Annotated in this window: 46 protein-coding genes and 10 pseudogenes (1 of these 56 running past the window's edge); 37 read left to right on the forward strand and 19 right to left on the reverse strand. The window is 44.7% G+C overall.

Going from position 1 to position 57,671, the window contains the following annotated elements; translation table 11 throughout:
• Positions 1 to 506: 506 nt before the first annotated feature.
• The 4 genes from AC6R03_RS15575 to AC6R03_RS15590 all read left to right on the forward strand — a co-directional run bounded on the left by AC6R03_RS15575 (position 507) and on the right by AC6R03_RS15590 (position 4,474).
• Positions 507 to 911: a DUF3150 domain-containing protein gene (locus AC6R03_RS15575; protein WP_500630565.1), complete on the forward strand. Its 405-nt coding sequence runs from the start codon at positions 507 to 509 to the stop codon at positions 909 to 911.
• Between the two features lie 1,111 nt (positions 912 to 2,022).
• Positions 2,023 to 2,217, forward strand: a complete 195-nt coding sequence (locus AC6R03_RS15580) for a hypothetical protein (RefSeq protein WP_500630564.1) — start codon at positions 2,023 to 2,025, stop codon at positions 2,215 to 2,217.
• A complete protein-coding gene (locus AC6R03_RS15585; RefSeq protein ID WP_500630563.1) occupies positions 2,198 to 4,033 on the forward strand; it encodes a 3'-5' exonuclease in 1,836 nt (611 codons plus the stop codon). Before AC6R03_RS15580 ends, AC6R03_RS15585 begins: the two co-directional genes overlap by 20 nt.
• Positions 4,034 to 4,129: 96 nt before the next feature.
• The gene (locus AC6R03_RS15590; RefSeq protein ID WP_500630562.1) at positions 4,130 to 4,474 is read left to right on the forward strand and encodes a hypothetical protein; all 345 of its coding nucleotides are present in this window, start codon (positions 4,130 to 4,132) and stop codon (positions 4,472 to 4,474) included.
• Positions 4,475 to 4,609: 135 nt separating this feature from the next.
• Here the strand turns inward: AC6R03_RS15590 and AC6R03_RS15595 are convergent.
• From AC6R03_RS15595 to AC6R03_RS15605, 3 genes and pseudogenes are all read right to left on the reverse strand, one after another.
• A pseudogene (locus tag AC6R03_RS15595) lies at positions 4,610 to 4,919 on the reverse strand (IS66 family transposase); the annotation flags it as partial.
• Positions 4,920 to 4,930: 11 nt separating this feature from the next.
• Positions 4,931 to 5,146, reverse strand: a pseudogene (locus AC6R03_RS15600) (IS66 family insertion sequence element accessory protein TnpA); the annotation flags it as partial.
• A gap of 224 nt (positions 5,147 to 5,370) precedes the next feature.
• Positions 5,371 to 6,234: an alpha/beta hydrolase fold domain-containing protein gene (locus tag AC6R03_RS15605; RefSeq protein WP_500630561.1), complete on the reverse strand. Its 864-nt coding sequence runs from the start codon at positions 6,232 to 6,234 to the stop codon at positions 5,371 to 5,373.
• A gap of 296 nt (positions 6,235 to 6,530) precedes the next feature.
• Between AC6R03_RS15605 and tnpC the strand changes: the two are divergent.
• Positions 6,531 to 7,873, forward strand: a pseudogene (gene tnpC, locus AC6R03_RS15610) (IS66 family transposase); the annotation flags it as partial.
• Between the two features lie 233 nt (positions 7,874 to 8,106).
• Here tnpC and AC6R03_RS15615 read toward each other — a convergent pair.
• From AC6R03_RS15615 to AC6R03_RS15665, 11 genes and pseudogenes are all read right to left on the reverse strand, one after another.
• Complete coding sequence (locus tag AC6R03_RS15615) at positions 8,107 to 10,041, reverse strand: hypothetical protein (RefSeq protein ID WP_500630560.1); 1,935 nt, start codon at positions 10,039 to 10,041, stop codon at positions 8,107 to 8,109.
• A 288-nt stretch (positions 10,042 to 10,329) separates the two neighbouring features.
• Positions 10,330 to 10,692 (reverse strand): annotated as a pseudogene (locus AC6R03_RS15620) (transposase); the annotation flags it as partial.
• 305 nt (positions 10,693 to 10,997) lie between these two features.
• Positions 10,998 to 11,750: pseudogene (locus AC6R03_RS15625) on the reverse strand (DUF2726 domain-containing protein).
• Between the two features lie 70 nt (positions 11,751 to 11,820).
• A complete protein-coding gene (locus AC6R03_RS15630; RefSeq protein WP_500630559.1) occupies positions 11,821 to 12,420 on the reverse strand; it encodes a hypothetical protein in 600 nt (199 codons plus the stop codon).
• A 68-nt stretch (positions 12,421 to 12,488) separates the two neighbouring features.
• A complete protein-coding gene (locus AC6R03_RS15635) occupies positions 12,489 to 12,869 on the reverse strand; it encodes a hypothetical protein (RefSeq protein ID WP_500630558.1) in 381 nt (126 codons plus the stop codon).
• A 7-nt stretch (positions 12,870 to 12,876) separates the two neighbouring features.
• Positions 12,877 to 13,224: a hypothetical protein gene (locus AC6R03_RS15640; RefSeq protein WP_500630557.1), complete on the reverse strand. Its 348-nt coding sequence runs from the start codon at positions 13,222 to 13,224 to the stop codon at positions 12,877 to 12,879.
• The gene (locus tag AC6R03_RS15645; RefSeq protein ID WP_500630556.1) at positions 13,217 to 14,422 is read right to left on the reverse strand and encodes a hypothetical protein; all 1,206 of its coding nucleotides are present in this window, start codon (positions 14,420 to 14,422) and stop codon (positions 13,217 to 13,219) included. The genes AC6R03_RS15640 and AC6R03_RS15645 overlap by 8 nt, the downstream gene beginning before the upstream one ends.
• A 12-nt stretch (positions 14,423 to 14,434) precedes the next feature.
• The gene (locus tag AC6R03_RS15650; protein ID WP_500630555.1) at positions 14,435 to 14,818 is read right to left on the reverse strand and encodes a hypothetical protein; all 384 of its coding nucleotides are present in this window, start codon (positions 14,816 to 14,818) and stop codon (positions 14,435 to 14,437) included.
• Positions 14,796 to 15,659 (reverse strand): hypothetical protein, encoded by an 864-nt coding sequence (locus tag AC6R03_RS15655; RefSeq protein WP_500630554.1) that lies wholly within the window; start codon positions 15,657 to 15,659, stop codon positions 14,796 to 14,798. Before AC6R03_RS15655 ends, AC6R03_RS15650 begins: the two co-directional genes overlap by 23 nt.
• 206 nt (positions 15,660 to 15,865) lie before the next feature.
• Positions 15,866 to 16,072 carry a hypothetical protein gene (locus AC6R03_RS15660; RefSeq protein WP_500630553.1) on the reverse strand — a complete coding sequence of 69 codons (207 nt, stop codon included), beginning with the start codon at positions 16,070 to 16,072 and terminating at the stop codon, positions 15,866 to 15,868.
• A 1,567-nt stretch (positions 16,073 to 17,639) separates the two neighbouring features.
• The gene (locus AC6R03_RS15665; RefSeq protein ID WP_500630552.1) at positions 17,640 to 18,716 is read right to left on the reverse strand and encodes a replication initiation protein; all 1,077 of its coding nucleotides are present in this window, start codon (positions 18,714 to 18,716) and stop codon (positions 17,640 to 17,642) included.
• 271 nt (positions 18,717 to 18,987) lie between these two features.
• On the opposite strand from AC6R03_RS15665, the gene AC6R03_RS15670 reads away from it, so the two are divergent.
• The 12 genes and pseudogenes from AC6R03_RS15670 to AC6R03_RS15725 all read left to right on the forward strand — a co-directional run bounded on the left by AC6R03_RS15670 (position 18,988) and on the right by AC6R03_RS15725 (position 32,985).
• Entirely contained in the window at positions 18,988 to 19,980 is a 993-nt protein-coding gene (locus AC6R03_RS15670) for an ABC transporter substrate-binding protein (RefSeq protein WP_500630566.1), read from the forward strand.
• Positions 19,981 to 20,622: 642 nt separating this feature from the next.
• The gene (locus AC6R03_RS15675) at positions 20,623 to 21,870 is read left to right on the forward strand and encodes a ParA family protein (protein ID WP_500630551.1); all 1,248 of its coding nucleotides are present in this window, start codon (positions 20,623 to 20,625) and stop codon (positions 21,868 to 21,870) included.
• A 1-nt stretch (position 21,871) separates the two neighbouring features.
• The gene (locus AC6R03_RS15680; RefSeq protein WP_500630550.1) at positions 21,872 to 22,828 is read left to right on the forward strand and encodes a ParB family protein; all 957 of its coding nucleotides are present in this window, start codon (positions 21,872 to 21,874) and stop codon (positions 22,826 to 22,828) included.
• A gap of 72 nt (positions 22,829 to 22,900) precedes the next feature.
• A pseudogene (locus AC6R03_RS15685) lies at positions 22,901 to 23,086 on the forward strand (IS4 family transposase); the annotation flags it as partial.
• Between the two features lie 40 nt (positions 23,087 to 23,126).
• Positions 23,127 to 23,204, forward strand: a pseudogene (locus tag AC6R03_RS15690) (IS200/IS605 family transposase); the annotation flags it as partial.
• A 194-nt stretch (positions 23,205 to 23,398) separates the two neighbouring features.
• A complete protein-coding gene (locus AC6R03_RS15695) occupies positions 23,399 to 23,689 on the forward strand; it encodes a helix-turn-helix domain-containing protein (protein WP_500625961.1) in 291 nt (96 codons plus the stop codon).
• A complete protein-coding gene (locus tag AC6R03_RS15700) occupies positions 23,679 to 25,046 on the forward strand; it encodes a type II toxin-antitoxin system HipA family toxin (protein ID WP_500630549.1) in 1,368 nt (455 codons plus the stop codon). The genes AC6R03_RS15695 and AC6R03_RS15700 overlap by 11 nt, the downstream gene beginning before the upstream one ends.
• Positions 25,046 to 26,050, forward strand: a complete 1,005-nt coding sequence (locus tag AC6R03_RS15705) for a YecA family protein (RefSeq protein ID WP_500630548.1) — start codon at positions 25,046 to 25,048, stop codon at positions 26,048 to 26,050. Before AC6R03_RS15700 ends, AC6R03_RS15705 begins: the two co-directional genes overlap by 1 nt.
• 399 nt (positions 26,051 to 26,449) lie before the next feature.
• Positions 26,450 to 27,049: a hypothetical protein gene (locus AC6R03_RS15710; protein ID WP_500630547.1), complete on the forward strand. Its 600-nt coding sequence runs from the start codon at positions 26,450 to 26,452 to the stop codon at positions 27,047 to 27,049.
• 21 nt (positions 27,050 to 27,070) lie between these two features.
• Entirely contained in the window at positions 27,071 to 30,463 is a 3,393-nt protein-coding gene (locus tag AC6R03_RS15715) for an AAA family ATPase (protein WP_500630546.1), read from the forward strand.
• A 102-nt stretch (positions 30,464 to 30,565) separates the two neighbouring features.
• Positions 30,566 to 31,654: a hypothetical protein gene (locus AC6R03_RS15720; RefSeq protein ID WP_500630545.1), complete on the forward strand. Its 1,089-nt coding sequence runs from the start codon at positions 30,566 to 30,568 to the stop codon at positions 31,652 to 31,654.
• Positions 31,654 to 32,985 carry a hypothetical protein gene (locus AC6R03_RS15725; protein ID WP_500630544.1) on the forward strand — a complete coding sequence of 444 codons (1,332 nt, stop codon included), beginning with the start codon at positions 31,654 to 31,656 and terminating at the stop codon, positions 32,983 to 32,985. The genes AC6R03_RS15720 and AC6R03_RS15725 overlap by 1 nt, the downstream gene beginning before the upstream one ends.
• An 80-nt stretch (positions 32,986 to 33,065) precedes the next feature.
• Here the strand turns inward: AC6R03_RS15725 and AC6R03_RS15730 are convergent, their stop codons facing one another.
• Positions 33,066 to 34,040: a sugar-binding transcriptional regulator gene (locus tag AC6R03_RS15730; protein WP_500625940.1), complete on the reverse strand. Its 975-nt coding sequence runs from the start codon at positions 34,038 to 34,040 to the stop codon at positions 33,066 to 33,068.
• Positions 34,041 to 34,079: 39 nt separating this feature from the next.
• Positions 34,080 to 35,084 (reverse strand): class II fructose-bisphosphatase, encoded by a 1,005-nt coding sequence (glpX, locus tag AC6R03_RS15735; protein WP_500630543.1) that lies wholly within the window; start codon positions 35,082 to 35,084, stop codon positions 34,080 to 34,082.
• 425 nt (positions 35,085 to 35,509) lie between these two features.
• Here glpX and rpiB point away from each other — a divergent pair, with 425 nt between their 5' ends.
• The 11 genes from rpiB to ribB all read left to right on the forward strand — a co-directional run bounded on the left by rpiB (position 35,510) and on the right by ribB (position 45,271).
• A complete protein-coding gene (gene rpiB, locus AC6R03_RS15740) occupies positions 35,510 to 35,956 on the forward strand; it encodes a ribose 5-phosphate isomerase B (protein WP_500625942.1) in 447 nt (148 codons plus the stop codon).
• A 27-nt stretch (positions 35,957 to 35,983) separates the two neighbouring features.
• Entirely contained in the window at positions 35,984 to 36,979 is a 996-nt protein-coding gene (locus AC6R03_RS15745; RefSeq protein ID WP_500630542.1) for a TRAP transporter substrate-binding protein, read from the forward strand.
• A 78-nt stretch (positions 36,980 to 37,057) separates the two neighbouring features.
• Positions 37,058 to 37,630 (forward strand): TRAP transporter small permease, encoded by a 573-nt coding sequence (locus tag AC6R03_RS15750; protein WP_500630541.1) that lies wholly within the window; start codon positions 37,058 to 37,060, stop codon positions 37,628 to 37,630.
• Complete coding sequence (locus tag AC6R03_RS15755; protein ID WP_500625945.1) at positions 37,627 to 38,910, forward strand: TRAP transporter large permease; 1,284 nt, start codon at positions 37,627 to 37,629, stop codon at positions 38,908 to 38,910. Before AC6R03_RS15750 ends, AC6R03_RS15755 begins: the two co-directional genes overlap by 4 nt.
• A gap of 17 nt (positions 38,911 to 38,927) precedes the next feature.
• Complete coding sequence (locus tag AC6R03_RS15760) at positions 38,928 to 39,941, forward strand: 4-hydroxythreonine-4-phosphate dehydrogenase PdxA (protein WP_500630540.1); 1,014 nt, start codon at positions 38,928 to 38,930, stop codon at positions 39,939 to 39,941.
• Positions 39,942 to 39,954: 13 nt separating this feature from the next.
• Positions 39,955 to 40,956 carry a dihydroxyacetone kinase subunit DhaK gene (locus AC6R03_RS15765; RefSeq protein ID WP_500630539.1) on the forward strand — a complete coding sequence of 334 codons (1,002 nt, stop codon included), beginning with the start codon at positions 39,955 to 39,957 and terminating at the stop codon, positions 40,954 to 40,956.
• A gap of 2 nt (positions 40,957 to 40,958) precedes the next feature.
• Positions 40,959 to 41,591, forward strand: a complete 633-nt coding sequence (gene dhaL, locus AC6R03_RS15770) for a dihydroxyacetone kinase subunit DhaL (protein WP_500625948.1) — start codon at positions 40,959 to 40,961, stop codon at positions 41,589 to 41,591.
• Positions 41,588 to 42,358, forward strand: coding sequence for a triose-phosphate isomerase (locus AC6R03_RS15775; protein WP_500630538.1), 771 nt, complete (start codon positions 41,588 to 41,590; stop codon positions 42,356 to 42,358). The genes dhaL and AC6R03_RS15775 overlap by 4 nt, the downstream gene beginning before the upstream one ends.
• Positions 42,359 to 42,384: 26 nt before the next feature.
• Complete coding sequence (locus AC6R03_RS15780; RefSeq protein WP_500630537.1) at positions 42,385 to 43,281, forward strand: AEC family transporter; 897 nt, start codon at positions 42,385 to 42,387, stop codon at positions 43,279 to 43,281.
• 28 nt (positions 43,282 to 43,309) lie between these two features.
• Positions 43,310 to 44,149, forward strand: coding sequence for a sugar phosphate isomerase/epimerase family protein (locus AC6R03_RS15785; RefSeq protein ID WP_500625951.1), 840 nt, complete (start codon positions 43,310 to 43,312; stop codon positions 44,147 to 44,149).
• 12 nt (positions 44,150 to 44,161) lie between these two features.
• Positions 44,162 to 45,271: a 3,4-dihydroxy-2-butanone-4-phosphate synthase gene (gene ribB, locus AC6R03_RS15790; protein ID WP_500630536.1), complete on the forward strand. Its 1,110-nt coding sequence runs from the start codon at positions 44,162 to 44,164 to the stop codon at positions 45,269 to 45,271.
• Between the two features lie 218 nt (positions 45,272 to 45,489).
• On the opposite strand, the pseudogene AC6R03_RS15795 reads toward ribB, so the two are convergent.
• Positions 45,490 to 45,672: pseudogene (locus AC6R03_RS15795) on the reverse strand (IS66 family transposase); the annotation flags it as partial.
• Positions 45,673 to 45,806: 134 nt separating this feature from the next.
• Between AC6R03_RS15795 and AC6R03_RS15800 the strand changes: the two are divergent.
• The 7 genes from AC6R03_RS15800 to AC6R03_RS15830 all read left to right on the forward strand — a co-directional run bounded on the left by AC6R03_RS15800 (position 45,807) and on the right by AC6R03_RS15830 (position 51,405).
• The gene (locus tag AC6R03_RS15800) at positions 45,807 to 46,472 is read left to right on the forward strand and encodes an amino acid ABC transporter permease (protein ID WP_500630535.1); all 666 of its coding nucleotides are present in this window, start codon (positions 45,807 to 45,809) and stop codon (positions 46,470 to 46,472) included.
• Positions 46,473 to 46,474: 2 nt separating this feature from the next.
• Entirely contained in the window at positions 46,475 to 47,146 is a 672-nt protein-coding gene (locus AC6R03_RS15805) for an amino acid ABC transporter permease (RefSeq protein ID WP_500630534.1), read from the forward strand.
• Positions 47,147 to 47,156: 10 nt separating this feature from the next.
• On the forward strand, positions 47,157 to 47,891 hold the full coding sequence (locus AC6R03_RS15810; RefSeq protein WP_500625955.1) for an amino acid ABC transporter ATP-binding protein: 735 nt from the start codon (positions 47,157 to 47,159) through the stop codon (positions 47,889 to 47,891).
• Positions 47,891 to 48,847: a glycosylasparaginase gene (locus AC6R03_RS15815; protein ID WP_500630533.1), complete on the forward strand. Its 957-nt coding sequence runs from the start codon at positions 47,891 to 47,893 to the stop codon at positions 48,845 to 48,847. Before AC6R03_RS15810 ends, AC6R03_RS15815 begins: the two co-directional genes overlap by 1 nt.
• A complete protein-coding gene (locus AC6R03_RS15820) occupies positions 48,837 to 49,631 on the forward strand; it encodes a transporter substrate-binding domain-containing protein (protein ID WP_500625957.1) in 795 nt (264 codons plus the stop codon). The genes AC6R03_RS15815 and AC6R03_RS15820 overlap by 11 nt, the downstream gene beginning before the upstream one ends.
• Positions 49,632 to 49,706: 75 nt before the next feature.
• Positions 49,707 to 50,441 carry a copper homeostasis protein CutC gene (locus AC6R03_RS15825; protein ID WP_500630532.1) on the forward strand — a complete coding sequence of 245 codons (735 nt, stop codon included), beginning with the start codon at positions 49,707 to 49,709 and terminating at the stop codon, positions 50,439 to 50,441.
• Positions 50,431 to 51,405 (forward strand): LacI family DNA-binding transcriptional regulator, encoded by a 975-nt coding sequence (locus AC6R03_RS15830; protein WP_500625959.1) that lies wholly within the window; start codon positions 50,431 to 50,433, stop codon positions 51,403 to 51,405. The genes AC6R03_RS15825 and AC6R03_RS15830 overlap by 11 nt, the downstream gene beginning before the upstream one ends.
• A 250-nt stretch (positions 51,406 to 51,655) precedes the next feature.
• On the opposite strand, the pseudogene AC6R03_RS15835 reads toward AC6R03_RS15830, so the two are convergent.
• Positions 51,656 to 51,829 (reverse strand): annotated as a pseudogene (locus AC6R03_RS15835) (IS3 family transposase); the annotation flags it as partial.
• A 29-nt stretch (positions 51,830 to 51,858) separates the two neighbouring features.
• On the opposite strand from AC6R03_RS15835, the pseudogene AC6R03_RS15840 reads away from it, so the two are divergent.
• A pseudogene (locus AC6R03_RS15840) lies at positions 51,859 to 52,658 on the forward strand (IS256 family transposase); the annotation flags it as partial.
• Between the two features lie 85 nt (positions 52,659 to 52,743).
• Here the strand turns inward: AC6R03_RS15840 and AC6R03_RS15845 are convergent.
• On the reverse strand, positions 52,744 to 55,767 hold the full coding sequence (locus AC6R03_RS15845; protein WP_500629641.1) for a Tn3 family transposase: 3,024 nt from the start codon (positions 55,765 to 55,767) through the stop codon (positions 52,744 to 52,746).
• A 652-nt stretch (positions 55,768 to 56,419) separates the two neighbouring features.
• Here AC6R03_RS15845 and AC6R03_RS15850 point away from each other — a divergent pair.
• Positions 56,420 to 57,671 carry the 5' portion of an aminotransferase class I/II-fold pyridoxal phosphate-dependent enzyme gene (locus tag AC6R03_RS15850; protein ID WP_500629642.1) on the forward strand. 17 nt of this gene lie beyond the right edge of the window, so only the first 1,252 of its 1,269 coding nucleotides appear in the window; the start codon lies at positions 56,420 to 56,422; the stop codon falls past the right edge of the window.

Consider the following 57,671-nt stretch of genomic DNA (forward strand, 5'->3'; position numbering starts at 1 on the left):
GGCCGCTTTGTCCATGTTACGAACGGATAGTTTGACTCAGGTGGATCAATTTTACATCGGCGCTGACACTACATCGTAGTTCAACGTTAAGCACGTGTTCAAGGGCACTACGCTATCGCTTTTCAATTTCGGCACTTGGGAACGGCAGTTTATACATCAGCTTTCGTTTATTGGATTGAGAAAGGATTTGACATCAATGTGTTAAAATTAGCCATGTCTGGTATAGTTTTAGTTGGTATCTCAAATCACTTATCCAGTCAGATTGAAAAGGAGAAGACAGATGAACGGACTTGATATTATTCTGTTTATAATCATTTGTTTTGGCATTTTTGCCGTCAATGCTGACCGCATCATCGCATGGTGTGACAGGCAATTGGCAAAAAAGCACTAAAAGATAACGATAAGCACAACTAGCGCTTATCTACATTTCTACTACGCCAAAGGGCATACCTCCCCCTACGGCGCACGGTATGTCCTTTTTTATATATAAAATTGGAGATACCATTATGACTACTACTGCAACTCTAGTCCTAGAAGACGTCATTGCCGTTGACTTGCACTTCTCGATCTGGACAGGTCGAAAAATGCTTGAATCCACAGATTTATCATTGAATGGTGAAGCGCCTCCGCGTGAAGTTATTAATCTTGGGTCAAAGCACACTACCGCTCCAAAAGAGCTGAAAGTGCTCCATACACTCAAGCTGCAAGCGGAGCGTCTATGTCTGCGTGCGGGGATTCCTTTCTTGGGAGGCTACGCTATCCCAACAGCTAAAGCCGATGACACCGCCAAAGGACTTGCGAAAATCACTCACGCAAACGTCAGATGTCGATTACCGCAATTAGTGCTCAGTTCTCGATGTTTCAAATCAAATCGGCAAACAGCACTATTCCAAGCATCAACTCTGGCCTAGAACGTCAAGTGGAAAGCCTTGGAAATTCAACCTAACCAACGTCCGTAGCCTAAAGGGTTTACGGGAAAAAATCGAAGGTTTGGCCTTTCTGAATGGTAAATTTTCTAAGCTCGTAACAGAGATCAATAAAATTGAAAACACAATGCCTTTTAAGGGCAAACTCTCACGAAATGAGTGAAAAGGACCAACAAGCCTTTGCTAATTCAACTCAAAGCGGAGAAACGGATTTGTATGTAAATTAAATTGAATAAGGAAAGGACGAAGTTGAAGACATGGATATTTTCAAAGATAACTTGGCATATACTGGTCACCAGCAACTTCTAGCTGTAGCAAGCGCTTTAGCCTCAGATGGAAAATCGATATGGGAAAGCATACCCTACGTATCAGATTATTTGATAAGCAATCTAATTCGAGGGGATAATACATAGCTTCCGATAATCAGAGAAGATAAAAGGAGCACATTAAGCAAAGAATTTGATGCTAAGATTAGTTACTATCAAGCCCTATAAAAATAGAAATATGGCAATTACTTCCTCTAATCAGGAAAAAGCTGACGCTTTGACTTCTGAGAGAGATAAGCAGCTCCATGAGTTTGATAATAACATTACTATAAAAGACAAAACTATCTCACAGATCAAACTAGCTCCACACGATACTCTGATTATTCCGAAGACTATAAGACAGGCATATCCATGTTAACTAAATCTAACCAAAAACAGACCGACTTCCTTCAAAGTCAATTAAGAAACATTGAGGAAGATAAGGCGTATCAAATTCAAATGTATGGCGACAGATACAAAACTGTCACACCAAAACATATATTCTTGGATATACCAAGATAATTTAACTGGTTAGCGAAGAATGTAGATTCTTCGCTGACATCTAATGCGAAATTATTATCTAAATCAAGAAAAAAGACATTAATGGTAATTTCAATGGCACGAAAAATCACACTGATTTGAATTGATTTTTCGTACTATGCGAAAAAGGGGTGGTTTTTCGTTACTATAATACACTTACGTAACGAAAAATCATGATTTTTTGTTACGATAGTTGATTTGGGTACGATTAACAGAAATAGCACCAAATCAGGTTCGCAGGAGGTTTAGACATGCAAGCAGTTCTTGATTCACTGTACAATGAAATTGATAAGAACTATTACGAAGCCAAAAGAGTTTACGAAACTTGGATGCCGATTGTTGCTAAACGCGAGAGTCAGAGAAAAGCCAATAAGCTCGACATGGAGGAATCCACTAACTACGAAATGCGCTTAGAGTTTGCGGGCAATGCATTTTCATTTAGATGAAATGATATACCTCAATCACTATGAGACATTTGCTAAACTGGATTTAACCCACAGACTATCCGAAAAGCTCAATATCAAATCAAGACACTCGATACTTACAGGCATTATAGAGAACTACTTCACAACGGCCTCAGAGGAAATAACTGAGAAACATTCTACCAACCAGTTCACAAGTTACATTGCGGCATTGGAGGAAAAAGGAGTCATTAGTTCAAGTGAGCTGAAGGAAGTCTCAGCGTTCGTACTGGACATCTGTAATAAGCTCGCCAAAGAAATGCTCAGTGACAAATCGTCTTGCCCAACTACGCACGATGGTTATTTAAAGGCTTGGCAACTATCGAACCCGGTTGTTAATTACGACTACATCATGTTTGATGAATGCCAAGACGCGTCACCTGTTCTTTTAGCTGTTATCTTAAAACAATCATGCCAACGTATATTTGTTGGCGATAGGTTCCAATCAATCTACCAATTCAGAGGCAGTATCAACGCAATGGACGTTATACCCTTTGAAACATTCCCTTTGTCACAATCCTTTCGTTACGGCCAAGGTATTGCCGACGTAGCAAATCAAATATTGAGACATTGCGATGACAAGGTGAATATCCGAGGGAATGGAACGGACAGTGTCGTAATTAGCGCAACGGAGTACGGGAATATTGGTGAAGTCGAGCCATTCCTATTTGTTGCGCACACTAATCAAAGTTTATTGGAAACATTAATTCAATGTTTTGAATCTGGCGTACCCGCACGGTTTTTTTCCAACAAGATTGAACACAGCATCAACACACTGAAAAGTTTATTTTCTCTGCATGAGACGGGCAAAGCGAGGCTGGCCGCTCACACCGCTTTTACGTCACTTTCAGATCTCGTTAGCAAGAGTAAGCAAGCCGAAACCAAGTATCTTGCGAACCTGATTCTCGACGATGAAGCCAAGGCCCAAACACTGCTTAGCGCATTGGAATGGTCAAGGTCAGTCACAGAGTCGGATGCTGACGTTCACTTAGTCACGGCGCATAGCTGCAAGGGACTAGAATTCGACACGGTGATGATAAGCGACGATTTCTATGAAGCGTTGAACGCGTTCGGACAGGGCAAGCCGATGTCGGACAACGAACTGTACCTACTTTATGTCGCCGTTACGCGAGCCAAGAAAACCTTGGTGATTGCAGATAAACTTTTTGAAGCATTGCAAAGCCCATTGGCGTTCACAACGAACAAAACCCAGCCCGCTCCGTGTTTAATGGACAATCTAAAGGTGACTGAACGAGTTCAAGAAGAACAAATCACCGATGAACCCATCATCTCAGAAGCACAAACCGAATCGGCAAACGCATGTTTGGTAAGCTCCACATCCGAAGAACCTACCACCAAAAAGCCCGTAGAATCGACGACAAGGGCATCAAAAAAGAAAAGTAAGGGTAGGATCAAGGCTGAACCCATTCAAGGCCCTTACAGCTCCATTAGGATTGAAATTGGCCGCTACAAAGAAACAGACAAACCTATGTATTGGTTGCCAACGGATACTAACTACTTTTTCAATCCAAATTTGGCGGTTTTAGGCACTATGGGTACGGGTAAGACTCAAACCAATAAGAGCCTATTGTTACAACTGCACAGGCAGCGCCAGCTCAACACCAACGGTGAGAAATTTGGTGTCCTGATTTTCGACTACAAGGATGATAAAAACCTCGTTGCTCAGTATCACGCGCAATCAGGGCAACTTGAAAAACATCACGCGTTGTTCATTGACGGCAAGAAACAAGTCACTCACCAAGAGTCGACGGCCTTCTGGAAATTGATGCAGAGTACGTGAGTTAAAGGTTGTACGATGTACATGGACACACTGACAGCACCCGGCACTCACACGAGATGCCTGGTGTTTCATTTGAACAGCTAGCGAGCCCCAACAATGAACAAAGAACCACTTGACCTTGATGGCATCAAACACAATCTAGCAACGTGGATAGCGCTCACTAAACAGGGCAAATACCGCATACGAGAGCTGCAATTGCTGATAGACAGCTACTACCTCGGGCTTCAAGAGGCACGTAGTATTCACGAATTAACTCCCCTACTCCAAATTTTCGCTGACGCCCGGCACTGCGCCTCGCTGCTATCAGACAATCCATTGAAGCCAATTGAATTGTTCAAACCAGACAGCAGCAATCAAGAGCCTGAAATGCTGAATCTGGCACAAGATGTTCAAAATGAACTCGATACTGTCCGGGTATTCAGGCCGTCGAGTGTAGAATAGGCACGTTGACTGACTCTCGACACAGTTCAAGCTTTATCGTTGGTAAGCTTACCCTGCTTCAGTCGCTAACCAGTCACGCTTGTCGGGTTCATCAATCTCATAGTAAACGCCCCATGAACCCACGGGGCGATATGTCTAACATTTGAAGTTCCAAAGTAGGAGCTCATCGATATCTGGCTCTGCTTTTGCCAGCTCTGTCATACACTTGACCATGTAGTCGTAAAGGACAAGGTCGTTGGCTTTCGTGGTCTCGACGATGCTGTAAAGCATCACGCTCGCTTCAGCCCCATTAGGGTTAGTTGAGAAGAGCCAATTTTTTTCTGCCAATGACCAGCGGTTTTATTGCGCGTTCAGCACGATTACTATCTATCGATAAATGACCATCATCGATATAGCGGATAAGTTTCGGCCATTGGCCGAGCGTGTATTTTATCGCCTTACCCATGAGCATGCGTTTCATGATAACGCACCGATAAGCTCTGCGAGATAGGCTGCTGGCGTGCCTTGCGGAATGCTCAGCTCAACATCATTGATGAGAAGAGTCATGTTAGCTGTTGCAACCTGAGCTTGATACGTCGTCGTCTTTTCGATGACTTCAGCTCGGATAAAGCCAAGAGATACGTCCGTTTTATTCAGTTGCTTGCGCTTGGCATAGAACGTTGAAGCTATTAAGTCGCTTTATGTGCAGTTCAGGGCAGAATTGGTAGAGAGAGTCATGTAAAGTATCAAGTTCGCACATCTCGTTGTCTGACTATTGATTTTTGGCGAAACCATTTGATCATATAACAAGATGTGCATATACCTTAACCTAATGATTTTTATAAAAATCATTAGGGGATTCCTTAGAACAATGCCGCCCCGTGGGGTAATAGGGCGGATTCGCTCTTTTTATATGGTTATTGCAATTCACTATTTAGAAAATCTACAACATAATCAACATTGTCGTTAAATTTTTCACCGCCATGTTTACCACCATTAATATAAACAAGATCGACGAAGTGACTCCCTTTTTGGCGCTTAAATGCTTCATATAAGCGGGTGCTTTGCGCCATGGGTACGGTATGATCGGCGGTTCCATGAACCAAAAGAATAGGGGGAAGTTTTTGACCGACAGGTAAATTGTTGACGTAATGAAGTGGGCTTGCCTCATCTGCCTCGGCTTTGTTTTCTAAAACATTCTTGCCAATTAACTGGCTTTCAGGGGCTTTTTCACCATCACTAATTGAAACTTTGGATCCAGTTTGTTTAGCGCGATCACTGGCAATATGATAGAGATCGGTGGGTGCATACCAGGATACAATCGCATCAACTTGCTTACCATAATCCGCAGAGAGTAATCCAGCCCATATCGCCATGTGAGCACCGGATGATTGCCCCCAGATGGCAACAGAATCATAACTATAACCGAGTTTCGATGCGTTGCTTTGTAGGAACTGCATTGCTGTTTTCACATCATCTCGTTGAGTCGGCCAAACCGCGGTGGTGGAATAAGTCCAGTTGATAGAGGCAATAGCAAATCCAGCATCAGTCAGCTTTTCAACGCGTTGATACAATTCAATTTGTGATTTGTCGTTACGCTTCCATTGTCCCCCATGTACAAAAATCACCAAAGGTGGATTTACCACATCATCGGGTAAATATAAATCCAATTGATTGCGAGCCCCTTCCCCGTAGGTGAGATCTTTTTGAAGGGTATAGGCGTGTACAGTATTAGAGAAAAGGAGTGTGCTCAGTCCGAACGAAACAAGAAATTTATGCATGTACATTAACCATGTTTATTATAGGTACTTTAACAAACACAGCATATAAGAATGCTCGATAATACAAAATAGTATTTACATAGCTTTACCCTGACTCAACCCGAGTTTGATAGGCTGCTTTCTGGTTTCATGATTATCGGCCACAAACCTGTTCGAATAAAAGATTTTACAATGACTTAAGCGATAATAAAGCCTTATCCGCCAAGCGTTAACGGCATGATTTTATTATAATAAACACCATGAAAAAGACGCCAAATATCAACCCAGAAAGCCAAAATGTTGCCTAGCTACAAGCGATGGTGAAAGCGCTGATAGCGTCAGAAAACCAACTGAAACAAGAGCGCCAGTCGCTACTGGAACAGCTCAAGCTTGCCTTCGACCGTCAGTTCGCTAGACGCTCGGAGGCGTTAAAGCCTTACGATGAATCCCAAGGTGATCTCTTCAACGAAGCGGAATGTGAAGCTGCTAAGGAAGAAGAAGTTGAGGTCACGACGACCACCACAACTAAGAAGCGCGGTAAACGGAAGCCCCTTCCAAAGACTTTGCCTCGTGAAGTTATCGAACTCGATTTAGACGACCATGAAAAGCAGTGCGCTTGCTGTAAGCATAGTCTGCATAAAATCGGTGAAGACCGCAGTGAGAAACTTGAGTTCTCACCAGCGGTGCTCAAAGTGCTGGAATATGTTCGTCCTAAATATGCTTGTCGTCAGTGCGAGCAAACTGAAGACAACAATCACATTGTTCAAAAGCCAGCTCCACAAAGCATTATCCCGAAGAGCTTCGCGACAGAAAGCTTACTGGCCAACATCATCCTTGGTAAATACCAATACGCGATGCCACTGTATCGCCAAGAGTCGTTGTTTACTCAGTCGGGTATCGAGCTATCACGGACTACTATGGCAAGGTGGGTTATCCAAGTCAGTGAGAAGTTCAAACCACTCTATGCCGCCCTAAAAGAGCACTTACTTCAACAAGTGGTGGTTCAGGCAGATGAAACGCCGCTCAATGTCCTCAAAGAAGATAAACAATGTTACATGTGGCTCTACTGCTCGGGCGCAGACTCGCCAGAAGCGGCACTCCCCTATGTGAAAAATATCGCCTTGTACGATTATCCAAAACAGTCGCGCGAGGGCGTGCCCTGTTGCCTTCTTGGGGGATTACAATGGTTATCTGCAAACCGATGGCTATGGTGCCTATGATGGTCTTCACCAAGTGGCCAATGTAGGCTGCTTGGCGCATGCACGGCGTAAGTTCATGGAAGCTAAGAAGCTTCAAGGTAAAGGTAAGTCAGGCAAAGCGGATAAAGCGCTGGCTAAAATCCAGAAGCTCTATGGGATAGAATCCCGCTTAAAAGGAGAGTCTGCTGAAAAAAGAAAAGCTGAACGTAAACAACATGCTAAGCCGATACTGTATGAGTTGTACGAGTGGATGACGACTCAACAAGTGATGGAGTCTAGCCCGCTGGGTAAGGCTATAAAATACACGCTCGGCCAGTGGCCGAAACTTATCCGCTATATCGATGATGGTCATTTATCGATAGATAGTAATCGTGCTGAACGCGCAATAAAACCGCTGGTCATTGGCAGAAAAAAATTGGCTCTTCTCAACTAACCCTAATGGGGCTGAAGCGAGCGCGATGCATGAGCAGGCGGGAGAGAATTTAGCCGTGGCTCGACATATCGCTCTGAATTTACTGACGGCAGAGAAAAGTTTTAAAGCAGGGATTGAGAGAAAGCAGAAGAAAGCGAATCGAAGCAACGCGTACTTTTCTTTAGTCCTTGCGGGACAAGGGGCTTCGTAATCTTGCCCTAATGCAAAAGTCGAGTGGTAAGCACACATAGTTTGTCTATGGTAGCCAACCACTCGATGCGCTTACTCAATTTCCACTAACACCGCCAGACCCAACCCATCAGGGTCTGAGTTTGTATCCGCTGTCGCGGTCGTAAATACCCCTAAACTGGCGGACTCATTAAAGTAGCCGGTCATAGTGAGCGAACCCTCGTCGTCGGACACTGTGAGGGTAGCTGCGCCATTCGCCGCGACCGATGAGGTGGCGCTCAGTGTTACGGTTTCCTTGGATGTCTCAAGTGATGCGCCTAACGAGGGCAGGTCAATGTTCGTGATGGGGCCGGTAAGCTCAGCGGCGGTCTCAGAGCTAAAGGTGAGCGTAGTGGAGAACCCTGAATGGAGAAGCTCAAACTTTTGGTCGAGCATTGCCGCGTTGCTGAGGATAAGCTTGTAGGTTCGATTGGTTAACACTGGCGCTGATGACGGTAATTTCACCGCCAGCGTCGTGTCCACTTCCATGTCCGTACCATCTGTTCCACTGGCATTGTAAAACACCAAGAAATTGTAGTCTGCGTTCACAAACCCATCGGCATTCTCGCCGCCGACTGAGGTTACATCCCCTGTGGCGTCGGTGACAATCGCGACGCCAGTTTCACTGCTAATGGTCTCTTCCGAATAGCCACTGCTCCTAGATAGGTGTTGTTGAGTCGCCTGTGAAATGTCTACCGTCCCGCTGCCTGAAAACGTCAACACATTGCTTTCCGCTTCGATTTCTACCTCGCCTTGGCTGGTAAATCGAGAGCCCAAATACACGCGGCCAAAATCGCCGGTCAAATCGGAGGTGGACATGTTGCTCGGCTGTTTTGCCAGCAGTATCAGTCCGCGACCGACTTCCGCACCACTGTAGCCATCGGGGTCGAGGGCATCTTTGGTGCCATCCTCATTGGTATCAATAGTCGCGTAGCGAGCGGCGTTGTAGGCACTGAGGCTAAACGCCACATCCATGTCACTGACCTTTTGAAACTTGGTGGAGTGTGGGGGAGAGCGCCAACCCCAATCACCATCGATCTCTTCTTCAAATTCGCTGTCTATGCTCAACACGCCCGCCGAGTCATAGGTCGCGCTGATGGTTTCATCGTCCTCCATTTCGGTATAATAGACGGCAGAGTAGTTGTTACTGTCGTCATTACCGCTCATGTTCCCCCATGCCCCTTCATTGTCAGTTAAGACGAATTCGACATTGCCATTGCTGTCACCGGTAAGCGCAACGGACGAGTAATACAGATCGAGTGCGTACGTACCCCAGTCGCCGTCATGCAGACCGGTGACCATCTCTGATAGTCGGTAGTTGCCAGAAATAGCTACCGCCGATGACGTGGTGGTGTTGATGGAGGCGATCTGCTGGTCGACAAACTCGCCCACTTCATTATCGAGCGCGGCCAACATCGTCGACATGTCGCTGCTGCTGGTCAAATCGAACTCTTCCACTTGGCCTTTTAACTTGATGACAGAGGCCGTCGTGAGCGTGTCAAGGTCGGTGCCCGATTGGATAAACTTACGCAAAACAAACTCGGTTTCCGGTGAGATATCGACCGACTCTTGAACGACTTGCGCGCGCATATCGATGCCGTTATTGCCCGAGATTTTGACCACTAAGTTGCCGGCTAAAGAGACGCCTTCGGGCACTGTAAGGGTGTAATCACCGGTGATCGAGGTGTAGGTGGTCGCAAGGACGTCCCCGACTTGATTGCCGTTGTCGTCAATTCGAATGAGTTCAACCAATGCGCCGGTCACCGGTTGTAATCCGGTGATGCCCGCGTAGAGAGGCGGAAAAACCTCATCGAAGACACGCTCAATCATCGAGCGGTGCTCCAGCATGGCGACCGAACCGCCGGGTGCGGTGACGGACCCGCTGACATCCAAGGTGCTCGCGCTTGACGAGCTATCGCTGCCGCCGCCACATGCTGTCAGCAGTACGCTGAGCAACGCCGCGAAATAGTGTGTACGTGTGAAACCCATAGCCAACCTCCATGATTAGAAAGCCTTATAATGACACATATATGCAACAATTAGATTACAATAGTCGCAGTTTTTCGTTTTTGCCAATGTAAAGACGAGGAGCGGCGCCAAGATGTGTTGGCGCACGGCCTTTAGCGCTCCCTTCCGATCGCGGTTTTCGCTATTCCGATCACCGATTTCGGAGTTAGGCTAAAAGTGATCGGATAATCGCGGAATGTCCGTTCGGATTAAGCCGAAATAGGTGTTCGGGTCATACCGAAATGTCTGTTCGGAATACTCCGAAATACGCACGATTTCACGTGTGGTCATGCCTTTCGCGTACAGGCTCAATATCTTGTCGTCCATAGATTGGAATCGAGTTTGGTGCTTGCGGACGAGTTGAGGTTCAAAGCTAGCTTCGCGGTCGCGAGGGACGTCGATATCGACCTCTCCATCATCGGTGATAATGGACTTACCCGAGTAGCCATTGCGGGAGTTGGAGCTGGTTCTAGGTTGGTGTTTTTGATACCCAAGGTGCTCATCGAGTTCAGCGTTTAACGCCGTTTCAACGGTCACCTTGGTTAACATTTTTCGGAAGTCATCAAGATCAGATTCAGTCTTAATTGACTTTGCTGCTTCACGAGCAAAAGCTTCGAGTGCTTTCTTATCCATATTGTCCATCCCTAGCCTTTAAGGCTTAAGTTTAGACAGTTACACAGAATTCAGAACACTCTCTAGTAATCAGAAGTGGTGCGATGCCTATCCAGAACAAGCCCAATCTCTGATAGAGGCTTCGACTGTTCCAGCGGTGCTCAACTCCAACCCATCTTATCGCGGTAATTCGATGCCCAAACAACACGCACAGAGCACTATGGCTGAGCTCATGCAAAGGGATACCTAGTAAGCCGAATCCAATGTACGCCCATCGAGACGCCCGACTGTTTGCAATGGCCCCGCCAAGCACCCGGCCAAGTCCATTATGGTTGACTAAACTCCTTCGGGTTATACCAGTGACTTTCTTTTGGCTGACTGCTATTTATAGGCTCCGTTCTAAATGCACAGCCAGGGCAATCGAAGAAGTGATGCCCCTTATTGGGCCATTTCATCTCTACCCGGCTCAATTGTGACTTACAGTGCGGGCATTGCTTGTCTGGAACGACGGGAACCGTCTGTGGTTTTGCTGATTGTTGTGAGACTTGAGGCAAACGGCGGTTGTCCGCAAGGAACTGCTCTATTTGTCGCAGTTTCTCTTGATAATTCTTTGCCGCTGGAACCCTAAAAAGCGGTATCCCTGCTGCTTTAAGCGCATCGTTCTTTATTCGATCCCGCCGTTTTGCGGAGCGCTTCGCATGGCTGCGATCATCCAGTTAAATGCAAGCCAATATTTCTGAGTTACGGCGGCTAATCAGCACAAAGTCGATGTGTTTTCTTGAAACTTTATTGAAGTCACTGATGTTTTTTGGATCTTTTGGTACGCAAATGTCCGCTAACCTCACCTTTGCCATGAGATACACATCACTGGATAGTGTGCGCTGTAGTTGATTGAAGAAATTGTGCTCTGCTTTGGTGTTGAGGTATTGCTGTGAACGAAATCTCCCGGTTACAGATTGCTTACGCACCTTATTTTTGAGGATGAACAGCCCAAAAATCGCTATTGCGACAGCAACCACCACATTGATATTTACTGCATCAAATGCCGCCAAGAGGATAGCTACCTTGTTCAGTTCCATGCGAACACTCCTTTGAATAGAAAAGCCCCAAGATAGCTTGAGGCTTTTAGACCGAATAACAGTTCTCAGCCTATTGCTGAGTTTTCATTGTCTCTAGGCGTTGATAAAGCTCTGAGAACTCCGCATTGATAAACTCATTGGTACTAGCCTTTTGGGCGGCTGACATCCCTTTACCAAATTGCTCATAGGACAAGCGCATCAGCGTGTAGTAGTTGAATTTTCCGTCGATAACCACAGCTTCACTTTCAACCACTTCGTAGCCATTAATTGGCACTTGAGCCACAATCGAGTCAATTAACTGCGTGAAGTCGTTTAGCTCACCTGTATTGCCATCTTTGACATAGCTACGCTCATTGCCGGACAACTCTTGTCCAAATCTCTTAGCCAACTCAAATTGTGCGTTGAGGTTCGCTTTCTTCATGGCAACATCAAGTCGCTTACTGTCACCCATACCAACGGCATAGACCCCGGTATCATCGGACTTAGGCGGGTTGAGTACCCAGCTAGGCACCGACGCAAGCAATGATTCTGCCGCTTCCTGTGCTGCGTTATTCTTGAGTTCTTCCGCTTTTAACTGGTCTTTCGCAATGTCGTATTTATCTGGCGCACTAGAGCAGCCGACCAAAACAGAAGCCGATAGTAGTGCCAACGATAAGCTGATTTTGTTCATAACAGACATCCTTTTATTGCTGTGTCTTTAATGTTTTAACACGACTGAAAATATTTCCTAAATCGCCGCTACGCGATAGCTGCGACCAGTTCTGCGCCATGTTTTTTGAGATTGTTCGAGTAAGACAGGTAACGTTGATACTCGACTGTCACGCTGTCTGGGATCGGTTGCCCGGATAGCATCGCTTGCAGTACATCCAGCTCAGACCATCCAAGAAACAAGGGAAGTATTCGGTGCTTATCGCCATTTTCTACGCCCGTGAGCAGCATGGAACGTGCTGAATTCACTAACAGTCTAGGCAACGTCAAATCTGGGTGCTGCTGCAAGAACGACTCACATAGCTGGATCTCTTTGAGCAAATATTCCGCATTGAGTAGTGACTGATATTGTCTTTTGATCTGCGTCCATTCGTCCTGAAAGCGCTTTTCGTCCGGCTTACGTTTCACCATAACTCGATCACCCACGCTTGAGATACACACAATAATGCTTGTGCTCATTGACCATTTCATACCCCTCACCTGTTACCGTCACAGCGTTAATGTAATGTTCAGATGAAACGGTAACAGACTCGGTAATAGAGTCGGTCACATCCAAGCTATTGCCATCTTCTTTTGTCGTACTGGAAAAGTTAGTGGATGCCGAAACGGTGGCACCGAGTTCATGCGACAAATTGCCCTTTGCGATAGCTCTCGCTACGATTTTATCTTGTGCGAGACTTCCAGTTGTTTTTACGCAACCTGACGTTTCTAAAGCCATAGAATAAAATGGCACGATGCTGAGAGTTAACAGAAAATATCTACTCATACTTCCACCTTCGCAGCTTGTCTATATCCAATATCACCACATCAGCTTCTAAGGCCGTAATTTTCCTCAATTCATTTTCTGTGACATCTTTAATAATGACAGGGTTCCTAATGCTATTTCTAATCATGCGATTATTTTTACTATCATTAGAAAACTGCAATGCGTAGTTTGTGGACCTCAGATTTTCACCATTCAGTCCAATTGGGAGATAACCATAACTCTTACCACCACTAACTCTAATTACTACAGCGTTTGAGAATATATGTTCAATTAACTTGTGAGTGTACGTGTCCCTCTGGCTATCACCAGTATTTTCATATTCTTCAATCCCAATGGAATAAGGGACAGGTTTTCTCATGTGGTTGGTTACAATGCGATCTGTTAAAGTTAAATACTTTGATAATACTTCCTTAGCCGGAGACATTTTTAAGTTCCACTGGACAGGCACAGAGATATTATAATTGCCCTTATCATTCTTGTGAAAACTTGGTTTACCAAGGCTAACTTTCATCTCGTGCTTCATATAGCCAAACACGTTTTCATCAATGTCACGTTTCGCCATTTCAAAGTCTTGATCATCAAGCTCGGCTAACTGGAACAACGTACCTTGTTCAAAGACTTGTTTAGTGGCAGTGCGGTTGTTGTTCAAATCCGACAATATTGCTTCACGCGCTTTCATCAAGTCTGTTCGTGAAGTGTCAGTGCTGTTAATTTTCTTCGTTAGCTCAAGTAATTCATTGTGCAAGCGTTGATTATCCTTCTCCAAAGACTCTATTTTTGCTTGGCGCTCTGGATCACTTTTTAGCTTCGCCAATCCATCATTTATCGATTCTTTGGATAGCTTGATGGTCGCGGTCACATCCAGTACCACACTGCCTGACGCATTCACCGAACGCTTATAATCACTATTCAGCACTTCCAAAAACCCGGCGGTCAATACTCGAATTTGCTGCTTGGTGATTTGATTGCCTGACACACTTAGTGATGATTCAACATAGCTCCCCGCGTAGTCAGTAGCCGAGTTCTTCGCCTGTTCGAGCACCACTTTCTTTGCGTCGGTTAAAGTATCGTTATCACCGAGAACGTAGCGCTCAGTGACCTTTAAGTTGATGTGTTGGTTGGTTTCTTGAAGCGGCATAACGTCAGCTTGAACAACAAACGACACCCAAACCCATAGAATTCCAATAAATCGCTTCATACCCTTCCCTTATTATTCTTGCGGTAGTCGGTGCCAGTAAGCGCCTAACCCTAATCCAGCACACGCGGTGCAAGTCAGCAATTGCCCGTCACTACTGACTATCAATTCTAAGTTTTGTCTCGACACCAAGCTGCTCGTATCATCCATCAACAACGTGATTTTTGAGCCTTTAATAGACGTTGGCTTTTGCATGTCTCCAACCGGAGTACGCAGTGTGGCAAGTCCTTTTTGAATCTCTAGCGTCGCGTTTTGCTTAGACTCGATATAAAGCCCCGTCACCGTGCTCTCATTCATTAGCGACGGCAGGTATTCAGCCAAATCAACCGTGTCCGTTTCGCATCCTGACACGGTTAACAAGCCAACCAAAACAAGGTTACTGTGGTTTGATAAACTCATATTTCTCGCCTTGCGTGTAGATAGCAGGGACGATCACGCTAGGATTGCTATATACCATTTTATTTCCTCTCGCTTGAGGGAAAGACGGTGTATAGATATAGAAACCTTCTGGCAACGTACTTGTGTATTTCTTATAAAACTCCCTATAGTCAATTGAATTATCTTTTGCACCAACAACTAACGGGGATGGCGGTGTAATTAGCATATTGTCATTTTTGCTTGTGTCGTCATAAACCCCGTAGGTATAGGCATTAATTCGCTTACCATCAATGTTCATTTCACCTAACTTAATTGCACTGACATTTATATCAGCAAAGTTCACTAACCCTGCTGCTTCACCATTAATTGTCAGCAACTCCACACCACCTTTACGTGTAAATTCAACATTGCCGTATATTGATAGAGTTTCAAGCGCCGTCTTTCGAGCAGTTTTGACTATATACTTCGCTACTTCTTCTTTGCTTTGATAATCCTTTGCGTTCACAACTACGATGAATCGCGGCTTAGATGCTTCATGATCAGAATGTGCTAGAGCGCCCGCAGCCCCCCCCGCGACGTTGATAATGCCAATCAGACTGCCCGTTAGCACACTGATGCCACCAAGCACGACAGAGGCTTCCGCACCACTGGCTTGAACCATCTTTGTCCGTGTTTCTTTGATTTCTTCTAGTGTGAAGTCTCTTAGTGGGCTGTTATTGCGTGTTAACGACGTTTGATTGGCGATGTTATAGGCGTAGCTGTGTTCGTTAGTGAACGGTCGTGGCTTAATCGGCTTTGAGGTAGATTGGCATCCCATCAATACGGTTGAGGCTATTACTGCCATAGTCGCTTGCAGTTTCATGTTGGTTACATCCCTTTTCTTTACTCGTGATTACATTGTCTCACGGTGAAAAAATTTCCAAAATCAGCTTTAAATCATAATCTTATACAGCAACCCAACTTATCATGAACACCATACTATAACCACTTTATCTAGCTCAAATTTCGCTGCCAGTCTCATTGTCTGTGTGAAACCATGCGGATACCGGCGATTGTTCGTTTTGAACTTTATTGAAGACGATTCCAGCCATCCTCATAACCATCACGACGCAATTCGTCCGCATCGAAGTTTTCTGCACGCTCGAGGTTTACTTCAAGCATATTCGAGCGATCGCCGGTGTCCAAGTAAGACCCCGCGTCGGTGAGGGAGTCGATGTCGATCGTTGTCGCATCCGTGAAATTCTCAGTTTTAAGGAGAATACCTATACAAATCAAGAACAACTCACTCTTGCGTTAAGCTTGCTAAGCTGTTCTGGCGTATCATCTTCTTAGGAAACCTCGGACACAACTTCGGGAAGCTCGCACTCGCCTGTTGCACTTGTACTGCACCAGATGTTGAACAAGCGAACCATTACAATGCGTCGTAGTAATCAATCAGTGCGTATACCGCGCTATCCCAAAGTTCTACAAAACCTGTTAGATATAGGAGAGCAAAAAAAACCGTCACCCCAAGCACATTCTTTGTCATTTTATTGAACATAGTTACACCTCTCTTTTTTCAGTTGGACTTGCTTACTACATGAAGGCTCATCGCCAAAGTCGGTCGGGCTTTTTTTATCCCGTAACTCTTCTAATCTATCAGTTAATTCAAATTTCCAAAGCGTAAAACATGCTGATTTTTTTTTGGGGATAAAGGGCCCTTTAATTAACCAAACATCACCCAGCCCCCTTGATATACAAGGCTTTCAGGGGAATTTAAGAGGTTTCGCTCACTTTTTTTCGAAAGTATTTTTCAATGTCTGCCAGGACATCTTTAGGTATCCGAGAAAATTCTAACGTTGTCTTTCTTAGGTCAGTATTGATCGAATAAGCAAGGACCGTGGTGTAATGGCCCAAAGGAGGATTGAAGATGATATTTTGACATGCTCACCGCTCCGAAGGGCGGTGATTCCTGAATACAGGCGATGACATATTACTCTATCATCTACTTTCTGCTGCTGGCGGCTAATGCCGCTCACTTCACAGACGCTACGGTTCTGCCCGAACCTGATTAGTGGTTATGCTGCTGGTTCCAACTCACGAAAATAGCGCATTAGAATCACTCTAGTTGCGTTTTTATCGGCATTATCTGAATGCACATATTCGCCACACTCACGGCTGGTATTGCGCGGATTGACCTCACAGTACACGCCGCCTTTCCACTTATGAGCGCGCTGTAGCTCCGTTATTTTTGGTGTAAGTGATCTTCACAGAACGTAGGTAAGCTACCATAACGCGCTGAACCTAGATTGTGTCTTGAAAGACCTAAAATGCGATGTTTGAAAAGAAAAACAGAAAAAGAAGATTTGATGGTGGTTGTGGGAAACTGTGTAAATCTTTGATTTTCCAGTTATCCACAGCCACTATAAGGATCTATATTTAAGTATACTAATCTATTTAAACTATAAATCTATAAGATCTATAGCAATGATAACTGTTTGATTTTTAAAAGATAAATTGAGTTTTGTGATCCTATTTTAGGCTCTTGTATAACACTATTTAGGTGTTTAGGATCCTATTTTAGGTGTTATTGATCACTTTCTAGGTCTTTTGATGACACTATTTAGGTGTTTGGGATCCTATTGTAGGTATTGGTGTGACACTTTTTAGGTGTTAAACCTATTTACGTTACACTATTTAGGTGTAATCAATCATCTAAAATAGCTTGTTCACGAATCTACTCGTTTGTCTGACAGCTTTTAGGTCGAAAAATGCTTTGTGCACCTTTTTTGTGTCACATATCACAGTCACGCCCCTAAAAGATGAGGGTTATGAGAGCTGGATACCTAAAATGTGTCATCTATTAATAGTCAGGGTTGTCACTTAGGCCCGATAAGGTGTCTATCTTCTCTATCAGTGATTCCAGTTCGTCTTCTTCGCTGTCCAGTTCCTCTTGGGATTGAGAGAGATGACGGCGCGATAAACTCTCCTCTACTTTAAGGGCATGCTCTTCACGTCCAACATAGCGATAAGCAATAGCCAAAGCTTCAAGCTCAGCTTCTGAGAGGCGAACACTATTTTGCAGGCGCTTCAATTCTAACTCTTTGATTGTTTTCAGTGCGTCGTGGCGGTTGAGCTCATCGATTGTGCCAAGTTTTAACCATCGAAACAGGAACTTGATGCCGGTAATTGTGCGTCCTTTCTTAACGACCTCAAAACCTTTATCACCTTGCTCACTTTCTAAGAACAGGAGCTCTTTACTGATTTGAGGGTGTTCTGACAGCTCTTTGATGCTTTCGCGTATGCAGCGCTTCATGAAGACGCTGTTGTTCTTAAACGAGCTTTTGTCTTTCTTTAACTTACCCGCCTCATCGAGTAAGCCGAACACTCCTTTTAACTCGCTCAGTTTCTGAGTGTGCATCTCGAAGCCCTTGTCTTTAAATCGGCTTAGGAGTTCATAAAGACGTTTGGAGTATTCCTTCTTAACATCAAAAAAGTTGCGAGTGTTGATCAGCGCAAAGCCTTGGTTGTACTCGATGTACTCTGATTTAAGCATGTCATTGGGAACCATAGTGAGGACCCCGTTTTTGTATGCGATATGCTTGAATAGAGGGCGGTAATCGAACTCCGTATCCCCTTTTCTGGACTCTATTTTGATGCCTATTTTTCGGCTCGCGAGTCGATTGGCGACAGGACTGAGATTACTACCAACGTGCTTTGGCTCAACCCCTAGCCACTCTGATAGCTGGTGTGAGGTGAACTCATAATGGGGTGTGCTAGTATCCCAATCTGCGGCTTTCATGTGCGCGACCATGAGGGCAAACATGTCGGCTTCTCGCGCGGATAAATCCTGGCGAGAAAAGACAAGCTGATGACCTTTTTTAATGTGCTTAGGCAGGTTGTCACTGACTACAGGGTAATAGTATTGATCGTCGCTCATGAAAGTTTATCCCAAACATAATTTAGGCTTAATATTACACTTTTTAGGTGCTAACGCCAATTTAGACCTAAATTGTGTTATGTATTTAACACAACTTGTTTTGTTACCAAGATTTGGCGTAGTGAGCTTCGATTTGAATGTGCTGACCTATAATGACCGAGGTTCTGGAATATTCTAGACTATCATCTTTATGCAAGACTCTGTTGGTTAACTCTCAAAAACGCACCGTTTTGCCTACACAATTGGAATACTTAAAAGGAATTCCCCCATGATGTATAAGGTATCCGTACTTTCATTCGCAGTCCTTTCTTCTCTTTCTTTTCATACCTACGCCGATGAATGTGGTGAGTTTGCTATTGCTGATATGAACTGGAACTCTGCCAGTCTAATCGCCAATATTGACCAGTTCATATTAAATAAAGGCTACGGATGTGAAGCTGAGCTAATTCCCGGCGATACCGTACCGACCGGCACTTCTATGATCGAGAAAGGTCAACCCGATGTTGCACCTGAGATGTGGACCAACGGTATCAAACAAGCGCTAGAGAAAGGAGTCGCTGATGGACGCTTACGATTAGCGGGCAGATCACTGGTTGATGGTGGTGAAGAGGGGTTTTGGGTTCCTGATTACCTTGTAAAACAATACCCAGAACTCAAAACCATCGAAGGTGTAAAAAAGTATGCAAACTTGTTTGAGCATCCGGAAAATGACGAACTGTATGCCTTTTACGGCTGCCCCGCGGGCTGGACATGCCAAATTACCGCGGGTCACTTGTTTGAGGCGCTAGAATTAGAACAACAAAAGTTCGAAATGATAGACCCTGGTTCAGGGGCTGCTTTAGCAAGCACGATTGCTAAAGCCTATGAACGCAAAAAGCCTTGGTTTGGTTACTATTGGTCCCCTACTCCTGTGCTAGGAAAATACAATATGGTTAAGGTTGATTTTGGCAGCGGTACAGATATCGAAGAGTTTAGAAACTGTACAACTCAACCTGAGTGCGAAAACCCCAAAGTAACCATGTTTCCATCCGCACCCGTCTATACTTTAACAACGGAGAGTTTTGCTAAGAACGAGCCTATTGCCTATCAATACTTCGAAAACCGCGGCTTTACTAACAATCAGATGAGCGAGTTACTCGCTTGGATGGAAGATAACCAAGCCGATGCTGAAGAAGCGATGTACCACTTCTTAGAGAACTATTCTGATACTTGGAAAGCGTGGGTGTCGGCAGACGTCGCAAGCAACGTAGAGAATGCGCTTTAAAGCACTTTCTGTGAACTGCTCACCGCCAAAGCGGTTGAGTTTCCAAACCAACAACTAGAGTTATCAGCTTTTCTTTTTTGACGCTTCGCTGAGCACTGCTAGTCGAGCTTTTGGCTCGGCTAGTCTTACTATTGCCTCCACGTCCACCCTAGCCATTAAAGGTGGAGCGTAAGTAAGACTTTAGGTTCTCTTGAACTTGAAGCAATACGCTGTGAAACAGGAATCCCCCAGGGGATTAGCTAGGGAGGATGTCAAAGCACTACATTGTGATCCTATGTCACTGATCAAGTCGGTGTTGAAGGATTGAGTTCTAACCTTTATAGCCCCCCTACCCTTACATTTGATGCAAATTCCCTATCGATTTGGATATTCCGGCAAACAGACGGCGAACTCTTGTTTTGAGGGACTTAAATGGAGGGAACAACATATTTAAGAGTTCCATCTTAATCGTACCTGTAATCTATATAAGGATGCCTTGAGAGCTACACTCGCATTGTCTTATAAAATAGAACAACCCCCATTGTCCCCACAGAGTTATTTCTAGTTTAAACCATTAATGGCAATTTTGTCTCTTCTATGGTTTAACTGTCCACTTTAGTGATGTATGATAGATGGAAACTACTAAGGCACTAGGGATACTCAATGAGCACTATCATCGATTCATTAGAGCTTGTATGCGAACGAATGCAACAAGAGCAGGCTGATCTCAAAGCGGTCATCAAAGAGCGTATGCAGATCAACGTTACGGATAGCGAGGTAGAGGGGAGCGTAGACCGTCTCATCTACAACCATTCACTTAAGAAGAAAGAGCTTCAAGAGTTGTTTGGCCTATCTCGAGTAACGTTTAACTCACGAATCGATGAGGCAACAGAGCAGGGCATTATCGGCGCCCCCATCATTCAAGGGCGCACACACCTCTATAATCGCTTTGACGTGGCGCACATGATGGCTTTCATGAACTTCCCTAAATATAACCAGCGCTTTGAGCCGACCACAATAGTGGTGGAGAACCACAAAGGCGGCACCGGGAAGTCGACCACCACAGTGACATTAGCGACGGCGACAGCGCTCGACCTTAACCTAAATGCTCGATGCTTAGTAATAGACCTAGACCCACAGGGTTCGACAGGGCAGAACCTTATTCACCAAGCGGATGATGAGTCTGTGTATATGACAGCGGTCGACATTGCCCTATCTGAATTTGAGCCGGAAGGGGACTTCGCCCAATACCTCAACGACTATAGCTACGAAGATCTCGTGAAGGCTATTCCATTTAAGACGCATCTTCCGAACCTCGATGTGATTCCCGCGTTCCCGTCTGATGAGCGATTTGTCGACTTCTACTGGGGGCAAGATGAGGTAGGGCAGGCGAAGATGGTGAGTGTATTACGGGAGAAAATCTTACCCGTGCTTAAGAAAGAGTATGACCTTATATTTATTGATACGCCGCCACAAAACTCCCCAATCTTGTGGGCCGTTAACGAAGCGGCCGATGCCGTGCTGATCCCGGTAACGCCTCGCGAATTCGACTTTGCATCAACCAGTAATTATATGGGCACCATGCCGGGTACGTTCCGGGAATTGCCTTCTAAAGGTACAAATCTGAAATGGGCGAAGCTTTTGCCGGTGAATTTTGATGATAAAAGCGCACATGAGGTGAAGGTGTTCGATAAGTTGTTGCGCGCAGCACAAGGGCACTTGCTATCGACAGCCATTCGCCACTCTGAGGCGTTTGTTGCAGCGGCAGAGAGCAACCGAACGGTGCTGGATATTCGTAAATCAGAGCAGGTTTGTAGTGGTAAACAATTCGACCTTGCTATGACATCCGTGAACGCCGTTTACCACCAATTCATCACTGAAATCAAACAGCTAGCAACTAAGGGGCTTTAACATGTTACGACCACAAGATAAACGCACTGGATTCAACCAAGGCAATCAACTTGGTAAGCGTAGCAAATCAGAGAGCCCTAAAAAGGTCTTCACCTTTGCGAGCGGTAAAACTGCCACAGCGGAGCGAGTCATTGTTAAAGCGGACGAGTTGACTCAGAAAACGGCCATCCATTCTCTGAATCCTCGACGTCAAGAATCACTCACGCTGGATTCAGTGCGTGACATCTTGCCAACCATTCAAGAAGAGGGCGTGCATACCGAAGGGGTTGCGCTCAAAGACGAGCAGGGCACTTATCAGTTACTTGATAGCTCACGCCGCCGGTTTGCTTGTGTGCACGCAAAAAAAGACCTGCCTTTGTGGGTGATTGAAGATAGCGTTGACCAAGCTGATCTCGTTGCGTTCATTCAAACAACTCAATCGGTTAAGCGCTTATCTTATCGTGAGCTAGGTGCAGACTACCAAAGCATTATGCAAGAGCAGCAGTTTAAAAAGATTGAAGAGCTAGCCGAGTATCTCAATATTGGCCGAGAAACTTGTCGTAAACGTTTTGCCGCTGCGGCAATCGACCAACGCTTGATAGAAGTTTTCCCGGACTGTGAGGGGATCCCTAATGGCTATTACGCCAAAATTGCCAAGGTCGAAAAGTATCTAGCTAAAGAGGGGGTGACTGCATCACGCTTCATCCAATCACTCAAGGTAAAACTCGACGATTTTGACAATGTGGAAGACAAGCAAAAGCATGTACTTAGCTTGATGGAAGCGCAGATTGCGAAGGGCACAGAGAAAGTCAGCTGGGACACTCAAGCGATCGCGAATTTTGATGACAAGAACAAATATGCCAAGGTCTCTCGCAGTAGTGATAAGCGCGGACTAAAAATCGAACTTAGCCGCCTGCCTACAGAGCTCTATGATGACATTATCGCGTTTGTTGAGCAGAGAGTTACTGAAATAGAATAAGGCGATTGATGCGATAGCATCAACAAAATATGGTGGGGACAATGGGGGTTGTTTTACCTGAGTTGATCTTAGATCATGTGCCTGATATTGGGACTTCCATACTCGTCACCAGGAGCAATCCCGAGGCAACTCCAAAACTTCTACTCAATGAGTGAGAGTTTAATACGAGAACCTAGCCGAGAAAGATCCTTCCCTAGAGTCGTTCAGAAAAAACCAAGCCGATACCCTAGAAAAAACAATGCCGTTCACCTTAAGTGAACGGCATTAGTGCAAAAGCTCCGCCCTATAGTATCGTTAATACTTTGCTTGCACTGCTGGCGGTGCGACTATTGAAACATTAAAAGCTTATGTGGAAAGTCAATCGACCCCAGATTAAGACGCTATCGCGTCTACGCCTTATATCCCCGCCCTCATCGGGCGATGGTTTACGGCGAAATTGCTAAAAATAGCAGTTTGAAGGGCTTTATCGAGTGATTGTTCAACATCCTACGCACTTATGGATATTATAGTGTCCAATTTCTGTTTTATTTCGATATAATGGATATAACTGTATCTACTTGGTCTTTGCGGATGAACTTTACCTTACTTGATGATACCGATGTAAGCCAAGCCTATGCGGCTTATTTACGTGAGTTACGCAGGCAGGCAAAGCTGTCACGAGCGGCGCTTGCTGAGCGAAGCTGCGTACCTGCGGCCACCATTAAGAAATTTGAGCTGACCGGGCAAATTTCATTTCGCCAATTGCTGTTGCTATGGCAGACCCTTGATTCGCTAGATAGGCTTTATCAGCTCACACAACCTAGCAAAGAACGCGCTGCTATGCCCACGAGTATTGATGAGGTGCTAAAAGATGAGTTTTAAACCCATTCAAAAACTCACTGTAATTCGTACGCTAAGCTCAGGTGAGCAGATCTCTGTTGGAGTCTTGGCGCAGAATCGACAAGGCGTCTTTTTTCAGTATGCAGATCGTTATTTGCAGCAGTTTGGCAATTTATCACCGTTTACCTTGCTGTCGAGTACGCAAGTTCAAGCCGCACCTAAAGCGCCGCACCAAGGTGTACATGGCGTATTTGGAGATTGTTTGCCCGATGGCTGGGGCATGTTGTTACAAGATCGTATTTTCCGGCAAAAGGATATCCTGCCTAATCAATTAACGGCGATGGATAGACTGGCCTTTGTTGGTGATAAAGGCATGGGAGCATTGTCTTTTTCTCCGGTGTCTGAGTTTTCAGCCACGACGAACTCGGAAATTGATTTAGCGACGTTAGGCTTGGAAGCACAAACGCTGTTCGATTCTTCGATGTCAGATTATATGGATGATAATCACGATGAGTTAGATGGGCATACGCAACAGGTGTTGGCCGCATTAGTTGCCGGTGGTAGTTCGGGGGGGGCAAGGCCTAAGGCGCAGATTTATATTCCTGCTGGGGAAACTCAGTATTGTCGAACCTTTGCTCAGCCTGGAGATGAGGCTTGGCTGATTAAATTTACCTCGAAGAATCTTGCACTCGGTCATGAAGAAGGTTTGTGTGAGGCGGTTTATTTACAAATGGCAGAACTTGCTAAGTGTCAACCGCCGCAATGGCAACTCATTGAAGCACCACCTACAAGCGGTGCGTCTGCTTGGTTAGCGCTTAAGCGTTTTGATTATGTCACGGAACCGACCGACTTAGGCAGCAAGCGCAGTGCAGGTCGCTTGCATATGCACAGCGCTTGCGGGCTGCTGGATGCAGACTTTCGAACGCCAAGTTTAGATTATATTGACTTGATTAAAGCCAGCCGTCAGTTGTGTAAATCCCCCGCGGCTGGGCAGCTGCAATTTCGTCGCGCCATTTTTAACCTGCTGTCGTCTAATCAAGACGACCACAGTAAAAATTGGGCGTTTTTGCAAACGGATGAAGGTCAATGGGATCCTGCACCTTTTTACGATGTTACCTATAGCCCACATCCATTCAACGAACACGCCACTGCTTTCGGCGGTTATGGCAAAGCGCCACCGCTTAAGGTGATGCAAAAACTTGCTACCAGTGCTGGCTATGGGAGTTGGCATGAGGCAAAGCAAGTCATTGAAGAAGTCGAAGAAGCCATCAGCCAATTTACTTATCTTGCACAGCAACAAGAGATCAGTAAGACAACAATGTCTGCAATTGTTAAGACATTGGATCAGCGCAAACAAGAGAATGCAGCGTTGTTCTATAAAAATAAGAAGGGACAATAATGAAGCACGGCCGAAACGATCCTTGTCATTGCGGCAGTGGTAAAAAATTTAAACGTTGTTGTATGAGTAGCGTTTCCAAGCAACATGCCCAAATCTTCGATGATGTTGAAACCATGCTGGCAATGAACCCAAGTTTAAGCATTGATGAACTAAACGCAGCCTTGCAGCACAAAGCGCACCATCGCAATAATCAACCTCATCCTGATTTTTGTGGTGTGACGCCAACGCAAATGGCCAATTGGCTTTATGCGCCTTTCGACGAATTAAAGTGGGTGACAATCAGCACACCCGACTCTCTTTCTGCCAGCCCGGTGATGCGCTATTTAGCCCTCATTCTTGATGAAGCTATTGCGCAAGAAGGCTCCTTCAAAGCCACGAGTAAAGGCAACTTACCAACTAAATTAGTCAAACAGGCTAGTGAGTTATTGCCGGAGTTTGCCGTTGCTCAATTCGAACGTGATATAAGTATCAGCGAGTTTGCGGGCAGCAACGAAGACAAATTCAATGCCTTGCACTATACCCGAGTGCTCGCCGAAATTAGTGGCATTATTTATCGGCGAAGCGGTCGCTACCATGTAAAAAAATCAGCGCAAAAGCAGTATCAAGCGCTAGGCATACAGACCTTTTTCAAACCTATGTTAGAGGCCGCCATCAGCAAATATAATTGGGGCTATTTGGACGGTTTTGAGTATGATGCCGACTTACGAACCTTTTGGCTGTTTATGTTGTGGCGCATTCAAAGCCACAACAAGGTGGATCAACTGGTAGACGAAGTGATGACAGCTTTCCCTGATTTACTACAGGGTTTCCCAGTAGATAATTACTTCTCGCCGGAAAGAAACCTAAGCATGCTCATCGAATCTCGGTTTATTGAGCGATTTTTACAGTTTTGGGGATTTGTGAGTATTGATCCAAGGCGTTTTTTAAACACGGAACCTATTGGTAGAACGGCACAGGTACTGCCTTTATTGAAGCAAACTTTTCAATTCACAATAAATAAATAGCAAGGTCTTCGTAAGCGAAAATGTATGAGCAGGTACTCAAGGCCAATATTGGCGGCCCACCACTAAGAAAATACGCCGGTGAACAACAGCGATTGACACTTTTTATTGCTAAACGCTTCATAGGACATCTACGTAAGCAGTTTAGCGTGCTTATCAGAGAACTGGTGCTTACGTATTTTGGCTATCTAGATTTTTAAGCGCATTCAATCGGTAATTTTTGCCAAGGAAATAGAGAAAAATTAATAAAGTCATCGACATGGCAACAGTATTCCACTAGTTTGGTATGATTGGCTCTTTTTTGTTGGTGTAATCATCACCGAACAAAATAGATCGAAGAGCTAGCTTTAGTTCTGTTCTATCACGACTTCAGGTCAATCAACATCATGTGGTGAGTGAATCATGTTTGAACCTATTCCTGAAATGGAATCCAACGATGAGATGCGTTTCTATATAGTAGTGGATGATAAAACCACTTGGCCGCAAGTTGAGTATGCGATAGTAGTGGACAGCGATATAGATGCTCTAAACGCATTGTTAACGCGAGAAACCAATGTAATGGATGTCTTACTCGTTTGCTGTGATAGAGCGGACCTTGCCTCTGACGTCCTCGATGGTCTTGAACAGAAGTTTAGGATTTCACTTTTCTTTGCCACTAAAACCATACCTGAAGAAATTCTTCACGACTCTATCGCTGAGCTATGCTGGGCTTCATACCATAGCCATAATTTTGACATTCTCGATGCGGACTGCTTGCTAAGTGGTTGCTCTCCTATTTGGTCTCTAAATGAAACAGTGATAGCGGCAGGAGTAAAGTCCAATAGCTCACCTCGTGCCGCTATTTTGATGTTACATCATTTGCGAATCCCCAATGAACAACGAGTTAAAGAGTATATCGCGCAAGTAGAAAACTCGTTGGGCGAGGGCTGTGTATCTTTAGTTTCATACTCAGACGGCAGAAGCGCTGACACTTGTAACTACTCTCTGTTGGCAGCCTGGTAAAAATTTAGGAAAAGCATTCTCTTGAAAGAATTGATTGATTTTGAAAGTAACCTCAGCCCTGAGTCTCTATATCGGCGTGTTGACAAAGATAGCAAGCAACTAATTGAAGAAATCACATTATTAGCCACGGCCGATTGTTTAGTTAGAGATTTAGACCTCTCTTTAGAGGCTCTCAAGGACAAGAGTAATGTCACTATTCGGGCGGATATCGAACATTTACTTTCGGCAATGCTCACTCAAGTCGAGTATTTAGCATCGCTTGCCCAAGAGTTTGGCTGTCAACCGTATCAATTGCGCTTTAGTAAAGACGTCCATATATTGAGAGATAACTTGTTTCAAGTAGCAGAGACTCGGCGTTATGGCGAGCCATCAACCACTTGGCATCAAGACACCAAACATTTGATCCCCAAACTACGTTTGTCAGAGGAGCTAAAGAGTCTCTTATGGGCCGGTTACGATAAGGGTAAGTTAAACCCTGTTGATATCATAGAGGGGTTGTCTGGTATTGATCATAGGGCTCTAGAAAACCTAGTCAAGCTCAACCAAGATGCAAGCAGCATTGTTTCTCGCGCCCTGACTGCGCAGCAGATCCAGCACGGCTTGTCACAATCTGTTATAGGTCAGGATGGTGCCTTAGATCAATTATGCCGGGGCTATGTGGCTTCGAGCTTGCGTTCTCAGATTGGCCCACGGCTTATTTACACGTTTGTTGGCCCTTCAGGAGTTGGTAAAACTTATCTTGCCAAACAGTTGTTTGAGCAAGTACAAAAGCATGAACTGTGCGGATACGATTTCAATGTTTTCAATATGGAGCATTATTCAGACCAGCGCGACAGCACCAAACTGTTTGGCTCGGGCATACAATATGCTGATGCGAACTTGGGGGAGTTAACGAACCTAGTAAGAACGAAGCCACGACAAATTTTGCTGTTTGATGAAATAGAAAAAGCGCACTCAAGCGTGTTGCAATCGCTTCTGTCAGTGTTAGATAGTGGTAAAATTAAAGATCAGACTAGTCAAGAAGAAGTCGATTTCAGCCAGTGTATTGTTGTGTTTACGACAAACCTAGGCCAGGACGTTGTGAGCAACAATAGGGCAGGGCACTCAGTCAGCGTGTTCGACATACTCCGAAGTTCACACAACCCTTCCAATAAGGTGAAACTGTCGCCTGAATTTGTTAACCGACTAGCCAAAGGCTATGCGATCATTTTCAATGAGTTGACATCCAACCATCTAATCAATCTGGCCGAGCGAGAGCTGAAGCATAATGCTCAGGCTGGTTACGGTGTGACATTTGAATGGTCCGAGGGGTTTTCTGCGTTCTTGCTTAAATCTTTAAGCCCAGACATTAGCGTGCGCAGGTTAAAGTCACAAGTCAACAAACTGCAGGCAGAAGTTCTATCTAAAATGGTAACGGCGCTCTCTTCATCAGAGGGCGGAATGGAAGGAATAAATAACAGCACTCAAAGGGACATTACCTTTCGCGTGAGTGCCCAGCGTGATAATCAACCGCCATGCAATCTGTTACTTCTGGACGATGATCAGCGCATATTTGACAAACTTGCAATGAAAGTCGATGAAACCGATATCTCTTTGTGCTCAAGGTGGGAAGACTTACCTATGGCACTTGAAAAACGACTCCCTGACGCTTTACTTATCGACATCGACACTGTTAGCAAACATGGCTCAACTTTGCATGACGTTATAGAGCGATATATTGGCTCAAAAAAAATACGCCTCTTTACCTTTCAAATTAATTCCGAACAGCCTATCAATAAAGTTACATCACACCATGCAGTGAGGGAGCATTTTGATATAAGTATCGATGATATGATCGATACTGGGCAGTTTGAGCATTGTAAAGTGAACGTTCGAACTTTTGACTCTATGCTATCTCGAGTGCGTTTTTTCTTGCGTACCGAAAAGATGTTAAATCGGGTTGTGAACCGCAGGGAGTCCATCAGCTATCATTGTGAACTTACAAAGGCGGGTCATGAGTTCGCAGTTGAATTTGTGGTTGATAGTATTGATAGGGTCGTTTCGGGTACAGATATAGCCGGCAATGATTTGTTTAGTATGACGCTTCCCACGACACGTATTAGGGATGTTATAGGTCTGGATCGCGCAAAAAAACGCTTGAGTGATGTAATCACTTGGATCAAGTCACCGGAGAAACTGAGTCAAGTCGGTATTAAAAAACCAACGGGTTTTTTATTATCAGGCCCTCCTGGAACGGGAAAAACCTTTCTAGCAAAAGCTTTTGCGGGCGAGAGTGAGTTGCCATTTTTTATGGTTTCCGCAGCTGAGTTGTCGAGCTCGAATGCAGGCGGCACCACTGACAACATCAAGCGCCTATTCAAAACAGCAAGAAAGTACGCACCGTCGTTTGTTTTTATTGATGAAATCGACGCCATTGCAGCAAAACGAAGTTCGAGTGGGGAAGGCGCAGCAAGGGATAGAAACCTCACGGTAAATGCACTACTAACCGAGTTGGACGGTGTTGGGACAAACGATGACGTGTTTGTTATGGCAGCCACAAACCATCCTGAACACCTTGATAGCGCGCTAGTTCGGCCTGGTCGATTTGATGAAGTTATCTATTGTGATCTTCCCAATGCCTCAGCGCGCAGAACCTTTTTTAGACGCTTTGCAAAGAATCATTTTCTCACCGTGAGCGAGTCAGAGCTCAATGATTTGGTTGCTGCTTCACGCGGTCTCTCTTCAGCCGCCATTGATCAGGTATTTCGAGAGGTACTTTACGAGGCTGTCGGGAAAGAGATAACCCTAGATATTGCGCTTCTATTAAAAACCATGGTTAGAGTGAGCTATGGTACGCCAAGCGAAAATATTATCTTGAGCGACAAAGAAAAATTACGCACTGCATATCACGAAGCCGGACACCTATTAGCAGTGGCACTTTTGTTTCCGACACAGGAAATTGATTTCGTCACCATTGAGCCAAGAAATCATGCTTTGGGGTTTGTTGCACAGCGTCCGCAAGAAAAATATGAAGGCTACTCCAAGAGAACCATTGAGTTGCAACTAGAAGTGTTGTTGGCGGGCAAGGTTGCCGAAAAGTTGCATGCGAACAACGATTTGGATGTGAGCACAGGGGCAAGCAATGATATTAGTAAAGCCACTCAGCTTGCCATGCATGCCATTTATGAAGGAGGGTTAGATAGCACTGTTGGGTCAATCAACATTCCTATGCTAACCAAATTTGAAGAAAGTGAGCTTCTATTGCACGCACAAAATGCCGTGCAAACCTGGATAGGTAACGCTGAGATCTCTGTGACTCAACGCTTAACTGAGCACCGTGCAATTTTAGATACGCTTGCTTATGAACTGTACGACAAAGAGTCAATTTTAGGTGAAGGGATCACTCAGTTGCTGAATAAACTGCTCGCTAGGTAGTGAAAGAAGTCCGTCTCTAACCGTCCAAGGCTACTACGAAAGCGAGACTAGACGGTTTTGGCTAGATAAACACCATCAAAACAACGATTACATGGAGTAAAAATGAGCTTAATTGAAAAGTATAAAAATGCATTGGAGCAGTACGCACACCAGTCTGAGCAATGGTTCGCCGCAGAAGGTGAAAACGGCATTGTTCGCGATGAACCCGATGGACTGCCGTTGGCGATTAACATTTTTGGTAACGAATCAGTTCTGCACCTTTGTTTTAATCTATACCGTAACGAACAATTTGTCGGTCTAGCGAGAAAGCTACTTAAAAACAAAAACCAACAGAAAATTAACCTCACAGATGATAGCACGGGTATGAACATGCTTATCGATGAGGATGGCTTTGGTGTATTTCTTAGCAGTGAACAAGTGACGGCAGAAGCGCTCAGCTCTGAACTAGACAGTTGGATTTCGAAATCAGAAGTATTGTTAGACAAACTGGTAAGAAGTGCTGTAGCGGAGCTAGAAAGTGATCAAGCATCAACTGAAAATGAGACAGAGACTGATAAAGCGCCAGTAGAAGTGCAGCACGATGTTAAAGCGATAATAGAGGCGTGTTTTGAGGAGAATGACTGGAAATACCGACACGACAAAGACACAAGTCGGTTTATTACTGGTATTGTTACCTCAAAATATGCGAATAGCTCTGGTGATCATAACTTAAGGATAGTAGTGGACTATTCGAGTAGCGATTTATTAAGGGTTAAAACGCCGTTTCTCTACCAATATGATCTAGAAAAAACTGACTACAGTCTGATTGCCTCTATGGCGGTGTGGTGCCAATTTGAATACAAATTTTTGGCAATGAGCCTAGATCCTAGCGATGGCGAACTGACTATTTCCTTAGATATTCCATTGGGTGACGGTGGTGTCCATCAGAGTCAAATTAAGCGTTTGATGACTTTTATTTATACGTTTGTAGAAGATACCGATGAAGAGTTGTTTGGTTTGGCTTTGCGCGATCCGAAAGCGGCAGCAGCGAACTTACATCGTCTTCAGAAAGACTATACAGACAAAGTTGACAACGCTAAATGGGTAGAAAACATCAAAGACAAATTGAAAAGCTTAAACAGTGAGCAACGGGAGGCGATAGAGAAAATATTGAGTGAGTCTGACGATGAGTCAGAGGGAGTGGTCGACTAATGGCGAGTAATAAATCATCTCAAGCTTGGCGCATCATATGCACAAGCCATACTAGTCATTTGGCGATTTCAACGCTGTTGTTTGGCTCAATTACCTTTTTACTGTTTTGGGGCATCGTAAAATGGAATTTACTTCCGGTGGAACTCTCAACTGAGTATCTTACTCAAGAGAATACCGGTTTGTTTGATGCGCTTGGCGGATGGGCTCTCGGTTTCGCTGGCGCATTGGTTGCAATTCGCATTGCGGGACTGGCGGCAAATATTCAACAAAACGATTCTATAAGAGAACACGTTGCTTTGTTGGCAAGTCAGGTTGAACGAATATCTGATCTGAACTCTAGACTCACTCGCGCTGTGTTTGATGCTAAGCGGGCCAGCGCGGCGGTGTTGTTGCACGCAGAAGACCTCTACACTAAACAATTATTGCCTTCAAGGATGCCAGAGTATTTGCGAAACTCCATCTCCATGGTAAATGAAACCGCAGAGTCTAAAGATGCCGCAACAAAGCAGAGAAAGTCTTTAGAAGAGGGCCTTCAATGTAACCTAGAAAAAAAAGTTGAAACATTGATAGAGGTTATCGAAGAAGCCTTCAGAGATTCGGTGTTTCGCGCTGCAATTTTGAGTGCTAATAAGAACAACAATCAGGTAGAAACTGGTAACAGCGCTTACTTAATCAGTGAATTCTTTAACAGCCAACAAGCTCAAGACAGTGTGGTAAACATCATCAAGCACGATGAGCACTTCTACAATGTGATTGAAGGCCTTAATCATAGTGAACGTAACTTTGGTATTGGGCTTATCGAGCTTCGCGCTAAAAACTTGTTTGAACATTTTGCAACGGATTTATCCAGAATTACTCAGTTTCAAAAAAGAAGAGCCGATCTTAATGGTAACAACATAGAGATATCGGATGCTGCGTGGCTATTTTTAGGCCTATTGCTCCTGAGAAGTAAAGATGACAATGATAGCAGTAACAATCATGGGTTTATCTTTATCGCTCTCTTGCTGGGTTCATTACCGACAAGAGAAACGATCAAACAACAAATGCATAAAAAGATCGCCGATGCGGGTCAAAGTTACTCTAAAACTGGAGTAGAAAACCTATATAGTGAGGTCGATGCGCTGTTTGATCAGCTTTACTACATCAAGGGTGAAGAGCTATCAGATTTGGCTAAGTTAGTCTCTCTTTGTAGCGACAACTTAGACTATTTAGCAGTCACCGCGAAAAATACCGGCGTAAGTAATTTTGCGAAGGATAGTGACCTTCGCAAAGAGTCGAGCAACGCTGAGTTTGAACCACAAGACAAGAAATCAACGCCTAAACAAGGTTGATTAAGCATTTCGATTAGTTTTAACTACCACCCCCCTATAGGGGGGTGGTAGTTAAAAAATCGAGCCGAGCCTGAACACTTTTATCTCTGAGCGTCCAAATTTAGGATGGTAATCGCGTTGGCAACGCTCGTTGCTAGTATATCAATGGCTCCGGTACGAAGAGCTCCAACAATCGACAATGGCTTGCTGCTTTCTGCGGCTATGGCGATAACCTGAGGGATTTTTTGGTAGTCAGCAATGGTTAAGCCAATGACACGATTACTCATTTTTGTGTCCTGAACTTCCCCTTTGATGTCGTAAAAATCATAACCCCCAACTTCTCCGACTACACCTTGCTGAATACGTGCCTCAACCATTTCTTGTACCGAGAACCAGCCTAGGTTGACCATGTAGCTACTTTCGTTCAAATCACCGATACCAACTAACGCGACATCTGCTTTACGAGCAATGTCCATAGTTTGCTGTACCGTTTCATCCTCCATTAGTGCACTACGTAACTCAGGGTTGCGTATATACGCTGGCGCATACAGTGTTTCACTAACCCCGTCGAAAGTCTTAGCGAAGCGACGCGAAATATGGTCGGCATTGAGGATGCCTCCGCGAGGGTGAATCCCGCCGATACTTGATACAAAAGTACACTTTTTGGGGTTCACAATACCAGTGTGTTCTGATACTGCAGAAACATTTCTTCCTTGTCCTACGGAGACGACCATTCCGTCTTTTAGAGTCGTGGATAGATATGTCGATACTACTCCGGCGAGTAGTGCTCGTTGTTCGTTCTCTGTTGGTTGGTCAAGAGCGATCAGCGCTCGTTTGAGACCAAAACGTTCTTTAAGCTGTTCTTCTAGTTTGGCACCAAATACAGGGTGGTATTTTACTTTAATTTCGACAATACCTTGGTCCCTTGCACGTTTCAGTAAGCGACCAATTTTGACTCGAGATAGGCCAAAACGCTTTGAAATCTCTTCCTGAGTGGCGCCGTCTTGGTAATACGCAACAGAAATTTCGGTGAGTAGGTTAGTCTCTTCCGTCTGTTCTATATTATTCAGTTCCATGATGTTCCTTGTGAAATGGCCGCTTAATGCGGCTCTTGTTTATGTCGCGACCGGTTCTAGTTCACTTTCAAGTAGGTGTGAATCATGAGTGGACTTAACCATTCTAATCTTTTTTGACTTGCCTTGTATCAGTAGAGTCTCGGTAGTGAGTGATTGGCCCTGTTTTTGAACACCATTAAGGACGTCGCCAGTCGTGATCCCGGTTGCCACGAATATCACCTCGGAACTTTTTGCTAGTTGATTCAGTTGTAATACGGTATTTGGCGTAACATTCATTTCCGCACAGCGCTGAAGCTCTACTTTTGCTAACGCGATAGTGTGCTGGTCTTGTCCTTTGACCTGATCGCGTGGAAGCAAGCGCGCTTGCATATTTCCACCCATTGCACGAATGACTGCGGCACTGACAACACCTTCTGGTGCACCGCCAATACAGTACATGACATCAACTTCACTTTGTTCCAAACAAGTGAGTAGTGACGCTGCAACATCGCCATCAGGAAAGGCATAAACTCTTACGCCAAGGTTTTGCATCTCCTTAATGGCAAGGTTGTGTCTCGGCTTTGCTAATGTCGCGACCACTAATTCATTAATAGGTTTGTTGAGTGCTTGTGCGATATTCTTCAGGTTTTCTGTGAGCTCGAGTGTTAAGTCGATGGCGTGTCTTGCTCGAGGACCAACAACGAGTTTTTCCATGTACATGTCTGGAGCTTGGAGGAGTGTACCTTTCTTTGCTGCAGCAAGTACTGCAAGCGCGTTAGATTGTCCCATGGCTGTCATGCGTGTACCTTCGATGGGATCAACTGCAATATCAATCTCAACACCACCCGAACCGAGTCGCTCACCGATGTATAGCATTGGTGCTTCATCGATTTCTCCCTCACCAATCACAATGGTTGCGTCGACCTGAGTTCGATTCAGTTGTAATCGCATTGCTTCTACAGCTGCCGCGTCTGCTTTCTCTTTGTTTCCTCTACCAAGCCACTGATAGCCTGCTAAAGCAGCACGTTCGGTTACTTGTACGAGAGCGAAGCCTAGTTCATCCATGTATATGTCCTTATAAAAAATGTTGATGACCGTTCATTTGTTAAGGTTACATTTCAAATGTTCATCATGCAAAACAAAAAATGAGCAATGGGTATAGATCAAATGTTAATTGCTATGTGCATCGTAATTCAGTCAAGTCGTATTGTATTTTTGCGTTCACGAGTGGGGGGGGAGCCATAGTTACGATGGTTGTTAGGAGGTTTTTTAGTTAAGACTATGTTTTTTAATTGTATTTTTGTGGAGGGTTTGTTGGGGGTGATTGTTTTCAAGTTAAAATGCTTAGTTTCATATTGATCACGTAATTGTTATCAATATGTATATATTTGGTGATCCACGTCCCACTTGAAAAATGTTCATATGTTGTTTTTCTGTATATATGATTAAGGTCATTTGTAAAGTTCGTGGTCATATGAACAGGAGGAAACATGATAGCGATAGGTTGTGATGATGCGGCGATTGAATTGAAAGAGTGCCTGAAATCGCATTTGGCTTCGAAAGGTATTGAATTTGTCGATTATGGGGTAGACCAACAAAGTGCAGAGCTTTACCCAGATATAGCAAAGGCAGTCAGTGTTGCTGTCAGTAAAGGTAAACACCAACGCGGAATCATTCTCTGTGGTACGGGTATAGGTGTATCAATTGTGGCGAACAAAGTCCCGGGTATACGGGCTGCTCTGTGTCACGATACTTTTTCAGCAGAGCGAGCTCGAAAAAGTAACGATGCTCAAATTATCACAATGGGATCTCGAGTCATCGGTCATGAGCTAGCTAAGTCTATTTTGGATACATGGCTAGATTCTGAGTTTTCTGATGGTCCTTCAACCAAAAAAGTAAATAGAATTAAGGAGATAGAGAAAGAGTTTATAAGCTAATTTTGCTTCAATGTTTAACGGAATAACGTGGAAATAAAAATGAATAATATCAAACTTACTCTGACTACAACGGCAATCACAACCCTACTATCGACTAATGCATTTGCAACAGATCTGAAAGTGGCAACAAGTGCTCAAGTCGGGTCACTCCAGTACAACACAACTCAATATTTCACCGAAGTTGCGAACGAAGAGTTTAAGAAACAAGGCATCGATTACAACTTGAAGTTCTTCGGTGCGGCTCAGTTAGGTAAAGACAAAGACGTTCAGCAAAAACTGAAATTGGGCACAGTAGATTTGGCACTACTAACATCAACGCTGCCAACTCACGTTTCAGAAATGGCCCTGTTTGAACTGCCATTCCTTGTGTCTGACCGTGAACACGTTGCAAAGATAGAGAAAGACGTCTTCTGGCCATATATTGCGCCGGCCGCTGAGAAAAAAGGCTACAAAGTCATAGGCTTTTGGGAAAACGGCTTTCGCAATATTACTAATGCGAAACGTCCAATTAATACACCAGAAGATTTACAAGGTCTGAAAGTTCGAACACCAAACAGCTCTTGGCGCGTGAAAATGTTCAAAAACTGGGGAGCTAATCCAACGCCAATGAGCTTCAGTGAAGTATTCATCGGTTTACAAACAGGTGTTATCGATGGGCAAGAAAACCCATACACCAACATTTACGCGGCAAAACTGCATGAAGTACAGGGTTACCTAAGTGTGACAAACCACGTGTATACACCGGCATACCTAACTGCAGGCGCGCGGCACTACGGTAAGTTTCCTGATGATGTTCGTGCCATCTTAGAAAGCTCAGCGAAACAAGCGCAGCAATGGGGCTACCAAGAAGCGACAAAACTTGAGACAGAGTTAAGAGACAAACTTGTTGAAGGTGGTATGAAGCTCAACATTGCAAATCGCGATGCCTTTGTCAGCGCAAGTCAACCAATTTACGACGACTTCGTGAAAAATGTAAATAACGGCAAGGTGATGTTAGATAAAGTTATGACGGCAAGTAACTAAGTTAAACGCCATAACGTTTATCTCTAACGGCTGCACCGTTGGGTGCAGTCTAGCTGTCACATGTTGCGAGGGCTTACGATGTCTTTTTTAGCTAGCATAAATACAATTTCACATGTTTTAGAAAAAGTGCTTATCGCGATTTCGATGACGATACTCATCGCGTTAAGTACCATAATTATTGTCGCTGTTTTTTCACGATTTAGCGGCGCTTCTCTTTATTGGTACGACGAAGTGTCGGCCATTCTTTTGGCTTGGCTAACCTTTTATGGCTCCGCTCTATGTGCACTAAAACGTTCTCATATGGGGTTTGGAGGGTTAGTGGCTAATATGACGCTTGGTATGCGCAAAGCCGTTTTCCTACTGAGTGAATTCATTGTTATTGCGTTCTTCGCCGTCATTGCTTGGGCTAGTTACTACATCTTACAAATCTTTGGTGACGAGACACTGACCAGCCTAGATTTTATCCCTTTGGCCTTTGCTCAATCAGCGCTACCAATTGGTGCGGTGCTGTTTATTGTGGCTCAACTGTGCTCTCTCCCCAAAGCGTGGGCGTGGATTCGTCTTGGTTCTAACCAAGAAAATGAAGAGATCAGAGAAGCCATCAAAGATGCGAAAAAAGATATGGCTGAAGCCATGGAGGCAGTGAAATGAGCGCGCTAGTTGTACTATTTTGTTTAATCGGCTTAGTCATGATCAATGTCCCAATTGGTATAGCTATTGGTGCTGTAGCTCTGATTGGTATGGTAGCGACATCGGGTATCGATGCTATCTATAACGCGGCTTTGGCTATGTTTGAAGGTGGCTCAAAATTTACCCTGTTGTCTATTCCATTGTTTGTCTTTGCTGGTGCATTGATGAATACGGGTGGTATTTCGCTGCGCTTGATCAATTTTGTTAACGCGATTGTGGGCTTTGTCCGAGGTGGACTTTCAATGGTGAATGTGGGTGTATCGATGATCTTCGCTGAGATCTCGGGCTCTGCTGTAGCCGACGTTGCAGCCTTGGGTTCGATCTTGATTCCTGCAATGAAAAAGCGTGGATATTCCGCCAGTTTCTCGGCGGCAGTCACATCTTCTTCTGCCTCGCTCGCTGTAATCATCCCACCTTCTTTACCTATGATTATTTACGGTGCGATGGCAGACGTGTCCATCTCGCAGCTATTTGTCGCCGGTATTATCTCTGGCCTACTGGGTGCGGCGGGTATGTTTGCGGTCTGTTATTACTACGCAGTCAAATACAATTTACCTCGTGAGGAGTCTTTCAGTTTACGAAAATTATGGGTTGCATTTAAAGATGCGTTCTGGGCTTTGACTCTGCCATTCGCCATTCTAGGCGGCATTCTTTCTGGGTTTATGACCGCAACCGAAGCTGCGGGTATTGCTGTTCTACTCGCGATTGTTATTAGTGTTTTCATCTATCGGGAAATGAACCTAAAGCTGTTTTACAAAGCGATGATGGAAGGTGTGACTGGCACTTCAGTAGTGATGCTCTTAGTGGCGACATCAGCAGTGCTTGGTTTGTTCCTAACTGAGCAAGAAGTACCACAAGCAATGGCGGCTGGGATTCTTAGCATTTCAGAAAACAAATACGTTGTGCTGATGATGCTAAACCTCATGTTGTTGGTTGTAGGTGTATTCCTACACGGTGCAGCAGCGATCATCTTAACGGTTCCCATTGTATTACCGCTAATTCATGAACTGGGTATCGACCCAATTCACTTCGGCATCATGCTTGCTCTTAACATCTCGATTGGTCAGCAAACGCCTCCGGTTGCCAGTGTGTTGATTACCGCATGTTCGATAGCTAAACGTGACATTTGGCAAGTAACTAAAGTGAATATTCTATTTATTGGTGTGTTGTTCGCAGTGCTTATGCTTGCGACCTACGTTCCAGCAATGTCTGTTGGCTTTGTTGACTACATGTATAAATAACTTCAAGGATTTGAGAAATGACTAAACCTACTATTGCACTTGTTCTCGGCGACCCTTCAGGTATAGGCCCTGAAGTAGCAGTAAAAGTATTGGCTAAGGAAGCAAACCGCCAGCAAGCGAATATTCTGATCATTGCCGATGAGTATGAATTGCGCAAAGGCATGGACATCGCGCAAGTATCGTTTGATTACGATGTAGTTGATAATTTTGAACAAGCTGATTTTCAACCTAGTAAGCCGGTGTTGTTGAGGTTCTCAAGCTCTCACGAGGAGCCGATAGAATACGGACAAGCCACGCCGCAAGGTGGTACTTATGTTCTTGAAACGTTGAAGATTGCTGTTGATCTGACGTTAGCCAACAAAACGCATGGTATCTGCTTCGCACCATTGAATAAGCAAGCGATGAACATGGCAGGGCTAGCACATCGAGACGAGCTGTCATGGTTTGCAGAATTGACGGATTTCCACGGCTTTGGCTGTGAAGTGAATGTGGTAGATGACATCTGGGCTGGCCGCGTGACATCGCACATTCCATTTAAAAATGTGGTGGAAAACCTAACGGTAGAGTCGGTGCTTGAAACCATCGAATTGATGAACACAACCTTGATATCTGCAGGTTTTGAACAGCCTCGTATTGCGGTGCAAGCACTTAACCCGCACGGCGGTGAAGGAGGCCTGTTTGGTGATGAAGAAATCACAGTAATTGCACCAGCGATTGAAAAAGCCAAGGAGAAGGGCATTCAAGCGTTTGGACCTTTCCCTGGCGATACTACGATGTGGGTCGTGGAGAAAGAGAACATGAACTCAATCGTGTCTATGTACCACGATCAAGGAGCAACCGCATTAAAGATGATGGGCTTCGATCGTGGTGTCACTGTTCAGGGCGGGATCCCAATTCCGATTGCAACGGCAAACCACGGCAGTGCATTTGATATATACGGTAAAAACGTCGCGTCGACACCTGCGATGGAAAATGCGCTCAAGCTTACAGTCCGTATGGCATCTAGCTATCAAGCGAACAATCAGTCCTAGGGTAGGGAAGAGTATGAGAAAACCAAAAAAATTAATTAATGACCCTATGAATGTCGCTCAGGAGCAATTCGACGGTTTGCTCGCGACGATGAATGGAAAATTGGAGGCGTTACCGGGAATTACCGCGGCGATGCGTACAGATTTTCCATCAGACAAAGTGGCGATTGTCACTGGTGGTGGTGCTGGGCACGAGCCGTTATTTGCCGGTTATGTTGGTCCAGGACTAGCGGATGCTGCGGTACTTGGCGATATCTTTGCAGCTCCAGCGCCTAACGTGATTTTACAAACCACTGAAGCGGTCAGTAACGGTAAAGGTGTGATTTATATTTATGGTAATTACGCTGGCGATAATATGAATTTCGACATCGCGGCAGAGCTAGCGGATGATGATGATATCAAAACTCACTCTATTCGTGTCTGGGATGATGTTGCTTCAGCACCGTTGGACAAAATTCAAGAGCGCCGCGGCACAGCCGGTGATTTGTATGTACTGAAAATCGCAGGCGCCGCTTCTGAGCAATATGATGACTTTGACAAGATTGTGTCGGTAACAGAACGTGCTCGTGATAACACCCGGTCCATTGGTGTTGCCCTATCAGCGGGATCGGTACCACAAACCAATACCTTCAACTTTGAACTGCCAGACGACGAGTTAGAAATCGGTATGGGCTTACATGGTGAGCCGGGTGTATCACGCGAAAAAATGACATCGGCAGATGACGTCGTCGATCGCATGATAGACCAACTTTGTGATGACCTACCTTACCGCTCAGGTGATGATGTCTGCTTACTAGTCAATAACCTTGGTGCTTCAACTTATATGGAGCTGCTTATTGCCAATCGACGTGCGCACATTAAGTTGGCCGAGCGCGGAATTAAAGTACATAACACTTTAGTCGGGAACTACTGCACTTCACAAGAAATGTCAGGTTACTCGATCACTCTTATGAAGCTTGATGATGAGCTAAAAACACTATTTGACCTACCTTGTGAATCATTTGCGTTGAGGAAGTAAATATGAATGCATTAACAGCGAAAAACATGATGGCTTATGTTGCTCAAAAGATGGTTGCAAGTGAGCCAGTATTGACCAAATACGACCAAGCGATTGGTGATGGTGACCATGGGATTGGTATGGAGCGCGGCTTTAAAGCGGTTGCTGAGCTCTTAGACAGTGATTATCAGCCGGAAGATGTCAGTAAACTACTGTTGAAGATTGGCTCTACGATGATGGCCACCATGGGCGGTGCGTCCGGTGCGATTTTCGGTACTTTGTTCCGCAGTGGTGCGAAGTCAATTAAAGGTACGACAGAGCTTGATACGGATACGTTATCTACGTTCCTAGCAGGCGGCTTACAAGGGGTTTATGAACGTGGTGGTGCTAAGCCGGGTGACAAAACTATGATAGATGCATTGGTGGCTGCGGTCGAAAAATCAGAACAACTTTCTGGTCCACTAACCGATACGCTCCCGGCTATTGCACAAGCTGCTGCACAAGGTGTGGAAGCAACCAAAGATATGATTGCAACTACAGGTAAAGCAAAGACACTAGGAGAACGTTCGCTGGGGCACCCAGATCCAGGTGCGATGTCGATGGCGTTTATTCTGCAGTATATGAATGAATACGCGGCTGAGCAGGTTACCGCATGAAGAAGGTCTGGGTCGGCACTAGCTGGAAAATGAACAAAAATATGCAAGCAGCCGAAGCCTGGGCTTCTGCTGTCTTGCCATCATTGACACGTTGTTCGAATCGTATCCAACCTTTCGTGATCCCGCCTTTCCCTTACGTGCAAATGTTGTCTAAGTTGCTCTGCGAGCAATCGATTCGCGTCGGAGTACAGAACATTTGTTGGCAAGATGAGGGGGCATACACCGGTGAGGTGTCTCCTATTATGGCGAAAGACTGTGGCGCGACGATTGTCGAAATTGGTCATTCTGAGCGTCGAGCCATGTTTGGCGAGACCGACGAAACGGTCAATTTGAAAGTACATGCAGCACTGCGTCATGGTTTAACTCCACTTGTATGCGTTGGTGATACCGCGCAAGAGAAAGAGTGGGGGGTATCAGTGGAATCTGTCATTCGACAAGTGAAGATTTCATTGTATGACGTTCCTGTTGAATCGTTAGTGCGAGTAGTGATTGCTTATGAGCCTGTTTGGGCGATAGGTGAACATGGCGTACCGGCAACTAAAGAAGAAGCGCAGATTATTCACCAAGCCATTCGTTCAGCTTTAGCTGATCAATATGGTTCAGACGTCTCTCAAAGCATGATTCTGTTGTATGGAGGTAGCGTAAATTTGTCCAATGCGAGTGGCTTAATCGAACAGCCTGATATCGATGGTGTGTTCGTCGGTCGAACAGCGTGGGAAGCAAATGGTTACTCAGAGTTACTGAGTATAGCTGAACGAAGCAGCTAAGGGCGGGTATGGAGCAAGTTAAGTTAATGAGCTGGATCATTCTTGGCCTAGGGTGTGCCACTTTGATCACTGGGATTTCCAAACCTAGAGTGGATTGGGTCAGACGTTTTGCTTTTACTTATCTTGCGCCGTGCTTGTTTTTTTCATCGGTATATCGAACGGATCTGCAAAACCTTCCATCACTGTCGGTATTTACTACTTATATTTTATGCTTTGGCGTTGTTTTCTGGGGACTGAAAGCATGGCTCGTCACACAAGGTAATCATACGGTGGCTTCGTCCAATATCAAGGCTGTCGCAGCTTTATATCCTAATGCCGTTGGGGTAGGGGGCCCGCTAGTGCTTGCACTTTACGGCCCCAAAGCCACTTTAGTTTTGATGGGTGTGATCGTGACGAACCTGTTATTGGTTTTACCATTGGTCAATATCTTAATGATTCGCTCGGGCGAGCAAGGGTTTTATAACTACCGTAATGTGGCAACTGATCCGATCTTATTGGCCATCGTGTTTGGGTTATTGCTTAACGCACGGGGTATTGAGCTTCCTATCCTCTTAATTGATGGGTTCTCTATGATTGGTGCAGCTGCAATACCAATAATTTTATTCATCTTAGGCGCAAGCTTAAGCTTTTATTCACTCCGCTCACTAATTCAAGAAAAAATAGGCCTACTTTTGGCCATCAAGATCCTTCTATTTCCAATGCTTATATTGCTATGCGCGAAGTATGTTTTCTCTCTCTCGGTTATCGAAACCCAAGTGCTGGTTATTTTGGCCAGCCTACCGACGGGGTTGAATGTCTACTTGCTATCCGAGCGGTATCAAGTCGCCAAAGAAGCCACCGCTGGAGTGATCCTATTTACTACCGGCTTCTCTCTTATCTCTTTGTTGGGTTGGGAAGTGTTGCTGTATCAGTGGGTAGTTTAAACAAAGAACTGCTAAAAGGTTGAACACTATGAAAGTATTAGAAAGACTAGCCATCAATACGGCTATTTTTGACGGACATGACCTCAAGACATCGTTAAAAACGATTCGAAGCTTGGGTGTAAACCAAGTTGAATTCGCTTTTAATCAGGGCTATGTAGGTAGATTAGATAGCGATATGTTCTCTAACACCCATGCCCAATACTTGTTGTCACTGCTAGAGAAAGAGCAACTGATCACACAAGCTTTGGGCTGCACAATGAACTTGGCGTCTCCCTCAGCGATCGAAGATTTTATGGTACGTATCGATTTTGCGCACACGCTGGGTGTTACTTATTTAAATACTTGTACCGGTCCTATTGCCGATCGTCACATTATTGTCGAAAACCTGAAAATATTGGCTGAATATGCCAAGGATAAAGGTTGTGTTATCTGTATCGAAAATGGCGGCGACCATAACTTTAACGCTTTTGCGAGCGCGCATGATGGCGTAAGAATTTTGTCGGAAGTCGATAACTCGGCACTAGCTCTGAATTTCGATCCTGGCAACTCAGTGTCATTAGTACCTAATCTTAGCCCGAGTGAAGAAGCGCAGGTCGCATTGCCATTCTGTCGTCACTTCCATGTTAAAGACGTTCAAGTGCATGACGATAAGTTCACCTTTCCAGTGTTGGGCGAAGGGGTGGTAAACTATCAGTCGATTCTGCAGTCTTTAGCATCGCGTCAAATCCCTTTTAGCATTGAAAAGCCGTTGCGTATGTACCGTCGAAAGGACTCCTTTCCTATTCGAGGGCGCTCACCAGAAAGCATGGAGACCATTGTTTCGGTATTGAGGCAATGCATTGAATACATTAACACTACCACTGACTAAGCGGGTGGCCGTATGCCAATTAGTACAATTGAAGAAATTATTGAAGATTATCGCCTAGGTAAAATGGTCATTCTAATGGATGATGAAGATCGTGAGAACGAAGGCGATATTATGATGGCGGCGCAACATGTGAGCGCACAAGACATCAATTTTATGGCCACTCATGGTAGAGGTTTAATTTGTTTAACTCTGACTAAACAACGTTGTGAATCACTCAACCTATTCCCGATGGTTTCTAACCCAACAGAACCTTGGGCTACAGCCTTTACCGTTTCTATCGAAGCGGCTCAGGGGGTTACAACGGGTATTTCAGCAGAAGACCGCGCTACTACCGTCCAAGTGACTGTTGCGCAAGATGCCAAGCCTACTGATTTGGTCACTCCCGGTCATATTTTTCCTCTAGCGGCAAAAGAGGGTGGTGTACTTGTTCGTGCAGGACATACTGAAGCTGGTTGTGATCTAGCGAAGCTAGCGGGTGTCGAACCGGCATCAGTTATCGTAGAAATTCTCAATGAAGATGGCACTATGGCTAGGCGCCCTCAATTGGAGGTGTTTGCCGAAAAGCATGGTATTAAACTTGGCACAATTGCGGATCTGATTGAATATCGCAACACAACTGAAACTACCATCGAGCGTATTGCGGAGTGCAAACTTCCCACTGAGTTCGGCGACTTCTCAATGACTACTTATCGCGACACGGTCGATAATCAAGTGCATTATGCATTAACTAAAGGCGAAGTTAATTGCGAACCGACCAACGTAAGAGTGCATTTGCATGATATCTTCAGTGATTTGCTGTTTTCGACTCGCGACAACAAACAAAGTTGGTCACTTAGAAAATCAATGCAAAAAATTGGTGCTGATGGTGGTGTTTTGGTGATTTTAGGCCACCAAGAATCGTGCGAATCTACTATCGGGCGAGTAAAGAATTATCAAGCGCTAGATGCTGGACAGAATGTTAAGCCGAATAAGAAAGCTCAAGCGTCACGCCAAGTAGGTGTTGGTTCGCAAATCTTGGCGGATCTTGGGGTCAGCAAGATGAACTTACTTTCTTCGTCCGACAAGAAGTATCATGCTTTGTCTGGCTTTGGCTTAGAAGTGGTAAGTTATATCGAGCCTTAATGTCCCCTTTCTCCAAAAGGGGGATTCTTAGTTCGCTCGAATCAAATTGGGTCATCTAGACTGGGTTACTCCAATCCGCTAATCCAGTCGCTCCCTAAGCTAATCCTGCCTGCCCGACAGTTGCTGCGTTAAGATCTCGATGATGGCTTTCTGTTTCGAAGGTACATTAAAGCATCGCGCTCGCATTTGCTTGGTTCGAGAGCAAGCAGTTTTATTTACCAATTCAAAACCAGCGGTTTAATTAAGTGTTCAGTACTATTATTGTCTATCGATAAGTGCCCGTCATCGATATGGCTGATGATCTTTGGCCGTTCAGGGAGCGTGTACTTTATCGTCTTAGCCAGCCTGTTAGACTCTATCACTTGTTGAAACGTCATCCACTCGCACAGCCCATTGAGTATCTATTTACAAAATCAGAACTTATTTATAAAAAATTATTAACTTTGTGAGACCGGTTTCACTTTCTGACAATCTCTGTTGCATAGGAAGTGCGCAGCCCATAAATTGAAACTAGTTTCAATTAGAGGGATATTCCGTGTTTGATATTTCGATAATGTATCGATACTTAGACTCGTTTATAGATGGATTTGCGATAACCGCTAGTATTAGCGTCGCTTCTATTATTGGTAGTTTCTGTATTGGTTTGCTGGTGATGTTTGCGTCCATTAGTCAGTCAAAAGTGCTGTCTAAAACGGGCTATATCTACATAAACGTGTTTAGGAACATTCCCTTTATTGTTCAGGTGTTCTTTATTTTTTATGGTTTACCTGAACTACGTATTTTCATTGTTCCCTACGCCACGGGAGTGTTGGCGCTATCTATTGCTGTTGGCGCGTATTGTGCTGATGTGCTGCGGGCGGCTGTTCAGCAGGTTGATCGGGACGTGATAGAAGCAGCTCAATCCTTTGGCTTAAAACGCTTAACTATCTATCGAAAGATCGTTCTTCCCATCGCGTTGCGAAATTCGATCAAACCACTAGGTTCGATCTTCGTGAACCTAATTTTGACCACGTCTATTTTGTCGACAGTAACACTTAACGAACTTACAGGGACCGCAAAAATCATTGCGGCGGAAACGTTTAGGCCATTTGAAGTTTACTTCTTTTTATTACTGTTTTACTGCGTGATGACGTACATCTTATCCATTCTTATTGCTTTAGTGCACAAGCGACTAAATCGATTTTCTGAAGTAGGAGCATAGCGATGTCTGATAATGAATTTGTCCCCTATGACCTTATTGTTTTGCTTAGTGGAATCAGTGTTTCGTTAAAGGTGTTTTTGGTATCTAGCTTGTTTGGCGGTTTGTTGGGTTTAGGGTTGGCGCTATCTCGTCACTATCGATTCCCTATATTGAGCCAGCTTTCTGTTTTTGTAAGCGAGTTTCTTAAAAACTCACCAGTTCTGGTTCAGCTGTTTCTGATCTACTTTGGCCTGCCGATCTTCCTCTCTATGGACATGTCGGCGGAATTAGCCGCGACTATCACGCTGACAGGCAATACGGCTGCATTTGTTTCCGTCATTATTGTTACCGCAATGGCAGCGGTAGATAAAGGTCAGGTTGAAGCTGCACGTTCGTTTGGCATCTCTGAGATGGTGATTTTGAAGAAGATCATTACGCCTCAAGCATTGCTGGTTGCCATTGCGCCACTCGTCGGTCTCGCGGTTAACCAACTACAGGTCACGTCACTAGTCTCCGTTATAGGGGTTATGGACATTACAAAAGTAGGCGCCATTTTGAACCAACGTACGTGGCAGCCATTTATTGTTTGGCCTGTCATCGGGCTGACCTACTTCGCCATGTCGATGGCCATCTCCAAGGTGGGAAGAAAGCTCGAGCTCTACTTACGAAAACATCAATCTTGGTCTTTAGCATAAGGTGAACCCCATGATTTCAATTAACAACGTAAAGAAGTCTTTTGGAAGTAACAACATATTAAAAGGGGTCAGCCTAAATATTGAGCAAGGTGACGTAGTTTCTATTTTAGGTGCGAGTGGCTCTGGAAAGTCAACCCTACTGCGCTGTATCAATGGGCTGGAATCAATTAATGACGGTGACATTACCTTCCTCGACCTTTCGGTTTCCAACAAAACGGAGCTACAAAAGATCCGTACGTCAGTGTCGACGGTGTTTCAACACTTTAATCTTTACCCGCATTTGAGCATTTTGGACAACATCACCCTAGCACCTATTGAAGTATTAGGGCAAAGCAAGGAACAAGCCAAAAGCACCGCAAGAGAACTGTTAAAGCTTGTTGATTTAGCCGACAAAGAGGCGAGTTTTCCAGCTCAACTCTCTGGCGGACAAAAACAGCGTATCGGTATTTGTCGCGCTCTAGCAATGAAGCCGGAGTGTTTGCTATTGGACGAAGTAACTAGTGCGCTTGACCCAGAAATGACCTCAGAGGTGCTCGATGTACTCGCTGACCTGGCAAAGTCAGGCACAACATTAATCTTTGTCACTCACGAAATTGCCTTCGCGAAAAAGATCTCCAATCGTATTGTTTTCCTCGACGAAGGGGTAGTAAGAGCTGACATGGATAAAGACGCTTTCTTCTCCGATGAAGGCGGTAAGAAAGACGAAAGAATTAGACGATTTTTAGAGAAAATGGATAGCAAATAATGATTGTATTATCAAATTCAGAAGCTTGGCCGGGAATCGATGACACGGTAAATATGCTTAATAGCGGCGACAATGGTCTCGATGCGGTTATTTGTGGTATTGAAAAAGTTGAAGCAGAACCAAGAATTCGCAGTGTAGGTTACGGTGGCTGGCCTAACCTATTGGGTGATATGGAATTTGATGGTGCGGTAATGGACGGCAACACGCTTCGAACAGGTGCCGTAGGGGCCGTCAAAGATCATTTTCACGTCACGCGCATTGCCAAAAAAGTGATGGAAGAACTGAACCACGAAATCCTCGTGGGGGAAGGGGCGACACGCTTTGCTTATGAAATGGGTTTTGAGTGCCCTAACCCTCTACTAGAGGACTCTAAAGAAGTGTGGTTTAAGAAGCTTCAAGAAATCACTGGCGAAGAAAACCCTGACATGTCGACTCGTCCGCTTGCGCATCTCAATTCAATGATCACCGACCCAGAGAAAGTCCGTGATACCACCGTATTTCTAACTAAAGACAGTAAAGACAGTATCTATGCAGCTACTAGTACGTCAGGGTGGGCATGGAAATATCCAGGACGCCTTGGCGATTCGCCTATTGTCGGCGCTGGTTTTTATGCGGATAGCCGATATGGTGCGGCGGCCTGCACTCATACTGGGGAAATGACCATCAGAGCCAACACATCCTACTCCATAGTAATGGCGATGCGTCTTGGCTTCTCACTAGATCAAGCGGTAGATATGGCCATTGAAGAACTAAATTCGCTTAGAACGGGCTTTTTAGCCGGCGTTGTCATTCATGCGATCGATAAAGATGACAACTACCGAGTCATCAATTTTGGATGTGAAGAGGACATCAAATACTGGGTTTACAAATCTGGAATGAGTAAACCTGAACAAAGAATAGCGGAAAGACGCTATATGGATAAACGAAATGAAATGGAGAACCACAATGAAATTTAAGGCATTGGTTACCACCATATTGGCAAGTGCACTCGTAATCAGCTCCCCCTCAGTTTTCGCTGGCAAACTCGAAGACATTCGAGAGCGCGGTTACATTAAAATTGGCGTTTCACTCGGTGGCGAACCTATCGGGTTTCGTGATCAAAAGAATAACCCAGTAGGTTATGACGTTGATTTAGCAAAACGCTTAGCACAAAAACTTGGCGTTGAAGTACGCTTCACTGATGTTCATGGTGACGCTCGTGTTTCAATGTTGTTTTCTGACCAACTAGATGCTGTCATCGGTAATATGTCAGCGACATTAGAACGTGCTAAATCGGTAAATTTCTCTATTCCTTATGCACGCGCTGGCCTTCGTATTGTGCATCAAAAAGACCAGAATATTAATTCACTGCAGGAACTTGCGGGCAAACGCGTAGTTGTAGGCCGAGGTTCAACTGGTGAAACCTTTTTGAAACGTGAAGTGCCAGACGCTGAATTGGTTTACACCGATAACTTTGCACCAGACGGTGTATTGTTGCTTCGACAAGGCCGTGTAGATGCGGGTATTGAAGACAGCTCCCTGATTGATTACCTAGCCACTAACAACCCAAATCTTGTAACTCTGCCAGGCTTGCACTCCAATGACCCTATCGCCATTGGAGTTAGAAAAGGCGACGCCGAGTACTTACGCTGGATGGATATGTTTGTTTCCGATTACATTAATTCTGGTGCTTATGAAGCCTCTTACCACAAATGGTGGGGCGCGGATGCTAACCCACCTAAACTAGTGGGTACTTGGTAAACTAATAATTCAAAGGCCCTTCCCCCGGGCCTTTTCTCTTCTCTATCTTTCCACAAGTTCCAATGAGCTAGCTGTATGAAAATTGAAGTCTGTATCGATAACATTGAATCACTGTACACTTCCATCGCGGCAGGGGCCGATAGAATAGAATTGTGCAGCGCTCTGTCGCTGGGCGGTCTAACGCCCTCATTAGGCTTGATAACTCAGGCTGTTGCTGTTTCTTCTATCCCTATTTACGTAATGATTCGCCCTCGCGATGGCGACTTTGTCTTTAGTGAAGAAGAGATCCACTTTATGGAGCAGGAAATACTCAGCTACAAGTTGCTTGGCGTTGATGGCGTCGTCATTGGTGCGCTTAATCCCAACGCTACCATTAATGAGGTGGCACTGCGTCGATGGACTACCGCCGCTCAAGGTATCGGAATCACTTTTCATCGCGCATTTGATTTGGTTGCTAACCCGATAGAGAGTTTAGAGCTTCTATGCCAATACCCGATTGACAGAGTTTTAACTTCAGGGCTTCAGCCTACTGCGCTAGAAGGTATAGCGATGATCAAACAGTTAGTCGACGTCGCTCATGGGCGCCTATCGATTATGGCGGGCTCTGGAGTAAACGACAGCAATGCGCTCTCACTGGTTGATACCGGTATTACTGAGCTGCACCTTTCTGGTAAGAGGAAGCGCCCTAGCAACATGCTTCAGCAGACCTCACAAATCTCCTTGGGAATAGAAAGTAGCGATGAGTGGGTCTCGGTAACAGACTATGATAAAGTGCAAAAAATCGTGAGGTTATTTGCGAATGAGTACTAAAACACTACCTACATTAAAGGATGTAGCCGACCGAGCCGGCGTATCAAAAGCGGTTGCCTCTCGGGCTTTTTCAAAAGAGAAAAAACCCATATCTGAAACAAAGAAGCAGCGCGTGTTGAAAGCCGCCGAAGAACTTGGGTACGTCATGAATCCCTTCGCTCATAGCTTGAATAGTAAAACGACTGGACTCGTTGCCATTGTGGTCAACCACATTAGTGATTTGAGTGACCTTGAGCTGTTTGACAATTTACTTCGAGGACTGCAATCAATAGGCAAGCTACCAATTTTCATTCGCATCAAAACCGAGCAGGATATTGCATCAATTACTGATAATTCGTTCGTCCATCACGTGGATGCGGCAATCATTTTCTCGGATCTCATTGAACCTAAAGACATGCCAAAGCTGTTCCTTACTCCGAGAGTGATCAACCTTAACGGACAAAACTGGGACAATACATGGTCGGTTTTGCTCGACGAAGAGCAAGCCATTCAGGATGCGGTGAATTATGCTGTTCAAGCCGGCGTGAAACGAGTTTATTTACTTGCCGGACGACAAAGCTCTGCGGTTGAAGAACGCAGGCTGGCTTTATACCGAGACAACTTTGCACGCCACGATATTTCTTTGAAAAACATCGCCTATTGCAATTATAAGTATAATGAGGCGAAGCAGTACCTCATCGACAATTCAAGCGAAATTGTTCAACCAAATAGTGGTGTAATTTGCACCTCTGATGCAATGGCGATGGCTGCAGTAGACAGTTTTGGTAACAACCAACATAACCGTCCGGTAATCATCGGGTTTGATAACACTTTCTTCTCTCACTTTGGATCTTACCAATTCCCAAGTATTGGCTACTCAAAGGAAGAACTTATTGACATGGTGTTGGAGTTGATTACCCTGTCTTCTACGGAGCAAAACCTATCTGGTGAAAAGTTCATTCGCAACTTTTTTAACTGTCATTGAGAGAATGTGTTTTATACAGGGTGTCAAACCCGAAGAGAATTAAAACGCTCTTAAAATAACTTCTTGAGATCCGAAGACATCAATTTGGTAATGGTTTGTTCACGGGTTGAGTTTAAAATTAATTATTGTTAGCTTGATGGGATGAAACAGACCACAACACCTTCATTATTTTTCTTTTGGTGGCGCTCTAACTAGAGCGGCACGGGATTCTCACATTCTTAAGCTGCTGGAAGGTAGCTAGGACTGTGTTCATGTAGGCTGAGACATCTTCCCTCATATGCTCTCTGGTTGGCTGATGTACTTTAAATAACCAGTCGTGCTTTAAGTGACCTTTCCCCGAGCTTCCGAAGAACCGCTCGGCCAAGGCATTATCCCAGCAAGCTCCGACACCTCCCATGCTTGCCTGTATGCCATAACCCTGTAGCTGTTTGCGATACTGAGGCAGCAAAGTCAATTAAGACAGAATCTGATCTTGATGACTTCCGAAAATGCTAACCAAGGTGACCGTTGAAACGGCGTTGAACGCTGAACTCGATGAGCACCTTGGATATCAAAAACACCAATCTAGAAACAGCTCCAACTCCCGCAATGGCTACTCGGGTAAGTCCATTATCACCGATGATGGAGAGGTCGATATCGACGTCCCTCGCGACCGCGAAGCTAGCTTTGAACCTCAACTCGTCCGCAAGCACCAAACTCGATTCCAATCTATGGACGACAAGATATTGAGCCTGTACGCGAAAGGCATGACCACACGTGAAATCGTCGCAACGTTCAAGGAAATGTATGATGCTGATGTCTCGCCAACGCTGATATCAAAGGTGACCGACTCGGTACTCGAGCAAGTGATTGAATGGCAGTCGCGACCTCTCGACGAAATTTACCCTATCATCTATCTCGATTGCATCGTGGTTAAGGTGCGTCAAGACAAGCAAGTCATCAACAAAGCGGTCTATCTTGCGTTAGGCGTCAACATGGAAGGCCAGAAAGAACTGCTCGGCATGTGGCTCTCTGAAACGGAAGGCGCCAAGTTCTGGCTTAACGTGCTGACAGAGCTTCAAAACCGTGGGGTAAAAGACATCCTTATCGCTTGCGTTGACGGACTAAAAGGTTTTCCTGACGCCATCAACACTGCGTTCCCAGAGACGCAAATACAGCTCTGTATCGTCCACATGGTGCGAAACTCGGTCAAATACGTCCCTTGGAAAGACTACAAAGCGGTGACGGCTGACCTGAAGAAAATCTACCAATCAGGGGTATTGCGCCCATTTCTACGAAAAGTTCCACGCACCTCGTTAAGGTCATGATTTTATGAGACTATTTAGTAGGCGTCATCTATCAAACATCGTTATCATCACCTAAAGCCCTCTCTGATAAAGGGTTGACATCTTCCAGCAAGGCTTCAAGGTTTAGTGCATTCTGTTCTTCGGCAAATGTATAGTTACCCGCCAACTGAATATGGCTCCATGCGACGGGAGATAAATTGGCCAGTAGATCGACCACCGTTTGGTTACCTTTTTCTTCAAAGCGCTCCACTAATCCTGATAGCAAAGCCGAATTGTAATAGATTATGCAGTTGGCTATGAGACGAGCGCAGTCATTCCATTGCTCAATTTGATAATCATGGCCACCACGAAACTGGTTTCCATTTACCGACGCTATGGCACGTCGTAGTTGGTGATACGCTTCACCCCTATTCAAAGCCTGCTGAACAAACTGCCGGAGTGTTTGATTATCGACATACTCAAGAACGTAAATACACTTGATGAGCCGATCGTATTCCCGTAGAGCTTGAAGCGTACGAGTACTTCGTTTGGTATTAGCCAACTTTTTTACCACTGTACTTTGACTGGCTGATTTCCGGCTCAACGAACAGACTATATGCTGAATATTGTCCCATTCTTGCTCTATCAGCTTACTCTTAATTGGCTTCTTTAGGTTAATCTCCAGCTCTGGAGTCACACTTACATCAAACAATCCTTCAAAAATTCGCTTAAATCGTGCGTAACGTGGCGCAAATTGATAGCCAAAAATGTCTAATAACGCGAAGTTGACACTGTTTACGCCGTGAGTGTCTGTTGCCACGGAGCTTGGCTGTATCTCGCTACTATTGTTATAGAGAAGATCAAAGGCGAAATGAGCTTCATACTCATTGGGCGCGTTTACTGTCGTGTTTACTGGCACATGGTTGACCACTAATGTCAGTGCGGAAACCCCTTTCCCTTTGCGAAAGTACTTGGCTGAGAAACGGGCTTTAAAGGTATTGATCCGGCAAGCATGCTTTTGCCCATCGATACTACCAAATGGCGCTTGCTCATTGATGGTGTAGTACCTAAAGATTGGCAGTTTTGCTGTAGCATTAGAAATTAAGTCGTTAGCAACCTGTGTTGTCTCGGGTCGGATGTAACTGTCATTGACTGCGCGAAGGGCACCCACGCTGCGATCAGATACAGATGCAATATGGTGCAGCCCATAGTTCGCCCCATTGCCAAATAGACAAGCAATCAGATCTTCATCTTTTGCTTTCACGGTCTTCTTCCGTGATGCCATTGCAGAAAAAGCACTAAGATAATCTGTTTTACGGCTGACGTAACGCATTACCTCGATGATCCCCTTGTGCTGGATCTGATTGTATACTGGATTGTCAATGGCGGTCTTCCAACGACGGTTTGCCAAACTCCAAGTCAACTGATTAGAGCGAGGTTGGCATCGAACAAACTCGTTTGCATCCGCTGTTATATTTGCTGTGACACGCTTCAGCAGTGTCTGAAAGCGTTCTTCTAGCTGGGATAAGGTCTCTGATATCGGTGTAGCCAATCGTGTTAAACCTGTTTTTTCAATCAACGATACTTTATCCGACCGCCAGGTATCGGAAGGGATCAGGTCGTCTTCTAATCTGCGGTTCTTTTCACTCTCCATTACATATACTTGACCACTCTCAATATAAGTCGCAATCCGCTGGTAGAGGTAGTGTTCAAAACGTAAAGGGTTTGGTGTTTCCTGGGCAATGTATGGTTGCTCTCGAGGCGGGATAAGGGTCTCATTGATTGTCTGGATTAACGAACCCTGATTAAGCTCTCGCTTAGCGACAGTAATTTGATCCGTTAAAGTTGGCTGCAGCGTCTCAATATCGATGGCGATAAAGAGTTTGCGCAGCATTTTCCCTGATTTATGTGCATGGTGATCCACGTACTGCCACTGGTAATCTCGCAGATCGAGTTCGTTTTGGCACAAGTGCTGGCTCACTCTATTCAAATCTGTAGCTTCAAGCAGGGAGAAGGCACGTTGACGTACTTCGCCAAATGAGACCGAGTCTTCCAAGTCGTGGTCAGTAAATAATCGTAATATACTGCCAGCTTCTTTGAGTTTTGTACGAACTACTTCTAGGTCATCAGCAACCCGCTGCCTTGCGTACGCTTGAGCGGCTTCTCGGTGTTTCTCAACTCGATAACAAAAGGCTGTCACCAAACGGTCATTATTTTCTCTGTACCGAAAATAAAGGTAGCACACCAGATATAGCAACCCTTGCCACTTTGGTGTGCGTCGAAGTTTATATACTGAACGATGTTTAACTAAAGAGGCGTAATAGATCATGTTGCCTCGTGAAAGCTGCAGGGAACTGACCAAGGCTTTTAATGTTGGATAGATACGCTGCAGTGTGTGGTGTGTACTCAGTTCGCGTTCTAACTCGGAAGAAGCAAACCCTCTGGCAGAGCCGCGGTACTCAGATAAATTGTTAAGCTCTCCTTTATTTTTCATGATGCTTTGTAGTGTTTGAACCGCTTCTACAGACAAACTTCTCGACATGATGGCTTCAATACGTTTCCTTTCTTTGCTGAGTACTGTCGTTACCAGTGACTGGAGCGTACTGTAACCAGGTAAGGCTATACGGTGTTGACTGAAGAACGCGATCGCTTCATCTAATAAGTATCGAGGGTCGCTGAAAATCGTAGCGACATCAACTAGCCGGCTTTGCAACGCTGCCGAATACGTGGGCGTCAAAGTAGAAAACTCCAGCTGTGCTAATACCTGGCTAATTACGCGTGATTTTGTAGCTTTAGCTAGAACGACTTGTTGCGGCTTTTTGCCTGAGAAGTAGCGCTGACTGAGGTACTGGATATCACCACGTACTTGAGCGAGCTCAAACTGCGGTACAACGGGTTTGGCACGAAAGTAACCCAAGTACAAGATAAAGTAGTATTGCGTCTCTAAACGTGACAGGGACCGAACATAGCTGAGTAATTTACTATCGAGTGCGAAGTACTCTTCTCTTTCTTTTTGGCTGAGCGTAGGTAAACTATAGAGAGCATCAATTTCGTCGGCTTTCAGGATCTGGAGGCGTTGTTTTTTGGTCGCTGACATTGGGATTATCTGAACTATAACAAGAAGATGCCAGCATGCTAAGTGAACACTACTTCCAAAACAACACAGACATTTGTGCACCATGTTTATCTGAAATCGTTTAACATGGTGGGTGATACCCCAAACGTGCTCACAACCATCACTACACGTTTTTTGTTGAGCAGACAATACCGATTGCCAAATACCGCACCTCTAAGAGTCCTACTTGCTACTGTCACAGTATGCGACTTAAGCCTCCACTAAAATGTTGCTTTACATTTAACATCTCATAAATGATTTGGCGCAGGAGGGCTGAGTTAGATCATTGACCAATCCGACACGTAACGTTGCCGTTGTTCTAGTCACTAGGCCAAAGCAAATGGGTATTACTAAGCCTTTGGCCAATCATTTCATAATAACTGCTCACTATATCATTTAGGCTGGAAATTCAGTGAGATAGCAAGTCTTAATGGTTAAGGATTGAAATTCCTAATCATCAAGTTAAATATCACCCTGTTGCATAATAAGCCACACCCTGTTAGATTAAAGTTAAGAAAACTCAAGAGATTGCGCTCAGGTCAGATACACCTACCCTTCTTCGTAGCCCCATAACAAAACAATTACTTAACACTATTTAAGTATCAGATTTAATATGCAATTAAAAAGGATTTTTATGGCAGAAACACTCACATCGTTTGAAGAAACTAAAACTACTTCAAAAAACTGGTTATCTAATCGCATCAAAACAAGCAGTTCCTATCAGGAACAAATATGGGAACAAGGAATTAATGATTTAACTATTGTATCCCGAACTAAAAACAGAGAAATAGTGTGCAGCGCTGGTCAAAAATATATCGATTTTATGTCCTGCTCTTATCTCGGGCTTGAGCAGCACCCCGCTTTAAGCCAGGCCATTAAAATGTCAGTTGACAAATTTGGTGTGCAATATTCTGCAGCAAGAACTCGGGCAAAATGCGATATATTTGACGCTCTCGAAGAAAAACTTAATACTATTTTTCTCGACTCCTATACGGTGACATTTAATTCCGTAGGGGCCGCACACCTAGCAGTCCTACCGATTCTTGGTTCAGGAGAGCTGCCTGGTTACAACATGAGTCCAAAAGGCGTGCAGTGGATTATAGATAAAACGACTCATGCTTCGGTGCAAATCTTAAGGGGAATACTAGAACAGTTTGGCCACTGCGACAGGATAGACTTCTCTGATCAGGATAAATTGTATACTACCTTAAACCTGTGCAGACAGAATGGCAAAACGCCCGTCCTTATATCGGATTCTCTAGGCTCAATGGGAGGAAGCCATGATGTCCGTTTTCTAACGCAATTAGCAGCAGAGTATCAGGGGTATTACTATGTCGACGATGCCCATGGCACCTCAATCATCGGAAAAAATGGATGTGGATACACACTGCACCAGATAGGGGAATTTAGTGATAATCTTATTCTGCTCTCCTCACTCTCAAAAGCTTTCGGTTCTCATGGTGGTTCAGCCTCTTTTAGTCACCCACAGTCAGCCTCCTTCATAAAAAAATATGCATTAAATTATATCTTTAGTGGTCCTCCATCCTTACCCGGCATTGCTGCATGTTTGGCCTCAGCGGACATTCATCTTTCTAGTGAAATAATAACACTGCAAAAAAAACTTAAGGATAATATTCACTTCTTTGACAATGCGGTACGTAATGTCGAAGTCAAAGATAAAACAAGTCCCATCCGTACGCTTCAAATAGGCGATGAGACTGAAGCTATCAACACATCTAGACGTCTCCGCCAACAGGGTTTTTTGGCCACTGCAGCCATGTATCCGACCGTACCTAAATCAAAAAGTATTGTCCGTGTTGCCCTCTCCGCCGCGCATTCCATTGACGATCTTGAGCGATTTGCTACGTTCATAAATGCTCTGACAG

It is taken from the genome of Vibrio sp. R10-SG-ISO4 (assembly GCF_059834135.1).

Bases quoted from the DNA above. Each gene is read 5' to 3' on its own strand.
- AC6R03_RS15575 (WP_500630565.1), top strand. From the start codon at position 507: ATGACTACTACTGCAACTCTAGTCCTAGAAGACGTCATTGCCGTTGAC.
- AC6R03_RS15580 (WP_500630564.1), top strand. From the start codon at position 2,023: ATGCAAGCAGTTCTTGATTCACTGTACAATGAAATTGATAAGAACTAT.
- AC6R03_RS15585 (WP_500630563.1), top strand. From the start codon at position 2,198: ATGCATTTTCATTTAGATGAAATGATATACCTCAATCACTATGAGACA.
- AC6R03_RS15590 (WP_500630562.1), top strand. From the start codon at position 4,130: ATGAACAAAGAACCACTTGACCTTGATGGCATCAAACACAATCTAGCA.
- AC6R03_RS15605 (WP_500630561.1), bottom strand. From the start codon at position 6,234: ATGCATAAATTTCTTGTTTCGTTCGGACTGAGCACACTCCTTTTCTCT.
- AC6R03_RS15615 (WP_500630560.1), bottom strand. From the start codon at position 10,041: ATGGGTTTCACACGTACACACTATTTCGCGGCGTTGCTCAGCGTACTG.
- AC6R03_RS15630 (WP_500630559.1), bottom strand. From the start codon at position 12,420: ATGAACAAAATCAGCTTATCGTTGGCACTACTATCGGCTTCTGTTTTG.
- AC6R03_RS15635 (WP_500630558.1), bottom strand. From the start codon at position 12,869: ATGGTGAAACGTAAGCCGGACGAAAAGCGCTTTCAGGACGAATGGACG.
- AC6R03_RS15640 (WP_500630557.1), bottom strand. From the start codon at position 13,224: ATGAGTAGATATTTTCTGTTAACTCTCAGCATCGTGCCATTTTATTCT.
- AC6R03_RS15645 (WP_500630556.1), bottom strand. From the start codon at position 14,422: ATGAAGCGATTTATTGGAATTCTATGGGTTTGGGTGTCGTTTGTTGTT.
- AC6R03_RS15650 (WP_500630555.1), bottom strand. From the start codon at position 14,818: ATGAGTTTATCAAACCACAGTAACCTTGTTTTGGTTGGCTTGTTAACC.
- AC6R03_RS15655 (WP_500630554.1), bottom strand. From the start codon at position 15,659: ATGAAACTGCAAGCGACTATGGCAGTAATAGCCTCAACCGTATTGATG.
- AC6R03_RS15665 (WP_500630552.1), bottom strand. From the start codon at position 18,716: ATGAGCGACGATCAATACTATTACCCTGTAGTCAGTGACAACCTGCCT.
- AC6R03_RS15670 (WP_500630566.1), top strand. From the start codon at position 18,988: ATGTATAAGGTATCCGTACTTTCATTCGCAGTCCTTTCTTCTCTTTCT.
- AC6R03_RS15675 (WP_500630551.1), top strand. From the start codon at position 20,623: ATGAGCACTATCATCGATTCATTAGAGCTTGTATGCGAACGAATGCAA.
- AC6R03_RS15680 (WP_500630550.1), top strand. From the start codon at position 21,872: ATGTTACGACCACAAGATAAACGCACTGGATTCAACCAAGGCAATCAA.
- AC6R03_RS15695 (WP_500625961.1), top strand. From the start codon at position 23,399: ATGAACTTTACCTTACTTGATGATACCGATGTAAGCCAAGCCTATGCG.
- AC6R03_RS15700 (WP_500630549.1), top strand. From the start codon at position 23,679: ATGAGTTTTAAACCCATTCAAAAACTCACTGTAATTCGTACGCTAAGC.
- AC6R03_RS15705 (WP_500630548.1), top strand. From the start codon at position 25,046: ATGAAGCACGGCCGAAACGATCCTTGTCATTGCGGCAGTGGTAAAAAA.
- AC6R03_RS15710 (WP_500630547.1), top strand. From the start codon at position 26,450: ATGTTTGAACCTATTCCTGAAATGGAATCCAACGATGAGATGCGTTTC.
- AC6R03_RS15720 (WP_500630545.1), top strand. From the start codon at position 30,566: ATGAGCTTAATTGAAAAGTATAAAAATGCATTGGAGCAGTACGCACAC.
- AC6R03_RS15725 (WP_500630544.1), top strand. From the start codon at position 31,654: ATGGCGAGTAATAAATCATCTCAAGCTTGGCGCATCATATGCACAAGC.
- AC6R03_RS15730 (WP_500625940.1), bottom strand. From the start codon at position 34,040: ATGGAACTGAATAATATAGAACAGACGGAAGAGACTAACCTACTCACC.
- glpX (WP_500630543.1), bottom strand. From the start codon at position 35,084: ATGGATGAACTAGGCTTCGCTCTCGTACAAGTAACCGAACGTGCTGCT.
- rpiB (WP_500625942.1), top strand. From the start codon at position 35,510: ATGATAGCGATAGGTTGTGATGATGCGGCGATTGAATTGAAAGAGTGC.
- AC6R03_RS15750 (WP_500630541.1), top strand. From the start codon at position 37,058: ATGTCTTTTTTAGCTAGCATAAATACAATTTCACATGTTTTAGAAAAA.
- AC6R03_RS15755 (WP_500625945.1), top strand. From the start codon at position 37,627: ATGAGCGCGCTAGTTGTACTATTTTGTTTAATCGGCTTAGTCATGATC.
- AC6R03_RS15760 (WP_500630540.1), top strand. From the start codon at position 38,928: ATGACTAAACCTACTATTGCACTTGTTCTCGGCGACCCTTCAGGTATA.
- AC6R03_RS15765 (WP_500630539.1), top strand. From the start codon at position 39,955: ATGAGAAAACCAAAAAAATTAATTAATGACCCTATGAATGTCGCTCAG.
- dhaL (WP_500625948.1), top strand. From the start codon at position 40,959: ATGAATGCATTAACAGCGAAAAACATGATGGCTTATGTTGCTCAAAAG.
- AC6R03_RS15775 (WP_500630538.1), top strand. From the start codon at position 41,588: ATGAAGAAGGTCTGGGTCGGCACTAGCTGGAAAATGAACAAAAATATG.
- AC6R03_RS15780 (WP_500630537.1), top strand. From the start codon at position 42,385: ATGAGCTGGATCATTCTTGGCCTAGGGTGTGCCACTTTGATCACTGGG.
- AC6R03_RS15785 (WP_500625951.1), top strand. From the start codon at position 43,310: ATGAAAGTATTAGAAAGACTAGCCATCAATACGGCTATTTTTGACGGA.
- ribB (WP_500630536.1), top strand. From the start codon at position 44,162: ATGCCAATTAGTACAATTGAAGAAATTATTGAAGATTATCGCCTAGGT.
- AC6R03_RS15805 (WP_500630534.1), top strand. From the start codon at position 46,475: ATGTCTGATAATGAATTTGTCCCCTATGACCTTATTGTTTTGCTTAGT.
- AC6R03_RS15810 (WP_500625955.1), top strand. From the start codon at position 47,157: ATGATTTCAATTAACAACGTAAAGAAGTCTTTTGGAAGTAACAACATA.
- AC6R03_RS15815 (WP_500630533.1), top strand. From the start codon at position 47,891: ATGATTGTATTATCAAATTCAGAAGCTTGGCCGGGAATCGATGACACG.
- AC6R03_RS15820 (WP_500625957.1), top strand. From the start codon at position 48,837: ATGAAATTTAAGGCATTGGTTACCACCATATTGGCAAGTGCACTCGTA.
- AC6R03_RS15825 (WP_500630532.1), top strand. From the start codon at position 49,707: ATGAAAATTGAAGTCTGTATCGATAACATTGAATCACTGTACACTTCC.
- AC6R03_RS15830 (WP_500625959.1), top strand. From the start codon at position 50,431: ATGAGTACTAAAACACTACCTACATTAAAGGATGTAGCCGACCGAGCC.
- AC6R03_RS15845 (WP_500629641.1), bottom strand. From the start codon at position 55,767: ATGTCAGCGACCAAAAAACAACGCCTCCAGATCCTGAAAGCCGACGAA.